The 48,085-nt window shown below is 53.9% G+C and carries 51 protein-coding genes, 1 tRNA gene and 1 other annotated feature; of the genes, 29 read left to right on the plus strand and 23 right to left on the minus strand.

Annotated features, from left to right (window positions below; translation table 11 throughout):
• Window positions 1–185 precede the first annotated feature (185 nt).
• Window positions 186–905, minus strand: coding sequence for a hypothetical protein (locus tag FE784_RS33615; RefSeq protein ID WP_139606632.1), 720 nt, complete (start codon window positions 903–905; stop codon window positions 186–188).
• A gap of 365 nt (window positions 906–1,270) precedes the next feature.
• On the opposite strand from FE784_RS33615, the gene FE784_RS33620 reads away from it, so the two are divergent.
• The gene (locus tag FE784_RS33620) at window positions 1,271–3,496 is read left to right on the plus strand and encodes a methyl-accepting chemotaxis protein (protein ID WP_139606633.1); all 2,226 of its coding nucleotides are present in this window, start codon (window positions 1,271–1,273) and stop codon (window positions 3,494–3,496) included.
• Between the two features lie 38 nt (window positions 3,497–3,534).
• On the opposite strand, the gene FE784_RS33625 is transcribed toward FE784_RS33620, so the two are convergent.
• Window positions 3,535–4,290, minus strand: coding sequence for an HAD family hydrolase (locus FE784_RS33625; RefSeq protein WP_139606634.1), 756 nt, complete (start codon window positions 4,288–4,290; stop codon window positions 3,535–3,537).
• A 108-nt stretch (window positions 4,291–4,398) separates the two neighbouring features.
• On the opposite strand from FE784_RS33625, the gene polA reads away from it, so the two are divergent.
• The 5 genes from polA (at window position 4,399) to FE784_RS33650 (ending at window position 9,936) form a co-directional block, all read left to right on the plus strand.
• Window positions 4,399–7,050: a DNA polymerase I gene (gene polA, locus FE784_RS33630; protein ID WP_139606635.1), complete on the plus strand. Its 2,652-nt coding sequence runs from the start codon at window positions 4,399–4,401 to the stop codon at window positions 7,048–7,050.
• Between the two features lie 21 nt (window positions 7,051–7,071).
• Entirely contained in the window at window positions 7,072–7,923 is an 852-nt protein-coding gene (mutM, locus tag FE784_RS33635) for a DNA-formamidopyrimidine glycosylase (RefSeq protein WP_139606636.1), read from the plus strand.
• Between the two features lie 107 nt (window positions 7,924–8,030).
• Window positions 8,031–8,756 (plus strand): MntP/YtaF family protein, encoded by a 726-nt coding sequence (locus tag FE784_RS33640; protein WP_139606637.1) that lies wholly within the window; start codon window positions 8,031–8,033, stop codon window positions 8,754–8,756.
• Between the two features lie 14 nt (window positions 8,757–8,770).
• Window positions 8,771–9,367, plus strand: coding sequence for a dephospho-CoA kinase (gene coaE, locus FE784_RS33645; protein ID WP_139606638.1), 597 nt, complete (start codon window positions 8,771–8,773; stop codon window positions 9,365–9,367).
• Window positions 9,364–9,936 carry a lytic transglycosylase domain-containing protein gene (locus FE784_RS33650; protein ID WP_139606639.1) on the plus strand — a complete coding sequence of 191 codons (573 nt, stop codon included), beginning with the start codon at window positions 9,364–9,366 and terminating at the stop codon, window positions 9,934–9,936. Before coaE ends, FE784_RS33650 begins: the two co-directional genes overlap by 4 nt.
• 93 nt (window positions 9,937–10,029) lie before the next feature.
• On the opposite strand, the gene FE784_RS33655 is transcribed toward FE784_RS33650, so the two are convergent.
• Complete coding sequence (locus FE784_RS33655; RefSeq protein ID WP_139606640.1) at window positions 10,030–10,254, minus strand: alpha/beta-type small acid-soluble spore protein; 225 nt, start codon at window positions 10,252–10,254, stop codon at window positions 10,030–10,032.
• A 172-nt stretch (window positions 10,255–10,426) separates the two neighbouring features.
• Between FE784_RS33655 and nrdR the strand changes: the two genes are divergently transcribed.
• Window positions 10,427–10,900, plus strand: a complete 474-nt coding sequence (nrdR, locus tag FE784_RS33660) for a transcriptional regulator NrdR (protein WP_139606641.1) — start codon at window positions 10,427–10,429, stop codon at window positions 10,898–10,900.
• Window positions 10,901–10,959: 59 nt separating this feature from the next.
• On the opposite strand, the gene FE784_RS33665 is transcribed toward nrdR, so the two are convergent.
• Window positions 10,960–11,142, minus strand: a complete 183-nt coding sequence (locus FE784_RS33665; protein ID WP_139606642.1) for a hypothetical protein — start codon at window positions 11,140–11,142, stop codon at window positions 10,960–10,962.
• 192 nt (window positions 11,143–11,334) lie between these two features.
• On the opposite strand from FE784_RS33665, the gene FE784_RS33670 reads away from it, so the two are divergent.
• The 6 genes from FE784_RS33670 to FE784_RS33695 all read left to right on the plus strand — a co-directional run bounded on the left by FE784_RS33670 (window position 11,335) and on the right by FE784_RS33695 (window position 17,780).
• On the plus strand, window positions 11,335–12,363 hold the full coding sequence (locus FE784_RS33670; protein ID WP_139606643.1) for a CobW family GTP-binding protein: 1,029 nt from the start codon (window positions 11,335–11,337) through the stop codon (window positions 12,361–12,363).
• 209 nt (window positions 12,364–12,572) lie between these two features.
• Window positions 12,573–14,273 carry a spore germination protein gene (locus tag FE784_RS33675; protein WP_139606644.1) on the plus strand — a complete coding sequence of 567 codons (1,701 nt, stop codon included), beginning with the start codon at window positions 12,573–12,575 and terminating at the stop codon, window positions 14,271–14,273.
• A complete protein-coding gene (locus FE784_RS33680; protein ID WP_139606645.1) occupies window positions 14,221–15,369 on the plus strand; it encodes a GerAB/ArcD/ProY family transporter in 1,149 nt (382 codons plus the stop codon). Before FE784_RS33675 ends, FE784_RS33680 begins: the two co-directional genes overlap by 53 nt.
• A complete protein-coding gene (locus FE784_RS33685; RefSeq protein ID WP_246132305.1) occupies window positions 15,311–16,582 on the plus strand; it encodes a Ger(x)C family spore germination protein in 1,272 nt (423 codons plus the stop codon). Before FE784_RS33680 ends, FE784_RS33685 begins: the two co-directional genes overlap by 59 nt.
• Before the next feature lie 40 nt (window positions 16,583–16,622).
• On the plus strand, window positions 16,623–16,841 hold the full coding sequence (locus FE784_RS33690) for a CLC_0170 family protein (RefSeq protein WP_139606646.1): 219 nt from the start codon (window positions 16,623–16,625) through the stop codon (window positions 16,839–16,841).
• A gap of 162 nt (window positions 16,842–17,003) precedes the next feature.
• On the plus strand, window positions 17,004–17,780 hold the full coding sequence (locus FE784_RS33695) for a Cof-type HAD-IIB family hydrolase (protein WP_139606647.1): 777 nt from the start codon (window positions 17,004–17,006) through the stop codon (window positions 17,778–17,780).
• Window positions 17,781–17,860: 80 nt separating this feature from the next.
• On the opposite strand, the gene FE784_RS33700 is transcribed toward FE784_RS33695, so the two are convergent.
• Window positions 17,861–19,396 carry a 2-isopropylmalate synthase gene (locus FE784_RS33700; RefSeq protein WP_139606648.1) on the minus strand — a complete coding sequence of 512 codons (1,536 nt, stop codon included), beginning with the start codon at window positions 19,394–19,396 and terminating at the stop codon, window positions 17,861–17,863.
• A 92-nt stretch (window positions 19,397–19,488) separates the two neighbouring features.
• Window positions 19,489–19,718, minus strand: a binding site (T-box leader).
• Window positions 19,719–19,823: 105 nt separating this feature from the next.
• The gene (locus FE784_RS33705) at window positions 19,824–20,237 is read right to left on the minus strand and encodes a VOC family protein (protein ID WP_139606649.1); all 414 of its coding nucleotides are present in this window, start codon (window positions 20,235–20,237) and stop codon (window positions 19,824–19,826) included.
• A gap of 153 nt (window positions 20,238–20,390) precedes the next feature.
• On the opposite strand from FE784_RS33705, the gene FE784_RS33710 reads away from it, so the two are divergent.
• Window positions 20,391–21,131 (plus strand): cupin domain-containing protein, encoded by a 741-nt coding sequence (locus FE784_RS33710; protein WP_139606650.1) that lies wholly within the window; start codon window positions 20,391–20,393, stop codon window positions 21,129–21,131.
• A gap of 190 nt (window positions 21,132–21,321) precedes the next feature.
• On the opposite strand, the gene FE784_RS33715 is transcribed toward FE784_RS33710, so the two are convergent.
• The 5 genes from FE784_RS33715 to FE784_RS33735 form a co-directional block, all read right to left on the minus strand.
• On the minus strand, window positions 21,322–21,726 hold the full coding sequence (locus tag FE784_RS33715; RefSeq protein WP_139606676.1) for a DoxX family protein: 405 nt from the start codon (window positions 21,724–21,726) through the stop codon (window positions 21,322–21,324).
• Between the two features lie 126 nt (window positions 21,727–21,852).
• Window positions 21,853–22,239 (minus strand): iron chaperone, encoded by a 387-nt coding sequence (locus FE784_RS33720; RefSeq protein ID WP_139606651.1) that lies wholly within the window; start codon window positions 22,237–22,239, stop codon window positions 21,853–21,855.
• A gap of 93 nt (window positions 22,240–22,332) precedes the next feature.
• Entirely contained in the window at window positions 22,333–23,157 is an 825-nt protein-coding gene (gene erm, locus FE784_RS33725) for a 23S ribosomal RNA methyltransferase Erm (RefSeq protein ID WP_281287196.1), read from the minus strand.
• Window positions 23,158–23,460: 303 nt separating this feature from the next.
• Window positions 23,461–24,276: an ABC transporter permease gene (locus FE784_RS33730; RefSeq protein ID WP_139606653.1), complete on the minus strand. Its 816-nt coding sequence runs from the start codon at window positions 24,274–24,276 to the stop codon at window positions 23,461–23,463.
• On the minus strand, window positions 24,273–25,232 hold the full coding sequence (locus FE784_RS33735) for an ATP-binding cassette domain-containing protein (protein ID WP_139606654.1): 960 nt from the start codon (window positions 25,230–25,232) through the stop codon (window positions 24,273–24,275). The genes FE784_RS33730 and FE784_RS33735 overlap by 4 nt, the downstream gene beginning before the upstream one ends.
• 28 nt (window positions 25,233–25,260) lie before the next feature.
• Between FE784_RS33735 and FE784_RS33740 the strand changes: the two genes are divergently transcribed.
• Complete coding sequence (locus FE784_RS33740; RefSeq protein WP_176706699.1) at window positions 25,261–26,064, plus strand: AraC family transcriptional regulator; 804 nt, start codon at window positions 25,261–25,263, stop codon at window positions 26,062–26,064.
• Entirely contained in the window at window positions 25,983–26,813 is an 831-nt protein-coding gene (locus FE784_RS33745; RefSeq protein WP_176706700.1) for an ABC transporter substrate-binding protein, read from the plus strand. The genes FE784_RS33740 and FE784_RS33745 overlap by 82 nt, the downstream gene beginning before the upstream one ends.
• Window positions 26,814–26,931: 118 nt before the next feature.
• On the opposite strand, the gene FE784_RS33750 is transcribed toward FE784_RS33745, so the two are convergent.
• Together FE784_RS33750 and FE784_RS33755 are read right to left on the minus strand one after the other, a co-directional pair.
• Complete coding sequence (locus tag FE784_RS33750; protein WP_139606657.1) at window positions 26,932–27,534, minus strand: CAP domain-containing protein; 603 nt, start codon at window positions 27,532–27,534, stop codon at window positions 26,932–26,934.
• A gap of 187 nt (window positions 27,535–27,721) precedes the next feature.
• The gene (locus FE784_RS33755) at window positions 27,722–28,255 is read right to left on the minus strand and encodes a cupin domain-containing protein (RefSeq protein ID WP_139606658.1); all 534 of its coding nucleotides are present in this window, start codon (window positions 28,253–28,255) and stop codon (window positions 27,722–27,724) included.
• 158 nt (window positions 28,256–28,413) lie between these two features.
• Here FE784_RS33755 and FE784_RS33760 point away from each other — a divergent pair, with 158 nt between their 5' ends.
• A complete protein-coding gene (locus tag FE784_RS33760) occupies window positions 28,414–29,298 on the plus strand; it encodes a sigma-70 family RNA polymerase sigma factor (RefSeq protein ID WP_139606659.1) in 885 nt (294 codons plus the stop codon).
• 118 nt (window positions 29,299–29,416) lie between these two features.
• Here FE784_RS33760 and FE784_RS42220 read toward each other — a convergent pair whose 3' ends face one another.
• Window positions 29,417–29,671 carry a WCX domain-containing protein gene (locus tag FE784_RS42220; RefSeq protein ID WP_281287201.1) on the minus strand — a complete coding sequence of 85 codons (255 nt, stop codon included), beginning with the start codon at window positions 29,669–29,671 and terminating at the stop codon, window positions 29,417–29,419.
• A gap of 278 nt (window positions 29,672–29,949) precedes the next feature.
• Between FE784_RS42220 and FE784_RS33770 the strand changes: the two genes are divergently transcribed.
• Complete coding sequence (locus FE784_RS33770; RefSeq protein WP_139606660.1) at window positions 29,950–30,606, plus strand: transcriptional regulator; 657 nt, start codon at window positions 29,950–29,952, stop codon at window positions 30,604–30,606.
• A gap of 330 nt (window positions 30,607–30,936) precedes the next feature.
• On the opposite strand, the gene FE784_RS33775 is transcribed toward FE784_RS33770, so the two are convergent.
• Window positions 30,937–31,009, minus strand: a tRNA-Ala gene (locus FE784_RS33775).
• A 170-nt stretch (window positions 31,010–31,179) separates the two neighbouring features.
• Here FE784_RS33775 and FE784_RS33780 point away from each other — a divergent pair.
• A complete protein-coding gene (locus FE784_RS33780; protein WP_139606661.1) occupies window positions 31,180–31,647 on the plus strand; it encodes a hypothetical protein in 468 nt (155 codons plus the stop codon).
• 90 nt (window positions 31,648–31,737) lie between these two features.
• On the opposite strand, the gene ilvD is transcribed toward FE784_RS33780, so the two are convergent.
• Together ilvD and FE784_RS33790 are read right to left on the minus strand one after the other, a co-directional pair.
• Complete coding sequence (ilvD, locus tag FE784_RS33785; RefSeq protein ID WP_246132307.1) at window positions 31,738–33,423, minus strand: dihydroxy-acid dehydratase; 1,686 nt, start codon at window positions 33,421–33,423, stop codon at window positions 31,738–31,740.
• Window positions 33,424–33,576: 153 nt separating this feature from the next.
• Window positions 33,577–34,299 (minus strand): Crp/Fnr family transcriptional regulator, encoded by a 723-nt coding sequence (locus FE784_RS33790; RefSeq protein ID WP_139606662.1) that lies wholly within the window; start codon window positions 34,297–34,299, stop codon window positions 33,577–33,579.
• A 145-nt stretch (window positions 34,300–34,444) separates the two neighbouring features.
• On the opposite strand from FE784_RS33790, the gene mobA reads away from it, so the two are divergent.
• From mobA to FE784_RS41275, 3 genes are all read left to right on the plus strand, one after another.
• Window positions 34,445–35,059, plus strand: a complete 615-nt coding sequence (gene mobA / locus FE784_RS33795; RefSeq protein WP_176706701.1) for a molybdenum cofactor guanylyltransferase — start codon at window positions 34,445–34,447, stop codon at window positions 35,057–35,059.
• Between the two features lie 159 nt (window positions 35,060–35,218).
• Entirely contained in the window at window positions 35,219–35,620 is a 402-nt protein-coding gene (locus FE784_RS33800; protein WP_139606664.1) for a phage holin family protein, read from the plus strand.
• 154 nt (window positions 35,621–35,774) lie between these two features.
• Window positions 35,775–35,951 carry a hypothetical protein gene (locus FE784_RS41275; protein ID WP_176706702.1) on the plus strand — a complete coding sequence of 59 codons (177 nt, stop codon included), beginning with the start codon at window positions 35,775–35,777 and terminating at the stop codon, window positions 35,949–35,951.
• 61 nt (window positions 35,952–36,012) lie between these two features.
• Here FE784_RS41275 and FE784_RS33805 read toward each other — a convergent pair whose 3' ends face one another.
• A complete protein-coding gene (locus FE784_RS33805; protein WP_139606665.1) occupies window positions 36,013–36,447 on the minus strand; it encodes a LytTR family transcriptional regulator DNA-binding domain-containing protein in 435 nt (144 codons plus the stop codon).
• 483 nt (window positions 36,448–36,930) lie between these two features.
• Between FE784_RS33805 and FE784_RS42515 the strand changes: the two genes are divergently transcribed.
• From FE784_RS42515 to FE784_RS33815, 3 genes are all read left to right on the plus strand, one after another.
• Window positions 36,931–37,056, plus strand: coding sequence for a hypothetical protein (locus tag FE784_RS42515; protein ID WP_281287198.1), 126 nt, complete (start codon window positions 36,931–36,933; stop codon window positions 37,054–37,056).
• 8 nt (window positions 37,057–37,064) lie between these two features.
• Window positions 37,065–37,496, plus strand: coding sequence for a DUF86 domain-containing protein (locus tag FE784_RS33810; RefSeq protein ID WP_139606666.1), 432 nt, complete (start codon window positions 37,065–37,067; stop codon window positions 37,494–37,496).
• Between the two features lie 161 nt (window positions 37,497–37,657).
• A complete protein-coding gene (locus tag FE784_RS33815) occupies window positions 37,658–38,281 on the plus strand; it encodes a helix-turn-helix transcriptional regulator (RefSeq protein WP_246132308.1) in 624 nt (207 codons plus the stop codon).
• Between the two features lie 70 nt (window positions 38,282–38,351).
• On the opposite strand, the gene FE784_RS33820 is transcribed toward FE784_RS33815, so the two are convergent.
• Window positions 38,352–39,002, minus strand: a complete 651-nt coding sequence (locus tag FE784_RS33820; RefSeq protein WP_139606667.1) for a bifunctional 4-hydroxy-2-oxoglutarate aldolase/2-dehydro-3-deoxy-phosphogluconate aldolase — start codon at window positions 39,000–39,002, stop codon at window positions 38,352–38,354.
• 213 nt (window positions 39,003–39,215) lie between these two features.
• Here FE784_RS33820 and FE784_RS33825 point away from each other — a divergent pair, with 213 nt between their 5' ends.
• A complete protein-coding gene (locus FE784_RS33825) occupies window positions 39,216–39,704 on the plus strand; it encodes a DUF948 domain-containing protein (protein ID WP_139606668.1) in 489 nt (162 codons plus the stop codon).
• The gene (locus tag FE784_RS33830) at window positions 39,697–40,128 is read left to right on the plus strand and encodes a YtxH domain-containing protein (protein WP_139606669.1); all 432 of its coding nucleotides are present in this window, start codon (window positions 39,697–39,699) and stop codon (window positions 40,126–40,128) included. Before FE784_RS33825 ends, FE784_RS33830 begins: the two co-directional genes overlap by 8 nt.
• A gap of 54 nt (window positions 40,129–40,182) precedes the next feature.
• Here the strand turns inward: FE784_RS33830 and FE784_RS33835 are convergent, their stop codons facing one another.
• A complete protein-coding gene (locus FE784_RS33835) occupies window positions 40,183–41,304 on the minus strand; it encodes a phosphodiester glycosidase family protein (protein WP_139606670.1) in 1,122 nt (373 codons plus the stop codon).
• Window positions 41,305–41,527: 223 nt separating this feature from the next.
• Here FE784_RS33835 and FE784_RS33840 point away from each other — a divergent pair, with 223 nt between their 5' ends.
• Complete coding sequence (locus FE784_RS33840; RefSeq protein WP_139606671.1) at window positions 41,528–41,962, plus strand: disulfide oxidoreductase; 435 nt, start codon at window positions 41,528–41,530, stop codon at window positions 41,960–41,962.
• Window positions 41,963–42,002: 40 nt separating this feature from the next.
• On the plus strand, window positions 42,003–43,007 hold the full coding sequence (locus FE784_RS33845; protein ID WP_139606672.1) for a polysaccharide deacetylase family protein: 1,005 nt from the start codon (window positions 42,003–42,005) through the stop codon (window positions 43,005–43,007).
• 62 nt (window positions 43,008–43,069) lie between these two features.
• Here the strand turns inward: FE784_RS33845 and FE784_RS33850 are convergent, their stop codons facing one another.
• From FE784_RS33850 to FE784_RS33860, 3 genes are all read right to left on the minus strand, one after another.
• The gene (locus FE784_RS33850) at window positions 43,070–44,935 is read right to left on the minus strand and encodes a putative bifunctional diguanylate cyclase/phosphodiesterase (protein ID WP_176706704.1); all 1,866 of its coding nucleotides are present in this window, start codon (window positions 44,933–44,935) and stop codon (window positions 43,070–43,072) included.
• Window positions 44,936–46,032: 1,097 nt separating this feature from the next.
• The gene (locus FE784_RS33855) at window positions 46,033–47,328 is read right to left on the minus strand and encodes an RCC1 domain-containing protein (protein WP_176706705.1); all 1,296 of its coding nucleotides are present in this window, start codon (window positions 47,326–47,328) and stop codon (window positions 46,033–46,035) included.
• Between the two features lie 55 nt (window positions 47,329–47,383).
• On the minus strand, window positions 47,384–48,085 hold a 702-nt coding region (locus FE784_RS33860; RefSeq protein WP_425465581.1), incomplete at its 5' end, for a BclA C-terminal domain-containing protein.

Below are 48,085 nucleotides of genomic sequence, written 5' to 3' on the forward strand. Positions count from 1 at the left end.
CCCACCCGACCGGCCCCACCCGACCGGCCCCACCCGACCGGATCAAACCCACCGACCCAACCGACCTGAACCCAACCCACCTGACCCAACCCAACTACTGCATCCGCCTGCTTCCCAGGTACTCCGCCCGGGATCGCCGACTTGTTTACCACGGCCATCCAAAGAGCTTGCTGCCCTCCTCGCGGTCATTCGACCAAGTCCATAACGTCACGGACCAGTTCATACTTGACGATTCTTTTACCTCTGTCACGAACCGGCCCCGCCCCGCCGTCGGAGCGGCTATCAGATCCGTCGCCCGACAACGCCGGCTGAAGCCACCCTTTGGCGCACAGCTGTTGCAGCATATGGACGGCGGTTCTGTGGTCGATTTCGAAATGTCGCTCTACATCCTTCGGCCGGATCGGCCGGACGTTCCGGATGGCGAACCTGACGATTTCTTTCTCGGCGAGCAGGGAGCGCGACACCGGCGACGGATGAGGCTGGTATCGGCTTAGCACCATCCGGAGCAACGCGACGCATACGTCGGGGCGCTGCTCGACGTCATCGTAAGCGAACGAAATAACCCGGTAACCCATCGCATGAAGAAACGTTTCGCGGTTCAATTCGTTGCAGAATTTTACCCGGTCCATATCCCGCACGTGCGCGGCAAAGCCTTTGATTTCGAATAATAGCTTGATCGGACCGGGAAGCCACGCCAAGTCGGCGAAATACGATCGGCCCCGCCAATCCAGCACCTCGTATTCCGGATGGACGTGCTCCAAGCTTCCCCGCAGCGGCCACCAGACATTGCGCAAAAACAGCGCTTCTCCGTGACCGTGTCCTCTCTCCAGCCGGGCTTTGCGTTCCCCGGTCCGTTTCCCGACATGATGGCGAATCCAGGCTTCATGCGCTTCTTCGAAATTCATGGGTTCAACTCCGCTTTGCTGAAATTTTGTATGGCTTTCTCTGTACTGCATGGGGTACCTATTGCGACCGACTGTTTGAGGATGAAGCCGGGAACGAAAAAAAACGTCCCAATGATCCGTCGCTACGGGTCATCGGGACGTTCTTCGTCTCTTACGGCTTATTATATTGGAAATAAATGAAAATTGTCAATCAACGGCACATCGAAACTGCAGAAACGAACCGGGCTGTAATGGTTATGTCAGTTATTGTAACGTAATAAATTAAATTTTCAGTATTATCAGAAATTTATGACAAAAGTACTGTTACTTATGGTATAATAACTAACATTATAACGTTATATATAGATACATAGGGGGAGAGAGACATGTTTGATTGGATAGGCTGGAAGAAGGGGATGCCGCTATGGTGGTCGTACAAACTGAACAGACGATGGAAGGCGGACGTCGCGGATATCTTCGAAGGCATTGCCGAAACGCGCATGCAGCTGTTGAACGATTGGACGACGGACTATTGGCGCCATTTGGACCGGCTGCTGGAGCAAATGCGTTCCGTAGGGGAGATGGCGGCAGCCGATCGGAATGAAGGCTGCCGGGAAGTCTGGGATTCGTTGTTCTCGGTCACCTATGGGCGAGCGCACGATTTTACCGAGCTGTTCGTGCTCGACCGGGAAGGCAAGGTCGCTTATTCGACCTATGCGCCTCATGAGGGTAAGCGTTATTCCGCCGGGATGCCGATCGCCGTCGGGTTGGCATACGCCGAGGGGGGCGGCGGGGCGGCGCGCAAATGCTTGTTCGGTCCGTATGCGGACTCTTTGACCGTCGAGATCGGTCCGCGTTCCTCCACCTTTCACGACAAAATGACGCTGATGTTCATTATTCCGGTCGTCGACGGAGGGCGATGGAGCGGCGCGTTATGCGGCCGGGTGCCGGGCGATGTGCTCGGCGACTTGATCCAGCGCGAATCGGGCCACGTCTACACGGACTCCGGAGATAACTATTTGTTTATGGCGGAGCCGCGGCTCCTTGCGCACATCGCACCGGGCACCGCCTTGTCCCGCAGCCGATTCGAGGATCGCACGTTTACTCAAGGGGAGAATCTGAAGGACGGGGTTACGACCGATTGGGGTATCGTGTCGGTGAAGGAGCACACGGAGCTGGAGCTTATGTTTACCGATCCGGCTACCGGGATGCTTCATCCGGGCGTGGCCAACACGATCCGGAACGGAAGCAACCTGTTCGTGGAATTTCCCGGTTATTCGGATTATCGGCACATTCCGGTCATCGGCAAAGGCGTGACGTTTCAATTGCCCCATTGCCCGGATACATGGGGGATGATGTGCGAGGGGGATCTCGAGGAGGTGTACCGGATTCGCGGGATCGCGCTGCGCCAAAGCGGATCGCAGGCTCTCGTATTCGGCGGCTTCGCTGCCGCTTCGGCGCTTGCGGTGTATGCGATGGCCGGTATAGCGTCGCCGGCGCTGACGGCAGCCGCCTTCCTGGGCCTTCAAGCGGTCGCGATCGGTTGCTCGTCTTGGCTGCTGCACAGGCGAAGCGATAAACGGATCGCAACGCCCTTGCGCAAAATAAGCCGGTTCATCCGATTGAATGCGGAAGGAAAGGGGGATTTGACGAAGCGGCTCGATTCCGGCGATTTCGACAACGACGAGACGGGAGAACTGGCCAAATGGGTGAACAATATGATCGACTCGCTGGAAGGAATCATGCTCAAGGTCAAGCTTGCGACCGGCGACGTAACCGAGAGCCAACAGCTGCTGAAGCAATCCGCTGCGACCGCCGGGGGCTCGACCGAACGGGTGGGCGGCAAAATCAACGATATGATCGTCAGTTTGCGCAGGCAGCTCGAAGATATCGATGTGGCGAAAGACGTAGCGGATGAAATGCGGAGCACGCTGCTCGTGCTGGAGAAGAAGGCGTCGGAGCAAATCGCCGTCGCGCAGTGCGAGGTATGGCGCATCGGAGAGAAGATGGCGAATATTTCCGAGACGGTGGCTCGCACGAACGAGACGACCCGCGTATTTATGGAGACTGCGAACGAAATTCGCGGCGTTCTGCACGTAATCGAGCAAATTTCCGCACAGACGAACCTGCTGGCGCTCAACGCCTCGATCGAGGCGGCCCGGGTCGGCGAGCACGGCCGGGGCTTCGCCGTCGTCGCCTCCGAAATACGCAAATTGGCCGACATGACGAGGCAGTCGACCAAGGAGGTTCACGTTATTGTCGAGAACATATACGAGCATGCCCGGGAGGCGCACGACTCCATGATCGAAGGGACGAGGGTCGTTGCCGAAGGGACGGAGCTGGTCGCCGTAGCGACCGACACTCTCGGCGGGGCGAAAGCCGGGGATACGCTCAAGACGCAGGTCGTGGACGAGGTCGTCTTGCTGATGGAACGGATCGCCGCCATCAGTATCGAGAATCGAACGATATCCGCCGAGGTGGAGGGGAAGGTGCAGGAACTGACGACCGACATTACGGGAGTGCGGCATACCGCCCATAACGTTGAGGCGATCACCTCGCTTTTGCAGCAGCTCGTCGGTCAATTCCGCGTGACCGAGACGCGCAAAAGGTAGCTTTTCCGCACAATCCCGATCCGATAAAGGGCGGGCGCTTAAGTTCCGAAAAGCTCGCCCAATTGCTTGAGCCCGCTCACGACGGGCACCTCCAGCTTCCCGACCTTGCGCGGGGAGCTTTTTTTGTCGCTCGAACGGTTCAGCCATACCGCATTCATCCCGCTTTTCAACGCTCCGGTCACATCGTTTTTCCAGGAGTCTCCTACCATGACCGCTTCGGACGAACGGACGCCCATCGCTCTCGCCGCGTTTTGGAAAATAGCCGGATGCGGCTTGCGCACGCCCCCTTTGCTCGAAGCGAATATCCGATCCACCGTCACATACGACGACAAGTTCAGCTTGCCGATCACCTTCTCCTGATGCTCTTTGCTGCCGTTCGTAATGATCCCGATTTTGTAAAACGCGGACAGCTTCGCAATCGTCTCGTGGGCGTGCGGGAGGGGAACGGCGTGCTCGCGCACCTGGTTGCGCATCTCCCGGAAAAACGAAGCGACGAACGCGTCGTTCACCAGAAACGGGTAGTGTCGCAAAGCCGCTTCCAGACATTGCTTCTTCACGGCCTCGATCGCCGCCGGCTTGGCGCGGAGTCGGCTTGCTGTCTTGCTCCATTCGGTCTTGTATGTTTCCAGTACGCGCCTGGGCTCCAATTGTCCTTCGCCGTCATCCCAACGTCCTGCGAAATCGACCAGCACATTCAAGAAACACGAGTCGAACGATGCCGCAGGATCGATCAATGTGTTGTTCATATCGAAAAAGACGGCTTTCGTGTTCCGCGGCGTAAACGGACGTTTCACCAGCCCCGCCTCCTTTCCGTTCACCTATAAGTATGCGGGGCGGGGTTGTTCATATGTGGAACCCGTTATGCTATGATGGAGGGAGGATTACAGGAATGGGGTGTGGCATTGGAAAAGTTGATATTGATCGACGGCAACAGTATCGCGAGCCGGGCGTTTTATGCGCTGCCGCTGCTCAGCAACTCCAGCGGATTGCACACGAACGCCGTATTCGGCTTCACGACGATGCTGCTCAAATTGATCGAAGAAGAGAAGCCGACACATTTTCTCGTGGCATTCGACGCGGGAAAAGTGACGTTCCGGCACGCCGACTACAAGGAGTATAAAGGCGGACGCGCGAAAACGCCGCCCGAGCTGTCCGAGCAGTTCCCGCTTATCCGGGAGCTGGTGCAGTCGTTCGGCATTCCCCAGTTCGAGCTGCCCGGTTATGAGGCGGACGACATTATCGGCACGCTGACGCGGCTCGCGGACGAGAAAGGCTTGAACGTCATCGTCGTGAGCGGCGATAAAGATATGCTTCAGCTCGCTTCCGAGCGCGTTACCATCGCATTGACCCGCAAAGGGGTCAGCGAGGTGGACCGTTACACTCCGGAAGCCATTTCCGAAAAATACGGGCTCGTCCCCAAGCAAATTATCGATTTGAAAGGCTTGATGGGCGACGCCTCCGACAATATACCGGGCATTCCGGGCGTAGGCGAGAAGACGGCGCTGAAGCTGTTGCACCAATACGGCACCGTCGAGGAAGTGCTGTCCAAGGCGGACGAGATAACCGGCAAAATGCAGGAGAAAATCAAGGAGCATGCCGCCGATGCGCGGATGTCCAAGGAGCTCGCGACGATATTCCGCGAGGTGCCGATGGAGATGAAGCTGGACGAGCTTCATTTTGCCGGCTTTGACGGCCCGACGCTGGGCGCGATGTTCCGTAAGCTGGAGTTCAAATCGTTGCTCGAGAAGATGGATTTGTCCTCGGGTGACGGGGCGGACGAAGCATTGCAGGCGACTGTCGAAATCGAGATCGTCTCGACACAAACGTTGGGCATACTGGCAAATGAGTTTCCCGACGTGGAAGCGGTCCATATCGAAATCGTCGGGGAAAATCCGCACGTGTCCGATGTCATCGGTCTGGCGCTCCTTACCTCGAAGGGCAAAAGTCTGTTCGTCCCTGCCGAATTGCTGGATACGCCAGAAGCCGGGGCTCTGCGCGACTGGCTCGCGGACGAGCATGCTTCCAAAACCGTATACGACATGCACCGGACGGAAGTGGCGCTTCACTGGAAAGGCATTCCGCTTCGGGGCGTTACGTTCGACGTGCTGATCGCGGCTTACTTGCTCGATCCTACGGAGTCGACGCATACGCTGAACGAGCTGGCCGGACGGTACAATCTTTCTCCGATTTCGGCGGACGAGAACGTGTTCGGCAAAGGCGCGAAGTTCAAGGTGCCCGAGATCGGACCGCTTAGCGAGCATTTGAGCCGCAAAGCCGACCTGCTGGCGAAGCTGAAGCCGGTACTTAAGGGCGAACTGGAGAAAAACGAAATGAACCCGCTCTATTACGAGCTGGAATTTCCGCTTGCCCGCGTGCTTGCCTCCATGGAGAAGCAAGGCATCCGGGTGAACGCGGACGGACTGAGGCAGCTCGGAGGCGATCTCGGGAAATCGATCGAGAAGCTTGCCGAAGGCATATACAAGGGAGCGGGAATGGAGTTCAATCTGAACTCCCCGAAGCAGCTCGGCGATATTTTGTTCGACAAGCTCGGCTTGCCCGTCATCAAGAAGACGAAGACCGGTTATTCGACGGACGCCGAGGTGCTGGAGAAGCTGGCTCCGTATCACGAGGTCGTATCGAGCATCTTGAATTACCGCCAGCTGGCGAAGCTGCAGTCCACCTATGTGGAAGGGCTGCTCAAAGAAATTCGCGGGGAAACGGGCAAGGTGCACACTTACTATCAACAGACGATCGCCGCTACCGGAAGGCTCAGCAGCCAGTTCCCGAACTTGCAGAACATTCCGATCCGGCTGGAGGAAGGCCGCAAAATACGCAAGGTGTTCGTGCCGGACGAGCCGGGCTGGAGCGTGCTGGCAGCCGACTATTCGCAAATCGAGCTGCGCGTGCTTGCGCACATATCCGGGGATGAGAATCTGAAGGAAGCGTTCCTGAACGATATGGACGTTCATACGAAGACGGCCATGGACGTGTTCGGCGTGTCCGAGACGGAAGTCGATTCGAATATGCGGCGCCAGGCGAAAGCGGTCAACTTCGGCATCGTGTACGGCATAAGCGACTACGGATTGTCGCAAAACCTGAACATTACTCGCAAGGAAGCGGGCCAATTTATCGAGCAATATTTCTCCGTCTTCAAAGGCGTAAGGAACTATATGGACGATATCGTAAAGCAGGCGCGCACGAACGGGTACGTTACGACTCTGCTGCAGAGACGCCGCTACTTGCCGGAAATTAACGCGTCCAACTTCAACCTTCGGTCGTTCGCCGAACGGACGGCGATGAATTCGCCGATCCAGGGCTCCGCCGCGGACATTATCAAGCTGGCGATGGTGCAGATCGCCGGGCGGATGAAGCGCGAGAAGGTGAGAAGCCGGATGCTGCTGCAGGTGCATGACGAACTCGTATTCGAGGTCCCGGAGGACGAGCTGGACTTGATGAAGAGGCTCGTTCCGGAAGTGATGGAGAGCGCGCTCGCGCTCGACGTGCCGCTCAAGGTAGACGTCAGCTACGGGGAGAACTGGTACGAAGCGAAATAAAGACAGGAGGAGATTGCGACCATGCCGGAATTGCCGGAGGTGGAAACGGTCCGGAGGACGCTCGAGGGGCTCGTGGCCGGGAAAACGATCGAGAGCGTAACCGTGTTCTTGCCCCGTATTATCCAGCGTCCGGACGACATCGCGGCATTTTGCACGATGCTGGAAGGACGGACAATCGGCTCCGTGGAGCGGCGGGGGAAATTTTTGCGGCTGCTGCTGGACGGACTCGTCCTCGTCTCCCATTTGCGGATGGAAGGCCGATACGGAGTGTATGCCGCCGGGGAAGCGATGGAGAAGCATACCCATGTCGTATTCCGCTTTACGGACGGAACCGAGCTGCGTTATAAGGACGTTCGTCAATTCGGCACGATGCACCTGTTCGACCCGGGCGCCGATTTGACTCAGCCTCCTTTGAACAAGCTCGGCTTGGAGCCGCTTGACCCCGATTTCAGCCTGGAGAAATTTAAGGCGGCTATCGCGGAAAAACCGACGAAAATCAAGCCTCTCCTGCTCAACCAGGAATATATAGCCGGGCTCGGCAATATTTATGTCGATGAGGCGCTTTACAAGGCCGGCATTCATCCGGAGCGCGCTGCGGAAACGCTGACGAATCGGGAGCTTGCGGCATTGCACGAGTCGATCGTATCTACGCTGCGGGAAGCGGTGGAGGCAGGGGGCTCGTCGATCAAGTCCTACGTCAACGGCCAAGGCGAGATGGGCATGTTCCAGCAGCAGCTGTCGGCATACGGCCGCAAAGGAGAGCCGTGCAGCCGCTGCGCGGAGCCGATCGTCAAAACCGTAGTAGGAGGACGCGGCACCCACTATTGTCCGAAATGCCAGTCGTTGAAAAGAGGGAGCAAACGTTCGGTGTAAAACGGCAATAGAAATCGCAGGATTGACACTCATTCGTTCGAAGCTTCATAGGATGATCGTATGGTACGGTCGCCTATAGACGCATGCTTAGGAACAGGAGGGTGTTTATGCTGCCTTTTCTTTCGTTGGCCATTTTGGCGTTGGCAGTCAGTCTTGACGGCTTCGGCGTCGGGGTTATGTATGGGCTTAGGAAAATTCGCATTCCGCTCGTTTCGATCGCTATTATTTCCGTTTGTTCGGGTTTGGTCATTTTTACGTCCATGCAGATCGGCGCCTTTGCCGCGAAGTTTCTGTCTCCGGCTGTCGCCAAATCGACGGGTGCGGTCATATTGATCGGAATCGGCGTATGGGCCATCGTTCAAATGTGGAGACAGCGCCCGGATAACGGTTCGTCGGACGATGCCGATACGGGGCCGGGCGGCGCCGCGGCGGGGCAAAGCGCCGCCGCATCGGACACCCGAACCGGGTTGGCCGCTCCGACGGGCGGGATCCGTACCGTGCTCAGGATCGAGCTGAAAAGGCTGGGGCTCGTCATCGAAATATTGCGTACGCCGTCTCTCGCGGACGTAGACCGTTCGGGCTACATTTCGTCTTCGGAAGCGGTTCTGCTGGGAGTAGCGCTGTCGCTGGACGCCTTCGGCGCGGGAATCGGCGCGGCGTTCATCGGCTTTGCTCCGCTCGTTACGGCAGCGGTCATAGCCTTGTCCAGCGGTTTGTTCATTGCAACGGGATTGCGGGTCGGGCTGACTTATGCCGATACGAGGTGGCTGCAAAGGCTCGCCGTGCTGCCGGGCTGCATTTTGATTGCCATGGGCATTATGAAATTGATGTAGGGGCGTTGAGGCGTATGAATATCGGATTGACCGGAGGGATCGCCTGCGGGAAAAGTACGGTCGCCTCCATGCTGGTGAGGCGCGGAGCCCTATTGATCGATGCCGATCAAATCGCCAGGGAAGTCGTGCTTCCCGGCAGCCCCGCGCTGGCGCTGGTGGCCGAGCTTTTCGGACAAGAGGTGCTGCTGGAGGATGGCAGCCTGAACCGTAAAGCATTGGGAGAAATCGTATTCGGGGACGCAGCGGCCCGCAAAGATTTGGAGGGACTGCTGCACCCCCGCATTCGGACGCTTATGCGCGAGCGGATGGAGGCGGCCGAGCGGCAAAAGCCGGACAAGCTTGTCGTCGTCGACGTGCCTCTTCTGTTCGAATCGAAGCTTGCGAGCATGTTTGAGGAGACGCTGCTCGTATACATACCGAGAGAGCTGCAGCTTGTCCGGCTGCAAGCCCGGGACGGAATCACCCGGCAGCAGGCGGAGAGCCGGCTGTCCGCGCAAATGCCGATCGACGACAAGCGTCGGCTGGCCGACGCGATCATCGACAATAGCGGAACGATTGCCGAGACCGAGCGTCAAGTGGATGAATATTGTAAACGAAAGGAATCGGAATGAAGTTTTTTCGTAAAAAGCGGGTATTTGCGCTGTTGTTCGTTTTTTTTGTTATCCTGTTGTTCTACAACTCCGATTGGTTGGGCAAATGGATTTATCCGATCCGGTATGAGCAGGATATTGCCGTCAGCGCGAAGAATTATAAAGTGGATCCTTTTCTGATTGCGGCCATTATCCGTGTGGAAACGAATTTCAATGCCGACAAGGTTTCCCGGAAGGGGGCGGTCGGATTGATGCAGCTTATGCCGGACACGGCCGAATGGATCGTGGAGCGTGCCGGTTATGCGGAAGAAACGTCGCGTTCGCTGCATCGGGGGGATGTCAATATCGAAGTAGGTGCCTGGTATATAAATTCGTTGTATAATCAATTTGACGACAATCAAATCGCCGTGCTGGCCGCTTACAATGCGGGACCCGGTAATGCCAGAAAATGGCTGGAGAACGGAACCTGGGACGGGACGCTTAAAAATATCGCTCAAATTCCGTTTGGTGAAACGCGGCATTACGTGCAGCGGGTTCTTTATTACTATGACAAATACGCCAAGCTTTACGCCGGGCGGTTCTCCGCGTAAAGAAAGCGAGCACATACGCATAAATAAAGAAGTGCCGGACAAGCTCCGGTTAGGGAACTCGTCTCGGCACTTGCTCATGTATCAAAGGTAAAATTAACGGGATTGGCCGGCGAGTTGTTGCTCGGCGATTTGTACCAGCTTACGGGTAATGTTACCCCCGATTGCACCGGCGTCGCGGGTAGCCATGTTACCCATGTAACCGTCTTGCGGGATCGCAATGCCCAGCTCTTGAGCTACTTCATATTTCAGTTGGTCAAGAGCAGCGTTAGCTTGAGGTACGACAAGCGTGTTGCTGCTGCGGGATTGTCCTTGTGCCATTTCGTTTCACCTCCTTGTCGATTGTAATTGTATTATGTGCGTATTTCGGAAGTTCATAACAGGTATTGAATGGTAATCTTTTACGAAGCCGGCTTTTGCTCCGCAAAAGCTCGGTGCATGCTAACGAAGTCAGCTTTTGCTCCGCAAAAGCTCTTAGGAGGGAACCGTCGTCATGAAATGCCCTTTTTGCGATTATTCCGGAACGAAAGTGCTCGATTCCCGGCCGGCCAACGACAACAAATCGATACGGCGCCGCCGTGAATGCGAAAAATGCCAGCGACGGTTCACCACCTTCGAGATGGTGGAGGAAACGCCGCTCATCGTCATCAAGAAGGATGGCAGCCGCGAGGAATTCAGCCGCGACAAAATGCTGCGCGGCTTGATCCGGGCTTGCGAGAAACGGCCGGTATCGGTCGAACAGCTCGAAGCGATCGTCTCCGAGGTGGAAAAAGATATGCGCAGCCAAGCCCATGCGGAAGTCGCCAGCCGGGATATCGGCGAGCTCGTAATGGAGCAGCTGTACCCCGTGGACGAGGTCGCATACGTCCGCTTCGCATCCGTATATCGTCAATTCAAGGATATCGACATGTTTATGAAAGAACTGACCCAGCTTCTGGGCAAGCATACCGATCTTCCCGGAAAATAGCGTGAGCCAGGAGCCTTCCATTTCGGAAAGGCTCTTTTTTCGTGTCATAGTGCCATTGATCACTGAGGACGGTTCGGACGCTTCCCGGCCAGTAAAATGCCCGGAATACTCTCCAGCAAACTATCGTCGTCATCGCCTTCGTAGTTCGGATCGTTCACGATCGCGTAGGCTTCCCCTTCGGTAAGGTGGCGCATATTGCCGGTATATTTCGGCTCCAGCTTGCGGATTTGTTCTTCATCCATAGCGGATCATCCTCCTTTACTCCTTACGTAGGCTTTCGCGAAAGCGGATGACAAAATACGAGCCAGTTGTTGGCGGGCGCGCAAGCTTGATTCGGATTAATCAAAATAATTACGTTTTATTGACTTCGCAACTGCAATTGCATTAAAGTAATAGCAATAACCGACAATCGAAGGAAGAACGGTGAGAACAACATGGACAAACGGGAGCGGACAGTTCCGGTATATTTGCTATCCGGCTTTCTCGGCAGCGGCAAGACGACTTTGCTCAAACGTTGGCTGGAAGCGGCCGAAGCGGCGGGACGCAAACCCGCGGTCGTCATGAATGAGCTGGGTGACGTGAATTTGGACGGCATCGAAATCGGGCGGGACGTCCGAATGGCCGAGATGCTGGGCGGGTGCATATGCTGTACGGTCCGGGGCGATTTGGGAATGGAAATGCTGAAGCTGGTCGAGGAGCACGAGCCCGATCTGCTGCTGATCGAGTCGACCGGAGCGGCCAATCCGATGGACATCATCGATGCGATAGGGGACGCTTCCATGCTGAAGCGGGTGGAGCTTAAGCAAGTGGTGACCGTCGTCGATGCGAAGCATCTGCAAGCGCAGCGCGATAAAGGAACCGGTCAGACGTTCCGCCTCATGAAAGAGCAAATCCGCTGCGCAACCGTCTTGATTCTGAACAAAACCGATCTGGTGACCGATCCGGAAGCGGACGAGCTGGAACGGTTAATCCGCGAATGGAACCGGTTTGCCCCTATATATCGAACCGTCGGGTCACAGATCGACATCGGATTACTGGAACGTATCAATAGCGAAGCGGCGTCCGGTCGTACGGAAATAACGGAAGAGCCCGAAGGCGCCTGCCGATGCGGACACTCACATTCCCATGCGGAACATGAGCATGCAGCACACGAGCATGCAGCTCACGAGCACGCCCATCATTCGCACGAGCATGTAATGGCGTATACGCGTTACTTCGATCATCCCGTAAATAGCGAGGCGTTCGAGGAGATGATGGGCCGGCTGCCGGATAACGTCTATCGGGCGAAAGGGATATTGTCATTTACCGATACGTCATCCCGATTCATGTTCCAGTATGCATACAAGCAGCTCGATTTGATGAAAATCAATCCGCAAGGCGAGGTGCCGGATGTCGCCGTTTTTATCGGCGAGCATTTCGACCGCGCGGAATTAGAGCTTCTAATTCGGCAGTTGGCGGGGTAAGGAGCTGCCGGCGACAATGTTCCTGCCGAATAGATCGATCTCATTGAAACCATTTATTGCCGCACGGAGGAGTCCAATTTCTTCCGCGCGGCTTTATTGCGTCTCCAGCCGGATGCATAGCCGATGGGAAGAGTCCCCATACTAAGCAAAAAGTCATCCGATTTCCATAATCAGAAATCGTACAAGGGTGGACGATTGGGGGCATTCCGATGATCAGGTTTCCTTGGAGCAAACGAACAAGACCCAAAACGAGAAACGGCGGCAAGGGGCAAGTTCCGAATTCCGTCAAGGAACGAACCGAGGACGAGCTTATAACGAGGAATATCGAGGATACGATCTCGTACTTGAGGGAGTGCTTCGACTACAGCGACGATTTCATTATACGCCGGTTTCACGTGATGGGGGAAGTTCCCGCCGTCGTATGCTATTTTCCTCCGATGACGGACGGAGGGCATCAGGAAGCGCTGAAATCGTTCATGACGATCGGGAACCGTATGGGTGACGCGCCCGATTTGGGCAAGGCTCTGAAAAACATGCTGTTGAACGACATTCTGTTCTCGAGCGACGGCAGAACCGATACAAGCCTGCAAATGATAGTCGAGGAGCTGCTAAACGGCAGTACTGTCGTTCATGTGGAAGGAATGGACGAAGCATTCGTCTTCTGCACCCGAAATGTCGAGAAGCGTTCGATCACCCAACCGGAGACGGAGCAGGTGATCCGAGGACCGCGGGAAGGCTTCATCGAAAACTTGATGACCAACATTTCGCTAATCCGGTACAGGCTGCAGACGCCCGACCTGAGAGTCAAAATCAATAAGCTGGGCAAATATACGCGGACTTGCATAGCGGTATGTTATATACACGGCATCGTCAATCCGGCTTTGGTAGAGGAGGTGCAGCGAAGACTGTCCTTGATCGAAATCGATGGCATAATCGATTCCGGTTATTTGGAGCAATTCATCGAGGACAATCATTTCTCGCCGTTCCCTCAGATCCAAATTACGGAGCGTCCCGACAAAGCGGTGGCGAACCTGCTGGAAGGGCGCGTTATCATTATCGTCGACGGCTCCCCTCTGGCCTTGATTGCTCCTACCGTGTTCAGCCAATTTTACCAGACGAGCGAAGATTACGCGGAACGGTTTCTGCTTGTCAGCTTCATCCGGCTCGCCCGGCTGTTGGCGCTTTTGTTCTCGCTTGCTTTTCCGGCGCTGTACGTTGCGGTTATTTCATTCAATCCCGAGCTCATTCCGACCGAATTCGCCGTTGCGGTGGCGGGGGGGCGATCCGGCGTGCCCTTTCCGACCGTCGTGGAAGTGCTTGTCATGGAAATTTCCATGGAAGTGCTGCGGGAAGCGACCATCCGGCTGCCGCAGCAGGTGGGCGGCGCCCTTTCGATTGTCGGGGTGCTTGTCGTCGGACAGGCGGCGGTCGCCGCCGGCTTCGTCAGCCCGATCACCGTCGTGGTCATTGCGTTGACGACGATCGGTTCGTTTGCGACTCCGGCCTATAATGCCGCACTTGCGCTCCGGCTGCTGCGCTTTCCGATCATCATCATATCCGGCATGTTCGGTTTGTACGGCGTTATGATCGGACTGATTCTAATCAACAACCACCTGCTGTCGCTGAAATCGTTCGGCGTACCTTACCTGAGTCCGATCGTGCCCGGCAACTTCGAAGGGATGAAGGATACGGTGTTCCGCGCTCCGCTCTGGTGGATGAAGCGGCGTCCGACGATGCTCCATACGCTCAACCATACACGAGTAGGTACGGAGAGCTTCAATGAATTGGAGCATTCGAAGCAAAATACGCTGGACCCGCTGACGCCAGCCAACAAGAGAGGAGGAGGAGAGGGCAAAGATGGACAATCCTCGTCAAATAACGGCGATTCAGGCGGCGACCATTCTGGTTAGTACGATCATTGGGGTCGGCGTCCTGCCGCTGCCTCTGTTCGCCGCCCGCGGAGCCGGTACCGGCGCGCCGCTTCTGACGGCGCTTTCGGCTTTGGTCGCGTTTGTCGGACTTTACGTTATCACGAAGCTCGGACAGAGATTTCCGCAGCAGACGATTATCCAATACAGCCAGGAGCTGATCGGGAAATGGCCGGCACGGCTCGGGGCCGTCCTGATCATCGTGTTCTTCGGCGAACTGACGGCTCTCGCATCCCGAGAATTCGGGGAAGTTGTCGTTACGTCCGTATTGAAAAAAACGCCGCTGGACGTTACGGTTATCGTCATGCTGCTGATGGCCGCCTTGTCTACCCGATCCAGCGTCACGACGTTCGCCTACATCCACCAGTTCTACGTCCCTTTTATCATGTTCCCCGGCCTGCTCATTATCGCCCTGTCGCTCAAAAACGCCAACGGGCTGTATCTCCAGCCCTTATGGGGTCAGGATATGCACCAAGTGACGCGCGAGCTCGGCACGATAACGTCGCTGTTCAACGGCGCTTTCGTCATGACGATGATTATTCCGGCCATGCGCAATCCGCCCAGAGCGGTGAAAGCCGCGATATGGGGCATGATCATAGCCGGGGGCTTCTATGTTTTGATCGTGACGGCGACGGTCTCCGTATTCGGACCGGAGGAGACGAAGCTGCTGCTGTGGCCGACACTGGAGCTGGCGAAAGTGACTTCTTTGCCCGCGAACATTTTGGAGCGGCTGGATGCGGCATTTTTGGCGATATGGGTAACGGCTGTATTTACTACTCTATACTCGACGTATTATTTCACGATCCATTCCATCAGCCAGCTGCTCGGACTGAAAGACCATAAATTTTTGTCGATGCTGCTGCTGCCGTTCGTGTTTACACTGGCCATGTATCCGCAAAACGTCATTGATATGTACTTTATCATATCGTCGGTAGGCCGAATCGGACTCGTTCTGACGATCGCGTACCCGCTGCTGCTGTTGATTATCGCGCTAGTGCGCAAGAAAGGAGGGGGCACCGGTGAAAAGCAACGATCGGCTAAAGGAGGAGGTTCCGATCGGAAGCCGAACCCGGCGTAAGCTCGCCTTCATGCCCTTGCTTGCGATTGCCTTCATGGCGACGATCCTGACGGGCTGCTGGGACAGGCTGGAGATCGAGGAGCGGGCGATTATTTTGGGCGTAGCTATCGATAAAGCGCCGGCCAGCGAAATCGAAAAGCCTAGAAATATTACGTTTGTAGGGGAAAATGTTCCCAAGACCGATGCCCCGGCACTGCGGATCACGATGCAAATAGCCGTTCCCGGGCGCATACCGCTCGGCCCCAGCGATGCGGGGGGAGGGGGGAAAGCAGGAGAAAAGCCGGTCTGGGTCGTAAGCGCCGTCGGACATACGATCGACGACGCCTTCAATATCGCCCAGCAGGAAGTGGCGCACCGGCTGTTCTGGGGACATCTGCGGGTTATCGTCATTTCCAAAGATGTGGCGGAGAAGGGGCTTGCGAACATTAACGAATATTTGCGGCGCAATCCGGAAGTGCGTCGTACGAGCTGGATGGTGATCTCCGAGGGTGAGGCGGGCGAACTCATGAGGGTGGTCCCCCAATTGGAGCGCGTCCCGATCCTCTACATATTAAGCACGATGGATCATGCCGTCCAGATGGGCAAGCTGCCGAACGCATTCGCGGGCGTATATTGGACCGCTTCTTCGTCGAAGGGCACCGATCCCTACTTGCCTTATATCCGAATGGTCCGAAGCGGCAGCTTCGAGGTTGCGGGTCTCGCCTTTTTCAAGTCGGATCGAATGGTCGGAAAAACCGAGCCGCTGGAAATCGGAGCTTATATGGGGATCAAAAATATACAGGCGGGAGGATATGCCGTTCTGGTGCAAATTCCGGGAACCGATACATCCGTCATGTACCAGGTTACGCATCGGAAATCGCGTATCGATGTCGCTATCCGCAATGGCAAACCGGAAATTAATGTAAAAATCCACAATGAAGGCAATCTTCTCGAAAAATCGAATGAGAACATTCAGATTACCCCGGAAATTATTGCCCGGATCGAGAAGCAGTTGACCGAAAACGGTCCGAGCGGCTACGGCAAGCTCGTCCGCAAAACCCAGCAGAAGGGCTCCGATATTTTCGGCTTCGGAGAACACGTACGGGCCAAAGAGCCCGCTTATTGGGACAAGGAAATACGCACGAAGGAGAAATGGGAGGAAATGTACAAGAAGGTCGACGTGAAGCTGGAAATTACGTATAGCGTCCGAAGAGTCGGAGGCAAGACGACTTGACCGATCCGATCGGAAGCCGCTAAGAAGCGGAGGGAGCTCCATGGCCGGAGGAACGAGTTACGTCGGCTATTTGAATTACATCGTCATTTTGTTTTTGGCTACCGGCGTGTTTACCCTTTGGGTGGACATCGCCCATTACAACAAAGACAAAGGGATGAATAAGGAACGCAAAGTGGCCTTATTCTCGGGCTGGATGAATGTGGTCCTCGGCGTTCTCATGTTGATCGGAAGCTGGCTGTACAAAAGATATATATGGTAGAACCGGAAAGCCCCTGCCGCCATGCATATTTCATGCGTGACGAGCAGGGGCTATTGACGCTTTGGCCGAACCCGAGTGATGAATATGGGATGCAAATCGGGCACATGTGTGATATAGTACGACAATAAAACACCGCAGAAAACGGAATAGGAGACGCAACCGATGACTTATAAAATCGTTTTTTTCGATATCGACGGCACTTTGGTCAATGAAGACAAACAAATTCCGGAGGATACGGTCGAGGCAGTCCGCCAGCTCCAAAGCAGAGGCGTGGAAGCCGTTATCGCGACCGGTCGCGCCCCTTACTTTTTCGCGCCGCTTGCCGAACGGCTCGGCATCGATTCATTCGTAAGCCTGAACGGCGCGTACGTCGTCTATAAAGGCGAACCGATTTTCTCGCGGGAAATTCCGCGCGAGAGCGTCGAGGCGCTCGTAAATCATGCGGCCAAGCAAAACCACTCGCTCGTGTTTCAAGGCCATTCTTCTTATTACGCCAATGAATCGTCCCATCCCCATATGGTGGAGTCCGTTTCATCGCTGAAGGTCGATTTCCCCGGCTTCGACCCGCATTTCTGGAAAAACGAATCGATCTATCAAATTTTCCTACTTTGCGAGAAGCATGAAGAGCATTTATACGATGAAGTCGTCCCGGGTCTCCGATATATTCGTTGGCATAATAAGGCGATGGACGTCATTCCGAGCGACAGGTCGAAAGCCCAAGGAATCGAAGCGCTGCTGAGGCATATCGGCGTGGCTCCGGAAGAAGCCGTCGCGTTCGGAGACGGGCTGAACGACAAGGAAATGCTCAAGGCGGTCGGACTCGGCATCGCGATGGGCAACTCGCACGACGAGCTCAAGCCGTTCGCCGATTATGTCACGACGCATGTGGATGAAGGCGGCATCCGCAACGGGCTGAGGTTTGCGGGATTGATCGGCTAGCTTCAAGCGCAGGGAAAAGCCGATCCTGCGGGGAGGCAACCGGATCCCGGACGCCTCCCGAACCGCGGCAGGACTGATGCTTACTCCGACTTCGCCGCATCCAGCACAGCGGCATTAATGCCGTTCAAGAAAGCTTGGGCGCTCGCTTTGATAATGTCCATGTCCATGGCGCGTCCGGAGTATACTTTGCCTTCGTACTCGAGACGAATATTGACCCGGCCGATCGCTTCCTTGCCTCTGGACAGGCTGTTGATTTTATAATCCTTCAATTGTACGTCCAGACCCGCCAACGTTTTGATGACGGTGTACAGGGCATCGATCGGACCGTCTCCGACGGCACTGCCTTCCGTCGTCTCGGCCCCTTTCCTCAATCTGACGGTTGCAGTGGGATGCAGGTCGTTGCTTATGACTTGGAAGGACGCCAGCTCGTACAGATGGCTGTCGCCGGCATCGAGGTTGCGGTGATTCGTTACCAGGTAGAACACGTCATGATCGTATACTTCTTTTTTGGCGTCGGCTAGGGTGAGGAATTTTTCGAACAGCTGTTCGAAATCCGTAGCGTCGCTTGTGTCGAAGCCTATTTTTTCAACCGCATTTTTGAAAGCGTGTCTGCCGGAGCGGGCGGTCAGTATCAATTCCATGCTGTCCGACCCGACTTCCTCGGGCGCCATGATTTCATATACTTGCTTATCCTTCAGCAGCCCATCCTGATGAATGCCGGAAGAATGCGCGAACGCGTTCTCGCCGGTAATCGCCTTGTTCACCTGCACATCCAAGCCCGTCAGATGGCTCACCAGCCTTGAAGTTCTGAGCAGCTCCTTCGTATCGATATCGGTGTGGCAATTATAGTAGCCTTCCCTCACCTTGAGCCCCATTACGACTTCTTCCAACGAGGCATTGCCCGCCCGTTCGCCGAGCCCATTGATGGTACACTCGATTTTTTCCGCCCCGTTCTTGACCGCGCTAAGCGTATTGGCCGTCGCCAGTCCGAGGTCGTTATGGCAATGCACGCTGAGGATCACTTTGTCGTTCACATTTTTCAGCCGTTCGTTGATTCTGCGAATCAGCTCGCCGAATTCCTCCGGAACGGCATAACCGACCGTATCGGGTACGTTGATCATGGTAGCTCCGGCTTTGACGACGGCTTCGATCGTCGACCACAAGTATTCGAAATCCGACCTCGACGCGTCCTCCGTGGAGTATTGCACATTTGGCAGCAGCGTGCTGGCATACTTGACCGCGTCGACCCCCATTTGCATAATCGCTTCCTTGGAGCGGTTGAACTTTTTCTCCACATGGATGTTCGAGGTGCCCAGGACGATATGGATGAGCGGATTTTGGGCCAATTTGACGCTTTCGTATACGGCGTCGATATCGCTTTTGACCGCACGGGCAAGCGCGGTAATCGATACGCTGTCTCCTACGCTGCGGGCGATTTGCCGGACCGCCTGAAAATCGCCGGCGGAAGAAGCGGGGAAGCCGGCTTCGATAATATCTACGTTCAGCCTTTTCAATTGCTGTGCGATCTCTACTTTTTGCTGTATGTTCAGTTTCGCGCCCGGAACTTGCTCTCCGTCGCGCAGCGTCGTGTCGAATACGATAATTTTACGGTTCATCGGGATGTCCTCCTGGAAAGTTATGAAATATTTATGTGAAGCGGTGTTGGTTAAACCCGGAATTTAACCAACAAAAAAACCCCGTCTCTACGTATAGAGACGAGGTTGAACCCGCGGTACCACTCTAATTCATTTCATGCGAAATGAGCTCCTTCGATGGCCATCACCATCTATCCCTGTAACGGTGGAACTCCGTCTTACCCTACAATGTCGGGCAGCTGTTCATAGATGAGTTCGAAATGAATGACGCTGCCGCTTCGCACCGACCAACGGCTCTCTGAAAGGTCATCTCAGTTCTACTATTTCTAATCGCAACATTTGATTATAAAATTTAATCGTAATTATAGGGTATCGAAAACGGTTTGTCAAATCCTTTTTGCAGAAGACCCCCGGAAGCGCGGATCGTTCCGCCATTTCCGGGGATATTTCATGCCTGCGGCATTTTGCTCATGTCCATATACAACACGTTCCATCGGTGACCGTCCAGATCGACAAATCCGCCGCCATACATCCAGCCTTCGCACTGCGGCCTGCCATAGACCGTACCGCCAGCCTGCTCCGCCCTCCGGAGCAATTCGTCGACTTCTTCCCGACTCTCCGCATCGATGGAAAACAAAACCTCGGTGCCTTGCTTCGTATCCGCCAATTCGTTTCCCGTAAAGCCTTTGAACGTGGCCTCCGGAAACAGCATCACCATGACTTGTTTATCCCCGATCACCAAGCCGGCCATATCTTCTCTGCCTACATGCTCCGGATGTAACGGGAATCCGATCTCGCTGAAAAACGCTTTTGACTTGTTGAGATCTTTTACCGGGAGGTTCAGCCATAATTCTTTGCTCATTGTCGTCTCTCCTTGATCCTGGGTTGCTCTAAAGGAACCCTGTTAATTTGTTTGCGAATTGCGTAGAAAAGTAGGCGCACTTTCTTTCCGGTACACATAAGATACCCCATCAGGTCAAACGCCTATTACTTATCAAGAAGGGCAGGGAATGAAGTGTCGATATCTTATATGGATTATACTTCGCCGAATGTACAGTTTGCGTATGATGTGAACAACAGCCTGTTTTTCAAAAAGGACAGCCGGAATTTTATTAACGTTCTTTCCATCAACCAGTTGAACACATTGGGCAATGTATCTTTGCTGGACATTTATCTCAGCACGGGAAACGTAGTCGAGCCCCATATTCATCAGAACGCTTCCGAATTGGTATATTGCATTTCCGGCGCGGCTGTCGTTTCCTTGATCAACCCGTTTACGAAAGAGCTTCTGAACTTCCCGATCCAGCCGGGCCAAGTGGCCAACGTGCCTCAAGGATGGTGGCATTACGAAGTCGCCTCGGTCGACAACACGCATTTATTGGCCATTTTCGATGCGCCGATTCCGGAGTTTATAGGCGGCTCGGATCTGCTGAGACTGACGCCGGCAAGCGTGTTGGCCCACACGTACTGCCTGGATGAGGCGCAAGTGAAGGAAACGCTGGCACCTATTACAAAAACGGTGTTCATCGGACCGCCGAACGACTGCAAAACGGGCCAGGTTCAAGGCAAAGCCGCGGCCAATCCGATGGCCAGTCCCACGGTCCAACCCACAGCCTATCCCGCAGTCAATCCGTTGGCCAATCCGGCCTTCGCGAATCCGGGATATTACAACCAGCCCGAGTATGGGCATCAGCCTCGTCAAAACGTTTATTACCAGCAGCCCGTCATCGGTAACGGATGGTATTATAACAATTGATGAACGGTTTCATCGTAAGCGCGTCATCCGCGGACCGGATTTTACTGATTAGAGCTTGGGCTCGCCTATGGAGGAGGCGATTGCAATCGATAGAGGTTCAATCGCTGATGCCATGCTTCCCGTACCGGAGGGCCGGCTTGTCCGGTGGGGCACGGGAAGCAATTGCATTCTCTAAGGTTCGATGCTCCCCTTAACGATCCGTTTTTTTACGCAACGGGATGAGCTTGCGCACATATTCATCCCTCAACCAAAGTCCTCCCCAAGCGAATACGGCAAGGTAGACCGGGAACAGGATATGCGTAAAAAGCGGGGCATCCATCCGGACATGCGTAGCTATCACTCCGCCATAATATCCGGTCAGCAGCAACGCGCCCAAGACGGATGTACGAGGAAAGGCGTAAAGAACTATAGATAGAAGTCCGAGAATCCCGATGAGGACCACGTGATGCTCCGAAAATCCGAGCGATACCGTTCCTTCTACGGCAGGGGCCGGCTTAAACAATTTGAATATGCTGTCGAACAGCATAAATAAAATGACAAGCCCGCTCATAAACCATGCCGTCCACAGCCGGCCTTTTGAAATAGTGTTGCCCATGTTCATCCACCTTTTCTCCAATGATTGATAAGGTTATCGTAACATAATCCATGGACCGGGATTTCTTACGGATTGCTTTGTTTGGAGAAAAGGCGGACTTGCTTTCCTAGGCGACACGATCATCGGCTATTTTTTCTTCTTCTTTCCTTTTTCCAAATTTTCCGTTGCCCTAAACTTCACGATATCCCTTAACAATTCGAACGGAAAAGGATCCTTCATAGGAAATTTAATCGCCGTTTTGGATACCTCGTAAGGAGATAATTGTTCTTTGAACACCTCAAATATTGTAAAAGGCGGGGGAAATGACAGCGAGTAATGGTCTTTGTAAGCGGAGAAATAAATCAACATGCCATAATATTTGAATGCCGGGAGCTGATAACTGATCGCTTCCTCCGCTTCCGGTACGGTCTCTTTGATGGTTTGTCTAATGTTTTCCAACGTTGCTTGTACATCGTCCGGAAAAGTAACGATATACTCTTCTACGGTTTGAAAGCTGCTTTTTGTGGATGACATGGCTGCCTCCTCGATTTATATTGGGATTATATTCCTGTCCTATTATACACTTTCTCAACAACCTGAAGCACCCCGAAGGGTGCTCTTTGCTAGTTAGAATCGTCCGTTTTTCGGCTGTTTACGCATCGATCGTCTGGGCCAACGGTGCGGTTGAACGTGCTGAAGCATCGCAAGAAACAATTCGCCCCACTGTCGTTCATTCAAGAGGCATACCGATTGTTGCCGATCTATTTTCAACGTTTTCGCCAGGCGCGCCAGCTGCGGAGGCGTAAAGACCCCGGCCATAGACTCGTCAAACGGCAGCCTCGGATCGCGGAGTCCATAGGCGGCCATAGCGAAAAAACGTTCGTGGTGGTGTGGCGGGACCGCCGGCTGAATCTTTCGGCTGACGGTTACTACGGCCGAGTCCACGCGAGGCGGCGGCGAGAAGTGGTTCGGAGATACCGTCCGCACAAGCCGGATATCGTACCACATTCTCCAGCCCAAAATGCGCGGATCGGTAACCGGAGCGGCCGTGAACCGTTTGGCGGCGCCTTTTTCTATGAGAAGCACGGCCCGCTGCAGCATGACGGCCGCAGGCCGGCCTAAAAGCTTTGCGAATATCGGGGTCGTGATGGAGTAAGGAATATTGGCGACTACGCAAAACGGATCTTTCGGAAGCTGCAATTGCAAAAAATCGATTTGTTTTAATCGAATATTGGTTTGATCCTTCAGCTTGTTTGTCAGCTTTCGCACATATTCGGGATCATTCTCGACGGCCAGCACGTTTGCCGCTTTCGCCGCCAGCGGGAGGGTGATAGCACCGGTCCCCGCACCAATGTCCAGAACGGTATCGCGCGGAGTAATCTTCGCCAGGTCGATCATTTGTTCGACGAGACGTTTATGAATCAGCAAATGCTGCGCAGAAAAATTGGACACAAAAAACACCCCATTCATTCGTATTGGTGAATGAAAAAGGCACAGGACAAATAAACCTAATCCTTTTACTTCAAAAAATAAAAGGAAGGGCATACCTGATCTGTACCTTGCATTACCAAATGCGAATAAATGCGATGCAAAACACGGGCCAAAGCCTCCTTGAATCGGATAAAGGACATGCAGTCCCCATAGCCGATTATATCAGCCGCCGCAAACCCGGGAGTACCCCCAAGCTTTATTAAAACCATATTTTCCTCAAAAAAAACGCCCTGTCCCTTGAAATAAGGGAAAGGGCGAGCCGCGCTAAGTCCGTCGCATATAGGCACGCACTGTAATGGGTGCAAAGATGGCAACAATGACGGCGGCGCCAATGAGGGAGATAACGAGATCCCAACCGATGGTTCCGGAGTCGGCAAGATCCCGGACGGCCGTGACGAGGTGCGAGATCGGATTGATGTTAACAAACCACTGAAGCCAGCCGGGCATGGTCTTGACCGGTACGAAGGCGTTGGAAAGAAACGTGAGCGGAAACAGCACAATCATCGATATCCCCTGCACGCTAGAGGCCGTACGGGCAATTACGCCGAAGAAGGCGAAGATCCAGCTGATAGCCCAAGAGCAGAAAATGACAAGAACCGCGGCGACAGCGACATGATCAAGGCCTCCGTCAGGCCGATAGCCCATAATATATCCCATAGTAAAGGTGAGCACAGTAGCGATGGTATATCGGACGGTGTCAGCCAGCAGAGCTCCGGCCAACGGTGCGATTCGCGCGATAGGCAGTGACTTGAAGCGGTCAAACACGCCTTTATCCATATCCTCGCGCAGTTGGACGCCGGTAACGATCGAAGTCGTGATCACCGACTGGACGAGGATGCCGGGAATGATGACGGGCAAATAGCTCTGTACGTCGCCAGAGATGGCTCCTCCAAAAATATAGGTAAACATCAGGGTGAAGATGATGGGCTGGAGCGTAACGTCGAACAATTGCTCGGGTGTGCGCCGTATCTTCAACAGACCCCGATAAGCCATTGTCAACGAGTTTCGCACCGACTGGCCGAAGCTCGTATAGTTTTTCAGCCGGAGCTCGGCAACCGGCTTAATGGAAGTGGTTCTCATACTCTTGCCTCCTCCGCTTCGTTCGATTCATTGGACGCTAATGACGCGTTCTCCTTCACGCCATGGCCTGTGATGGATAGAAATACTTCGTCAAGGGTAGGTTTCTGCACACTCATCTCGGCCAAGTGAATCCCGGCCGCGCGGAGGGCGATAAGCAGATCGGTAACCCGGTCCGCGTTCGCCATCGGTGCGGTAATCTTTCCGGCTTCAGATGATACATTAGACTGGACCTTGAGCACCTGTTCTATGATTTGTCGGGCGTTCTCGATGTCCTGCGGATGTTGGACTCTCAATTGCAGCGACGAGGTACCGACTGACGCTTTCAGCTCATCCACGGTCCCCTCGGCGACGACGCGGCCACGGTCGATAACGGCGATTCGGTCGGCAAGCTGATCCGCTTCATCGAGATATTGCGTTGTCAGCAGTACCGTTGATCCCGTCTTGACCAAACGGCGGATCGTATCCCACATCTGTGCGCGCGTGCGCGGGTCCAGTCCGGTAGTCGGTTCGTCCAGGAAGATGAGCGGCGGCTGTGCAATGAGGCTCGCCGCCAAATCCAGCCGGCGACGCATGCCGCCGGAGAAATTTTTCAACGGACGCTTCGCAGCCTCCGTCAAACCAAATTCCTCGAGCAGCTCCTCCGCTTTTTGCCGCGCCTCTGCACGCCCCAGCCCGAGCAGTCTGGAGAAGATGATCAGGTTCTCGGTAGCGCTTAGCGACTCATCGACCGAGGCGTATTGGCCGGTCACTCCGATCAATTGACGGACAATTTGCGACTCCTTCACCACATCGTATCCGAAGATTCGAGCCGAGCCCGCATCCGGTCGAAGCAAGGTCGCCAGCATGCTGATTGTGGTGGTCTTGCCTGCCCCATTCGGACCCAGTACGCCGTAAATCGTACCGGCGCGTACGTTCAAATTTACGCCGTCCACCGCACGATTGCTGCCACGCAAGATGGACCGGTTATGGCAGCAAGAGAAAGGTTTGGAGCATCTGCAGGTGAAATCGCTGTTTTATGGATTTGTGCATGAGCTTTTGAGACAGCTGTCGGCGAGCGGATCGGCGGGAAGCAGTCCGGATCTGGTGACGCAGGCGATGCGGTATATCCATGAGCATTATGAGCAAGCGATTGCGATGGAGGACTTGGCGCAATTGCTGGATTGCAGCGTCAGTTACATGTCCAGAGTATTCAAGGCGCAGGTCGGGACGAGCCCGAATGACTATTTGATCCAGGTGCGCATTGGGCATGCGAGGAAACGGCTGGCCTCGTCGGAGTGGAGCCTGCAGAAAATCGCTCTTTCCGTAGGGTACTCGGATGTGTATTACTTCAGCCGACTGTTTAAGAAGCAAACCGGTCTCTCCCCCGTACAGTACCGAAAAAGGGTGGCAAAAGAACGAGAGGTTCAGCATAATCCATTTGCGAGTTCACCATCGTCCATTGCTCCTGAAGACCTCTTCCCCTATAGTGGTACTGATAATGAAAATCATTATTACGAAAAGGGAGAGATAGAAGCAGCTATGTATCGAACTAGGAAACCATCGATGGCCGCAGTCATGTTGTTATGCTTGACCTTGTTCCTCAGTGCATGTCAGCGGGAGGGAACCCGGCGAGCAATGCCAATGAGAGATCGTCGCAGGGAGCTCCGTCTGCGGCACAAAATGAAACGGCCCCTGGGGACTACGGCAACAAGACAGCAGCGACGAGAGTGTTCAAACATCTGCATGGAGAGACGGTTATTCCGAAACAGCCCAAGCGGATTGTTACGGCTTTTCATTTGGGACAGCTGATGGCGCTTGGTGTAAAGCCGCTAGGTTCATCCACCTACATTTTGCAAAATCCGGTGCTGGATACAAAGGGTATGGAGGATTTGGGCGTGCCGCTTAATCTGGAGAAAATTACGAAGCTTGATCCGGATTTGATTATTTTGGTCGATGCATACGTAGAAATGAGCGGAGGTTATGAAGTTTTTTCCAAAATTGCGCCTACGATCGTCATTGAGCCTTACTATGACCCGGTAAAGGATATTGCACTGATGGGCGACATTCTGGGGAAACAAGAAGAGGCGGAGCGCTGGATCAAGGATTTCGAGAAAAAGGTTGCCACTGCCAAGCAGCAGGTGAATGAAACGATTGCTTCGAACGAAACATTTACCATTGTAAGTTTCTTTGAAAAATCGCCCAGAGTGTATAGGGATCAGAACATGGGCGGCAATGTTCTGTACAAGTACTTGGGGCTGAAGCCTCAGCAGAAAGTGTTGAGCGATTTAATCAATAGTCAGCAGAAGCCGCCTTACACGGAGGTTTCGGCGGAAGTCATTCCCGATTTCGCAGGCGACCACCTTGTCGTGGCTGTGAATGAGGGCAACAAAGCAGCCTTCGAAAGCTTCAAAAAAACAGGAATATGGAGTAATCTGGGAGCGGTCAAAAACAATAAGGTGTATACGATCGATTACGATTTGTTTTTGCAGAGTGATCCGATTGCCGTAACGAAGCAGGTTGAACTGCTGACGAAAATGATCATCGATAAAAAAAAGTGAAGCAAAGCTGAATAATCGTCCCTGCCCTTGTGAACAAGGCAGGGCGATTATCATAAAAAAAGCCGCCAAACACCCGGAAACCCTTGTGTTAGCGGCTTTTCTTTGTATGGAGATGACCCTAGCCAATAAATTCTTGAACCCACTCGCTGTTGTAATAGGCTATTCCAATTTGGGTGAAGCTGCTATTCAGGATATTGGCGCGATGCCCGGGGCTGTTCATCCACTGGTTCATCACTTCCATCGGGCTCGTCTGGCCTTTGGCGATGTTTTCTCCTGCCGTGTTATAGGTGATCCCGAATGCTGACATCATATCGAACGGGGAACCATAAGTCGGCGACTGATGATCGAAATAATTGTTGTTGTACATATCCTGCGCTTTGGTCATGGCCATGTTTGAGAGACTGTCGTTCATGCTTAAGGATTGCAAGCCCGCCTTCGTTCTCTCTTGATTCACCAGCTGCAATACTTGTTGGGCGAATTGAGACGAATCGGCGGGGCTTTGCGGATTTCCCGCCTGATTCGGAGCGTTATTCGCCGGTGCGCCATTGAACCAATCCATCCAATTCGTTCCGCCTTGGGGTGCTTGTTGCATTGCGATCGAAGAATTGTCCGCACCCGGCGTAGAGGTGGACGACGCTTGTCTTAAGGTTGACGTTGGAGCCGCATTGCCGGCATGGGTCTCGACCTTGGTTTGATTGGGAGTCTGCTGCATTTTTGTCATGTTGTTGCTCGAACAACCTGCAATGAGTAATAACGCCGCTAATGCGATATACGGTTTGATAATAAAACCCTCCTTTAATCGTTGTATCGAATAAAGGGTTTGTAAATGGCATTCGATTTATTCAGACCCCCTTCAAGTTCCAAAGGGGTCTATCCGGGTTCCTTATCGGGATTGCTCACAGGCGACGTCAAATCTTATACCCGAGAGCCTTCGCCAATCGAGCCAAGCTCCCGAATACGATTTTTTGAACCGGGATCGGGGGGCCGGCCATGTAGCCGTCCATCGCTTCCCAGGCCAATCCGATCCATAGCGGATTTCGGGGAATCCCTTTCCGGCTCAACTTTCCTTCGCTTTCCAGCTTATGCATTAGGCTAAACATGTGCCAATGGAGGCCCGGGGGACGAATTTCATGAATCATAATGAGCGGGTCGGCGCTCTCATTCCAAAACTGATGCACTTGGCCGGGAAATATCGTCACTTTCCCTCCCGGTCCGAGAACGGTTTCTTTCCCGTCTACTTTAAACCGGATTCTTCCTTGCTCGATGCTGAAAGTTTCCGACAAAATCGGATGCCAATGCGGTCCGTTGACGGCCCCTGACCGGGTCAAGATGTGCTCGACGATCAAAAATTCGCCGTTGGCGTCAGCGCCTTGTTCCAACCAAGTGACCGTTTGACCGCCGGGGTATTGGAGGATGGTGTTTTTCGGTTTGAAAAGATTCATGGCAAGCACCTCATTTTCTGGTCTTGCCATAAAGTCTCGATTTGGCCTGGAAATGTGACAAACGCCTTGCGAAAACATGCTTTTTCTTTTCCGAGCGTGCCGTTTTAAGCTATGATGATACTATATCGGCGAACCGGCGTTCGGGAGAGGCAGGCTACATGATGAACGAGGCGGAATATTTTCAAACCTATAAGCAGCTGTTGTTCGCTATCGCCTATCGGACGCTCGGCAGCGCGACCGACGCGGAGGATATCGTGCAGGAAACGTTCGCCGACTTGCTTCAAGCGCGCCCGCAAGCGGACAAGATGAAGGCGTATTTATGCAAGATCGTATATAACAAATGCAAGGACCGTATACGGGCGGCGGCCAAGGAACGATTAGCCTACGTCGGCCCCTGGCTGCCGGAGCCGCTTTTGACCGATCCCTCCGAGCAATATTTGCACCGGGAATCGCTGGCTATGGCGTATTTGCTGCTGCTGCAGCAGCTTTCGGAAACGGAAAGAACCGTATTCATACTCCGCGAGGCAGGGGAATTCAGCTATAGCGACATTGCGTATGTTGTTGAAAAAAACGAAGCCAACTGCAGGCAAATTTATCGTCGGGCAAAAAAAGCGCTGGAGAATCACGAGCTCCGCCCGGAAGCGGAGGCGGCCCGCGCGAAACCCTTGATCGAGTCGTTTGTTCACGCTCTGCAAAACGGGGACTTGGAGAAGCTGCTGGGGCTACTCTCCGACGATGTTTTATTTGCCGCAGACAGCGGCGGACAGCAACAAGGATCGCTTGTGCCGGTTCGAACTTCCGAACGTGTCGCTTCATTCCTGATGAAGACTTCTAGCCTGATCCCGCCAGAAATGAGAACCGAGTTCAAACGGGTAAACGGCGGCTGGGGACTGGTTCTCTCGACGGGATCGGGTATTTTATACGTGTTTTCCTTCCAGCTCCGGACAAACCGGATTCAAAGGATTTACGTGACGGCGAATCCGGATAAATTGACTTTTATCGGCCGTCAGATTTCCCTTGAAATCGATTCTGCAATGCCATGAGTATTGCGCTCGATGTGATGGTGCAGAAACTTATGCAATTCATAAACGTTACGTCCCGAGGGGATGAGGTAGAACCATACCTCCTTTTTATCGTCCGGGAGAAATTCGGACCGCACGGTTAACTATCAGAATGATGCCGGACAAGTTCTTGGGATAATGTATAAATGCGGTCGACTATTTCACGCGGCTCAATGACTTTGGCCGCAGTACCTAATTGGAGAAAATAGTTGGATATAAATTCGACTTCGCTCTTATCGATCACAGTGTCAATGTATGCATGATCTTCATAACACATCACCCTTTCAGGCTCTAACCAGGGCTGACTGCGGCATTGTCTCAGTCCTTCCCTTGTCAACCTGACGTATAAATGGATCGGAGTTAGATTAGGTCGTTATCCACGAACAGTCTTGACTCTTTTGGGGGCGTTAGCATGGAGGCAATTATTCTAGGAACTAATGATTCCAATAAATAAAACCAAGATGACCTGACCTAGAAAGATATTGCTATTTCTAAACACTTGAAATATATTATAAATAAAATTCAGCAACGGCGTGAAGCACATGCCGCTTTGATGATAAGGAAAGTTGCACGCGACTCCTTATCATCAAAGCGGCATTTTTCATCATCTGGACATAAAAGGCGGGGTTCTTAATGGCTGGTTTTGAAGCGAAGTTGTATAAATGGCTTTCCGAACAAATTGCTTCAGAGAGAAATCCGAGAAGACGCGAATTACTTCAGAAGGAAATTGGCCATGGTACGAAGGAGTTTTTGAGGGCAATATGGTATCCTGCTGTGGGCAATTTTAATCATTTGTATGCGGAATGGGAAGTGCGGGATTACGGCAACCGATGTCGTTATCTAGATCTTGCTTATATGCTTGGCGGTGCAAAAGGCTGCATCGAAATCCACGGCTACAGGTCACATGCCAGAGATATTGAAGCTTGGCGATTCAGGGATTTGTGCAAAAAACAAGCATACCTTGTATTGGATGACTGGCTATTTCTACCCGTTGCGTATTTGTCGATCAACGAAGAACCAGAGGTCCTCAAACAGCTAGTGCTCTCTTTTATCGGCAAGTTTGTATCCATGTCGGAGAATCATTCGCTTAGTTGGGTTGAAACAGAAGCTCTGCGGTATGCGCGTGGTATCATTCGCTCGTTTCGTTCTGATGAGTTGGCTTTGCACTTGAAGCGATCAGACAGACAAACGAGGCGTATATTGGACAAGCTCGTGGATATGAATCTATTGATTGTACACAATGGACAACAGCGGTATCGCACCTTTCAGACGGTCGCCAATGACTGTTAAAGCTCTACAGTACGAAGTTTCACAGTGGTTACGGACATTAATGACCGTCAGACTCGAAAATCATAGGTTTTTTTCTGTTTTTCCTTCCCAATGGTCATCAATAACCGTTGGGGAACCGAAATCGGGGTAAATTAACTCTATCGGTCATTTGTGTCCGCTAATTACATGTTTTTAGAACAAAATAACCCCATCCTACCTTTAGTTTTAGATTCAGACGCCGTGCTCGCTGCGCTCCGTCCGTGCGGCCTGAACCCCTTGCAGGGGTTCACTCCCCAACAAACTCCTAGAAACGAAAACCGCGATCCCGAAGGACCGCGGTTTTTCATTCTATGGAGCCTAGGGGGATCGAACCCCTGACCTCATCGCTGCCAGCGATGCGCTCTCCCAGCTGAGCTAAGGCCCCGAGCGACTTTTTTAGTATACAACAGATGTCCGGGCATTTGCAACTGCGCGCAAAAAGTAATGCAAATACAAAAATTCAGAAAAGTCTGGGTTTACACAAGCTTAACAGCAAGCGGGAGTATGGTGTAGTACAATAGTAACAAAAATGGGACTTTATGCGGAGTTGGGCGAGTGAACATTTTCGATTTGTTGAGGCAGTGGAAGGACTCGCAGACGATCATCGGATTGCACTACATTCATGCGGGGGCCAAAAAAATAGTGCATGGCCGGATTTATTCGTTCGATCCGGATCAGCAGCAACTTTTATTTTACGACGAGGACCGGAAGAGCGTGGAGAACATCTCCCTCTCCCAAATCGAGGACGCCATCGCGGCAACAGCATCGCCCAAGGAAACGGCGAGAGCTGCTCCGGAAAGACGCTCGGAGGAAGAAAAAGCTTTGACCGGCAACGGAAATGGACCGTCCTCCGAAGTCGATGCGACTATGCCGCCGGCCAAGCCTGACAAAAAAAACCTCGATTTGAAAGAGGAAATCGTATTTCTGATCTCGGAGCTCGGTGCTCCCGACTTGTATGCGCTGTACCCGATGATCAAACATTTGGCCAAGCTGCAGGAGAAAAGAACGGTAATGACCAAATAAAGAAAGGGGAGGGAGGGGCGGAGTGGCTAACCCTCCCCTGATGGATGGCAAAACAAAAACCCGGCGAAAGCCGGGTTTTGTATTGCCAACTTACATTTTCATGACGCCGCCCTTGCTGGCGTTCGTTACAAGCGCGGAATAACGGGCCAGGTAGCCGCGTTTGATTTTCGGTTCGAAGCCGGTCCAAACCGCGCGACGGCTCTCCAGCTCCTCGTCGCTTACTTCCAGCTTGATCGTCCGGTTGTTCATGTCAAGCTCGATGATATCTCCGTCGTGGACAAAGGCGATCGGTCCGCCTTCAGCCGCTTCCGGCGAGATGTGGCCGATGGCGATGCCGCGGGACGCACCGGAGAAACGGCCGTCGGTGATCAGGCCGACCTTCGTGCCGAGGCCCATGCCGACGATTTGCGACGTAGGGGCCAGCATTTCCGGCATGCCGGGTCCGCCCTTCGGTCCTTCGTAGCGGATGACGACAACGTGGCCTTCTTTTACTTTGCCTTCCGCGAGACCTTTCAGCACGTCATCCTGGGAATCGAAGCAAATGGCCGGACCGCGATGGTAGCCGCCGACCGACTTGTCTACGGCGCCGACCTTGATAATCGAGCCGCCCGGAGCCAAGTTGCCGAACAGGACGGACAGGCCCCCTTCCTTGCTGTGAGGGTCGTCTATCGGACGGATGACGCTATGGTCCGTAATTTCGCAGCCCGCCACGTTCTCGCGCAGCGTGTTGGCGGATACGGTCAGAACGTCGCCGTGCAGGGCGCCCTCCTTCTTGAACAGCTCGTTAATGATGGCGCTGACGCCGCCGGCGTTGTGCAGGTCCTCGATGTGATGATCGGATGCCGGAGCGAGCTTCGACAAATACGGAACGCGCTTCGCCACCTCGTTAATGCGCTCGATCGGGTATTCGATACCGGCTTCGTGCGCAAGAGCGAGCGTGTGCAGCACCGTGTTCGTGGAGCCGCCCATCGCCATATCGAGCGCGAAAGCATTATCGATCGATTCTTTCGTCACGATATCGCAAGGCTTGATATCTTTCTTGATCAGTTCCATCAGCTGCTTGGCGGATTTTTTCACGAATTCGCGGCGTTCCGGGGCGACGGCGAGAATCGTGCCGTTGCCGGGAAGCGCCAAGCCGAGCACCTCGGCCAAACAGTTCATCGAATTGGCGGTAAACATGCCGGAGCACGAGCCGCAAGTCGGACAGCCGTATTGTTCCAGCTCTTGCAAGCTTTGCTCGTCGATTTTGCCGGTCATGAAGGCGCCGACGCCCTCGAATACGGAGGTCAGCGAGATCGCGCGTCCGTCCTTCGTCCGCCCGGCTTTCATCGGTCCGCCGCTGACGAAAATGGTCGGGATATTGACCCGCAGGGCGGCCATCATCATCCCCGGCGTAATTTTGTCGCAGTTCGGAATACAAACCATACCGTCGAACCAGTGGGCGTTCACCATCGTTTCCACGGAGTCCGCGATAATTTCCCGGCTCGCCAGCGAGTAGCGCATGCCGATATGTCCCATGGCGATGCCGTCGTCTACGCCGATCGTGTTGAACTCGAACGGAACGCCGCCGGCTTCGCGAATCGCTTCTTTGACGATTTTGCCGAATTCTTGCAGGTGAACGTGACCGGGAACGATGTCGAGGTACGAATTGCACACCGCGATAAACGGCTTGTCGAAATCTTCTTCCTTGACGCCGGCAGCGCGCAGCAAGCTGCGGTGAGGCGCCCGGTCGAATCCTTTTTTGATCATGTCCGATCTCATTTTTGCCTTGGACATTGCAGTGTTCCTCCTTGAATAGAGCATAGAAGTAGTTCGGCACGAGTGCGTCGAAAAAACTAACTGACTTCTATTCTAGCAAAAAAACGAAAAATATGCTCTATTAGAAGTATACTTTATTGTTCCAGAAGCAAAATAACCGGACAGTATTCGTCACAGACGGCATATTTCCTTGGGACAAAGCTCGCAATGGCATATTTGCTGCAAATAGTTCAAATTCGTAATGAGCAGATAACCGTCTCTTTGATCGATCACGCCTTCGCGCTTCCATTCGCCGAGCATCCGGTTGACGCTTTCCCGCGCAGCGCCGATCGTATCGGCCAGATCGGTATGGGTCCATTTCTCCGTGATAAGGATTCCTTCCGCAGTCGCCTTTCCGAACGTATTGGCCAACCGGATGATGGTGGAGCATAACGCGCCGGGCTTGCCGTACAGCATCAGGTCGCGGAATTTCGTCTGAGTCATCCGATGCATGAGGCCCATCCACTTCATGAACTCGACAGCCAGATCGCCGTGCTGCCACAGGAGCATCTCCAGGTCCGACTTTTGAACGACGCCGATCGTGCACGGCTCCATCGCTCTCGCCGTAAAGCTTTGCCGGGAATCGGCGTACGGGTCGAGCTGTCCCATGAAATCGCCTTCGCGGAACAAGTACATGACGAATTCTTTGCCGTGCTCGTTCGTCTTCGTGCACTTGACTTTGCCGCATCCGATATAATAGAGTTTATCCGCCAAATCGCCTTCCCAATAAATGCCGGCGCCTGCTTCGACATGGATTTCATGCATAATGTCCTTCAGCTTATCCATGCTGTCCGGCGAGAAGCAGGAAGTATTCATGGCATTGTCTTCGCCGGCGTGAGGTTGGAATGATGTCATCGGCTCTTGCCTCCAATCAGCGATTATTCGGCCTTAGTATAGCCGAACGAGGAGCATACCGATGTGACGCATGTCACTGGGAGACGGTCAGTCGTTAAAATGGGTAAAAAGTACGATTCACGGTACCGGAAGGAGGAATGGGAACATGTTGAGGGGGGTCATACTGGCAGGCGGGGAAAACCGCCGGATGGGCGGCAAGCCCAAGGCGCTGCTTCCGATAGGCGGGGAAAAGCTGATCCAGCGGCAAATTCGGCTGCTGACCCCGATCTGCTCGGAAATCGTCGTCGTGACGAACGAGCCGGGGCTGTACGTGCCGGTCGTCGGCCGATCCGCCCGGATCATTACGGACCTCGATCCCGGCAAGGGGCCGCTGGGGGGAATGCACGCCGCGTTTTCTTTGGACGGCGATGCATATACCTGGGTCGTCGGGTGCGATATGCCGTTCCTATCATCCGCTGCGGCGGACCTTATGCTCGACAAAGCGGTGGACATGAAGCTCGACGCTGTCGTTCCCCGACTGGATAGCAGGCTTCATCCGCTGCATGCCGTATACCGTTCGACATGCGCGAAAGCGGTTGCCGAGCTGCTGGCGTCCGAAACGTACCGGGTTACCGAGCTGCTCGGGAAAATCCGTTGGGAGCCTATGCCGGAAGCCGAGTTTGCAAGCAAAGGGATCGATACGAGATTTGCAGTCAATACGAACACGCCCGAGGAATGGGCGGCAGCGCTCCGCATGGAAGACGGCGGAAACGTTTCCTGATCGCGATACTCGCCAAATGCTCATCCCATGTGCCGCCTCGTCCGTTGGACGGGGCTATTGGTTTGCGATACGGATCGACAATTTCCGCTGCGACTTGCGTCACCTCTCTATCAATTCGCGCATAACCTGATAGAAACGGGGAAAGGAGGACGCGACGCCATGCAGCAATTGGGCTTCAACACTTTATTCGGAATCGGAGGGGCGGTCTTAAACTACATGTTCGGTGGATGGAACGAATTGACGCAGCTGCTGTTTCTGCTCATTGCGCTGGATTATGTGACCGGGCTGGCCGCTTCGATCAAGATTGGGAAAGGGCTGAACAGCGAGAGGGGCTTCTGGGGGATATGGAGAAAAGGACTGATGGTGCTTATCGTCATGGTAGGCCACCGGTTCGATCTGCTTCTCGGAACGGAGATCTTCATGGTCGGCTTTACCTATTTCTACTTGGCGAACGAGCTCATTTCGATTACCGAAAATTGCGGCCGTCTCGGCTTGCCTTTGCCCGGAATCATACGCAAGCTGATCGAGGTGCTCAAGGATAAAGGGGACGGTCGAAAATAATTCGCTCGTTCCTGAGTCATTTTTCGACAATGTGTTTAAAAATAAATAATGACAATTTACCGGGGTACGGTAACATTTTTCAGATCGCTCACGTATAGAATATAAGGAGGTATTTTTGGGACTGCCAAACAAAGTCAAAAGGAGGCTTGTCAACATGCCTTATTACATAAGTTATAAAGGAAAGAAGCTGGGCTCGCCGCTCTCGAAGCACGAAGCGGAGGAAAAGCTGCTCGTCTTGAGCCGCTGCTTCCAGCAGCTGGAAATCGTAAAAGAAAACGCACAGTCGATCGCGCCCGCATTTGTCCGCGGTGCGCTGGCCGAGACAAAATAAAAGAACCTTTTCTTCGGAAAGGTTCTTTTTTCTATGGAAGCGTATTGGACCTTAAGAACGATTAATCTTCCGAAGTGCGGGGGAGAATGCGGAAGCTTTCCTTGGGCGGCTTGGCGGAATATTCCAAACTTGTGTTCGTGTTGTTGGCGATTGCGCGGGAGATCACGTTGTGGAACAGCTTTTGCTTAATAAAAGCTACGGTCGCGTACTTGCTGTCGCCCGTCGGATTTTCTTCGAAGTAAATTTTGCCCTGCTTGCCGTCGAGCTTCTTGATTTTGTGCAAATTGACGAGATTGGTCTTGTCCAGCAGATCGAAGCCGCTGTCGAAAAAATGATCGTACAGCTCGGATAGCGTCGATAGATGAAAATACTTTTCATCCAATGTATGGTAGACGATGTTGCGCTTCTCGATATTAATATACAGTACGTCTTCCAAATCTAGCATTACGAGCTCCGTTTCGTGCTCGTTTTTCGCTTTCAGGACGGGGATCATCATAGCTCTTTCCTCCGTTTAAAGTCTTTTACAGCTCTATTTTACAACAATTCCCAAGTTATGACAATACCTGTCCGGTCATGTCGGACAAATTATTCGTCCCATTTCTTGGAATAGCCTTTGTTTAAGGCGAAAATGAAAATCCCTACGATAACGACCGTCATGATGCCAAGCAAAACCCATATTCCGACCATCTAGCAAATCCTCTCCTTGCCGGTCCGTACTTCATAGTTTTTTAGTACTACTATACACGATATTTGTTAAAAAAGGTATATTTGCTATACAAAAGTAAGCTGATCTTGCGCGCGTATCGCCTTTTTTGTATGCCGCCCAAGCGATTTCCGCACGCGAAATGCGGTTTTTTGGCGTTTCTTGACGCTGGCAAACTCCGAGGCTAAACTGGATAAGACGAGACCGGACGCATTCGCATTTGAATGAGCGGTCGGCTCAATCGGTGGGATGGTGAGAAGGGTGATTTTTCGGCCGTTGGAAGCCAAATTGGAAATGGAAGATATCGGGCAAGCGATGTTCGTCGTCTTGATCGTGGCGCTCACTTTCGTCGTGACGATTGTTTGGGCCAAATGGAACAAGCGCAAGCGCGACAGAAAGTAGGGGAGCCGATGTATTATGTCAATCATGAGCAAATAGGCGAAAGGCTGGCGACCATTCCGGTCTTATCCGAGGCGGCCGGACGGCTAGTTGCGGAATGGCCGGAGAGCGGCCCCGATCTGCTGCTGGCCCTGGCCCAGGAACGGTTGCTGCATCTGGCGCTGGAATTGGTGACCGATGCGGGCAGCCTGCTGATCGACGGATTTCTGATGCGCGACGCGAGCAGCTATGAGGATATTGTGGAAATTCTCCGGACGGAAGGCGTATTTCCCGAGGAGCTGTTCGAGCCTCTGCTTGAGCTTGTACGGCTTCGCAAGCCGCTGGTGCAGGAATATGCCCGGCTGGAGCGGGACAGCCTGTATCCGCTGACGCGTCAATTGCCGGAGCTTCTGTCGGCATTCGGTCAATCGGTGCAACGGTTTATAGCCAAGGAGCTGGCGTAATTCGCCGGCGACGGCAGCGGCCCGGCAGCCCCGGTCCGCATTTGCCCTATTTAAGAAACAATGTTGTTTATTAATTTACTTATGTCCGAAAATACGATAAAATAGCGGTAGCGCGCGTCTCTACGACTGACGTGAATAGACACCGGGTGGTGCGATCCGATTTGAATATGGAACAAGAATCCTCCACAAGAAAAACGATCGTCAAGATGCTCAAGACGGGAGGGCCTCTCGGCGTGAGCGAAATGGCCAAACGGCTTGAGATTACCGAGATGGCCGTTAGACGCCACTTGAACACGCTTGAGCGGGACGGTTATATCGATTCTCATATAGTCCGGCAAAGCATGGGACGGCCGATGCACGTTTATCGGCTGACCGAAGCGGCGGAGGACTTGTTTCCCAAAAATTATCATACGCTGACGCTGGATTTGCTAGGCGAGCTGGGTGACGATCAGACGATCGGCAACCTGTTCGGCAAGCGCAAAGATAAGCTTCTCCAGAAGTATGAGCCGGGCATGGAAGGCAAGACGCTGGAAGAGCGCGTCGAGAAGCTCGCGGACATTCAGAACGCGAACGGGTATATGGTCGATTGGGAACGGACGGAAGAAGGCTTCGTCCTCCAAGAGTTCAATTGTCCGATCTCGCAGGTGGCCAACCAGTACAACGAAGCGTGCGAATGCGAGCAGCAATTGTTCGAGAAGCTGCTCGAAGCGAAGGTCGAACGTACGGAATGTTTGGCCAAAGGCGGCGGCAAGTGCGTGTACCATATCGGGGCGAATAAGGAATGAATGCAAAAACACCGGTACGTCCGGGCGTAAAGCCCAATGGACATGCCGGTGTTTTTCGATGTCGGACGCTTTACTCGGACTCGGAAAAAGGCTTCGTCTTGTCCGTAAGCTGCGAGGCGCGTTCGGTCACCCAAGCGAAGTTGCCCGCCTCGATTTCCTTCAAGTTGATCACGTAGCCGCCGATGCCGACGGCCTGACAGCCGCCGCGGATGAAATCGGCGATGTTTTCCGTGCTGACGCCGCCGACGGCGACCATAGGAATGTGCTTGAGCGGTCCTTGCAGCTCCTTGATGTAGCCGAGCCCGAGGCTTGCGCTGGGAAATACTTTCACCGCGGTTGCGCCGGCCTTCCAGGCCCGGACGATTTCCGTCGGAGTCATGGCTCCCGGGAAAATGGGAATTCCCGCATCGCGGCAGCGGCCGATCACTTCCTCATCGGTATTCGGAGTGACGATGAACGACGCGCCTGCGTCCATAGCGACCTGCAAATCGTCGGAATCGAGCACGGTTCCGGCTCCGATGTACAACCGGTCGCCGTACGAGCTCTGGAGCTTGCGGATCATATCCGGGGCGCCCGGCGTATTCAAGGTGATTTCCAGCACGGTGATGCCTCCGGCGAGCAGGGCGCCGGCCAAGCTGTCGATATCGGATTCGCGTACGCCGCGAAGAATGGCGATAATGCGGGTGCGGTTTATTTCGGCCAAGCCTTGTTCGCGTTCCATAATCGGGCTCCTTTGTACAAAATGGCGTTTAATGATACCATTATAGCTCGACGCCGGGCCGACGTCTAATCGGTCGGAATGACAGGCACAGTCAAGTTTTTTCAACTTTTTTCATTCCGGCTGTGTCAAATCCCCCCCGATGAACTTATAATATAACTAAGAACTGGGCATTCGTCTAGGAGTCGATTTGCTCCACAAGAGAGGTGAAGCGTTTTGATCATTGAAATTAGCGTAGCTTGCATCGCCGTAGCATTCATTGTACTAGTCGCCTTTCTCATCGCCACGCTGCAGTCCGCCAGAGCTTCTTTGAAGCAAGTGAGCGAGACGCTGGCCCATCTCGAGGTGAAGGTGGACGCGATCAGCCAGGAAACCGTAAAGCTGATGCATACGACGCAGAACATTGCCGATGACGTACAGGGCAAAATGAAGTCCGTGGATACGTTGTTTCATTCCATCGGGCAAGTAGGAGAATCCGTCCATCAAATTACGAGTTCCGTCAAACAGGTATCCGCTACCGTATCGGATTCCGTCCGGCGAGCCGGGGATAAAGCAAATCGGGAACGAAGCCGAAACCAGACGGCGGAATGGATGGAGCTTGCGTCTCTCGGCCTTCATTTGTGGCGCAAATGGCAATCCCGACGAAAACAGGGTAACGATTCACCACTCGACAAAACGAACGAAAGGGATGGGATCAATGTCTGAACATAACGGAAGAGACTTTTTGCTGGGAGCGATCGTGGGCGGCGTACTGGGGGCCGTAACGGCTCTATTGTTCGCCCCGAAGAGCGGCAAAGAGCTGAGGGCGGATATTTCCGAGCAGGCTCATCATATTAGCGAGAAAACCCAGGAGCTGGCCGGTACGGTCAGCACGAAGACGCAGGAGCTCGCCGGCACGGTTAGCGCCAAAACGCAAGAGCTGGCCGGTACGGTCAGCGCCAAAACGCAGGAGCTGGCGAAGCACGTATCAGAGCATACCGACGAATGGGTGCATAAGGCGAAGGAAGTCGTCGATACGGTTTCGGAGGAAGTAAAGGCATGGAAAGAATCGCGCAAGGAAGTGGCGGTATCCGACGAGGAAATGATGCCGGCCGACGCCGAAGTGTTGTCGAAACGCCAGCTGAGATAAACGATAGAAGAGGCCCCCATCGATTGGGAAGCCTCTTTTTTTGCAACTATGCGATTACCACTTGGAAGGATCGATTTTGCTGATGTCGAGCCCTTCCCAGATGTTGCGGATCGGCGCCGAATCCGGCTCGTCGAAGACGAGAAAGGCTGTCGGCAGGTAACGTTCGCCATGCGGGCTAGCCGGCTTGTTGATGATTTCGTTGTCGTGCACAAGAACGGTGGAGGACCCTCCGTCGAGGTTGGCGGCGATGACCGCGCCTTTCTCCAGCAAAATTTCCTGAATGTCGTACAGCGTGGCGCCGATGCTGTGGGGCTGGCGTCCGTCGATAATCGCGAACAGGATCGTACCGTCGGCCGTCTGCGCCATGCACGTGCGCGGCGCGATGCCCCAGCCGCTCGCCTGGTTCGGGATAAGCCCCTTGCCGTCGACGATAAACTTCGGCGTGAACGTGACCGCCTCCTGGACGCCCATGGCGAGCATTTGGTTCGGCGTATATTTGCCTGCGACCATCCGCCCGTCCTTGTCGATTCCCACGATCGAGGTGGAGGTGTTCATCGCTCCGTCGTTATAGAAAATTTTGCCTCCGGAGATGACGATGCCGGTAGGCTGGAAGCCGTTGCCCATCCATTCCGGATCGACGAAGCCTCCGGCATTGACGCCCGCGATCGCGCCGGTTCGCTTCACCATGCTGGAGACTTTCTCGCCCTTGCCGACTTTGGCGGGAACGGCCAGACGAATTTTTTTCGGGTCGCGGACGATGAGCAGGTGGCCTTTGAACTTGGCCCCCTCGATCGGCTCGATTTCGACGAGCTTCTTGTCGGGCTGCTTCGTCTCTGCCGGCGGCGTATATACGTTGACCGATATGGTGCTCTGCACTTCGGACATTTCCTCGAATTCCTTCATATACTTGGCGACTTGGCGGTTCAAGCCTTCCTGTCCGATCAAATATTTCGCCCAATGCCGATGCTGGGTCGTGATCAGCGTGTCGGCCATCATGTATCGCAATTCATTGCCCGACGCCGTCAGGAAAAACCATCCGCTGAATAATGCGGCGGACATCGTCAATAGTAATGTGAAATTGCGCAGCCATCTCAACACCCGTCTATTCTTTTTGCGTCGCCATGGACGGGTGGGCGGGGAAGCGGCGGCCTTTGGGGTGCGTAGTTTGGGATCCATCGAGGTTCCTTTCCGATAAATGTTGGAGATTCTATACAATTGACGTATGAGAAGGGAAAAAGTTTCACTTTGCCCTCCGGTATGACATGGAAAACGAGTCCGATCGCGGGCCGGCCAACCGTTTGCGAGGAACGGGTTCTTTCCAAGAGGAGCGTCGATCCACTATAATGATAAGGAAGCTTGCCGCCCTATATCGATTATGCAAAGGAGCAATCCGGGAACAATGCGAAAATTCATGGCCGAGAACGGCCTCCATCTCTCATGGGCGATCGCGCTCGTCGCCATGCTCGGCAGCCTCTATTTTTCCGAAATCAAAGGGTTTTTGCCGTGCAAGCTGTGCTGGTATCAGCGCATTCTGATGTATCCCCAGGTGTTCTTACTGGGCATAGCATCGGTTCGCAAGCAGACGTCGATCTACCTGTACGTGCTGCCGATGACGCTGCTGGGCGCCTGCATCTCGATCTACCATTACCTGATGGAAAAAACGGATCTGTTCCCATCGAACTCGTTCTCGTGCGGCATCGTGCCGTGCGACCTGGAATATATCAACTGGTTCGGTTTCGTGACGATTCCTTTCCTGGCTTTGACGGCGTTCATCCTCATCTCCGCGATTCATCTCGTCTTGTGGCGGATCGATAAATCGGAACAAGGAAAATGATTCCGATTGTCGAATAATAAGGAATGCGAGGAGGGATTGTATGCGCAAACTAAGTTCGATACTGGCTGTGGCCTTGGCGGCGGGAACGCTGCTCGCGGCGTGCTCGGAAGGCGATAAGGAAGGCTCCGCCGTCTCCAAGGGCAATGCGGAAACGCCAAGCCGGCAGCAAACGGAAACCAAGACGGCGCCTCCCGCTTCGTCCTCTACGACGCAGCAGCCGGCAAAGCCGGAAACGAAGCCCGCCGACGAGACCCAAAAGGAGCCTGAGCCGAAGTCCGAGCCGAAGCCCGACCCGACGCCCGCACAGCAGCAAACCGTGGCGTCGCAGACGTACCAGCCGCCCAGAACGGCGACTGCGGCGGACAAGAAAGCCGTCTCCTGGTATTACATGAAGAAGAAAAAGGGCGAGGTGCCCGGGTTCCCGGCCGAAATCAAGCAGCTGAAGCCCGAACAAAAAGCCGTATGGGTCGGAACCGGCAAAAAAGTGTATATGACGATCGATGTCGGCGGCGAACTGCTCGATTACAAGACGCTGCTGAAGGCGTTCAAGGATAACGACGTCAAGGCGACATTTTTCGTAACCGGCTATAACTTGAAAAACAACCCGGACTACATCAAGCTTTTGCTGGAGGAAGGCCATACCGTAGGCAATCATACGATCACCCACAAAGACTTCACGACGCTTACGGACGAGCAGGTCAAGCAGGAAGTGGCGGAGTACGAGAAGCTTTACAAAAATATAACCGGCAAAGAGCCGGTCAAATATTTCCGTTTTCCATACGGGAGCTATAGCCTGCATCTGCTGAACCTGCTGTCGGATATGGGGTATACGTCGTATTTCTGGTCCACGGCGATGAAAGATTGGGAGCCGCGCAAAAACGGAGCCGATGACCCGTACAACGACATCATCGGCAATTTGCACGACGGCAACGTCATTTTGATGCATCAGGCTTCGAAGGAAAACATCGAAGCGATGGACCGCATTTTGAAGGAAATCAAAAAAGAAGGCTACGAATTCGGTACGCTGGACGAATTGCAAAAGTGACCTGCACGAATGTCCCGTTTCTGTTGCCTGCCGGGCAAAAGGAACGGGCTTTGTTTTTGCCGTTACGATGCAAAAAAGCGGGTGATTTCATGATGCGGCACCGGGCGGCTGAGCAAGTATCCTTGGATGCCCTTGCATTGCTGGCTTTGCAAGTATTGAAGCTGCGCTTCGGTTTCTACGCCCTCCGCTATGACGCCGAGGCGCAGGTTTTGGCTCAGATGGATGATCGTTTGAACGATCGCTTTGTCATTCGCGTCTTCGGGGATATCCTTGACAAACGACTGGTCGATCTTGATCGTGTCGATCGGCAGCTTCTTCAAGTAATTCAACGAGGAGTAGCCGACGCCGAAATCGTCCAGCGATATGCGTATGCCCATCCGCTTCAGCTCGTGCAGCGTCTGCAGCGTGACATCCGGATTGCTCATGATCGTGCTCTCGGTCAGCTCGATTTCCAGATAACGGGCGGGAAGCCCGGTATCGGCCAATACTCGGGAAATGAACGGCCCCAGATTGGGCTGCCGAAATTGGAGCATGGAGACGTTGACGGATACCGGCAAAGGAGAGTAGCCCTCGTCCAGCCAACGCTTCAGCTGCGCGCAAGCTTCTCTCAATACCCATTGATCGAGTAAAGTGATCAATCCCGTTTCTTCGGCAAGAGGAATGAACCGGGAAGGAGGAATGTTCCCCCAATCGGGATGAGACCAGCGCACCAACGCTTCTATTCCGATCATTTTTCTCGTGGCGGCATCGAACTGCGGCTGATAATACAGGTGCAGCTGTTCGTTCGCGATAGCGCGCCGAAGGCTCGTCTCCATGGATAAAAGCTGCGGAGTATGATCCTCTTTGGCCGGGGTGTAGAGCTGGTAGTTGTTGCGGCCTTGATCTTTGGCCCTGTACATGGCTTGGTCCGCATGCTTGATCAGCGTGTGGGCATCTCTTCCGTCATTCGGATAAAAGCTGATCCCGACGCTGACCGTCACATACAGCTCATGCCGGCCGAGAAAAATCGGGGACGTCAGCGACTGGATCATGTTTTGCGCGATGGCGACGCTGTCCTCCGCATGGGCCATTCCGCAGAGCAGCACGACAAACTCGTCCCCGCCGATACGGGCTATCGTATCGCTGCCCCTCAAGCAGGACACGAGCCGTTCGGCGATCGTCTTCAGCAGCTGGTCTCCCACGGAATGCCCCAGCGTATCGTTAATGCGCTTGAACCGGTCCAAGTCGAGAAATAATACGGCGAATATTCTGCGGTTATGGTCGGCATGCTGGATCGCCTCGGCGATCCGTTCATTCAGGAGCAGCCTGTTCGGAAGCCCTGTCACCGTATCGTGATAAGCTTGATGCCGGAGCCGGGCTTCCAACTGCTTCTGGACCGTGATATCCTTGAACACCGCGATGTAATACGCTACGGAATCCGCGCTTTCCTTCACGGCTGTAATGGTGATCGATTCGAGGAATATGTCCCCGTTTTTGCGCCTGTTCCATATTTCCCCCTGCCAGCTTCCTCGCAGTCTGATGCTGCTCCACATATTATCGTAAAACTCCCGGTTGTGCTTGCCTGAGCTTAATATTTTGGGCGAAGCGCCGACAATATCTTCCTCGGTGTAGCCGGTGATGGAGGAGAAGGCCGGATTGACGTACTGGATCGTCTGGAGGCTGTCCGCAACCATAATGCCTTCGGTTATATGCTCGAATACCGACGTGGCCATCCGCTCTTTTTTCTGAGTGAGCTTCATCTCGGACAACGTTTCTTTTCTATACGCAAACGATCCGACTATGAAGATCAGGATGGGGATCCATGCGGTGAACGATTCCAGCAAGGCAAGCGGCGCAGCGGTCCATGCTCCGGCAATAAGTACGGTTGGCAATAAAAAGGGGATGCCAAGTGCAGCTGTAACGGCGATAGCCTTAATCAACCTCGACATAAAGTCTCCTTGCCTCGCAGGAATTTTGGGATTTTTGAGCGACAGCATAATTCGCATACAAAAGTACACACCTCGCATGATCGTTGAAGTCTTGCCGCCTTTGCCGGCTCTCGCGAGACCGTGTATCCATAAAATAGCGGAACTGGCGTATGTTATTGACCCGAAAAGCAGTGCCGACAGCAAATTAGCGGAAAACCATTCCTCTATTACGCTGTTTACTACCCAGTTTCACCCCGAGAGATCGAAATAACGGAAACCTGTGCCGTTATATTCGGGATTGTACCGAAATTCGAGACCATAACGGAATCCAGTGCCGCTATATACAGGCAACGTGTTGTCACGCCCACCAAACGCCTCCAGCTTGTATGCGGATTAGGCTGTCGTAGTTTTTTTAGGAAAGCCTTTCTCCTATTGTAGTACGAATCGCCTTCCGGTTACATCAGGGAGCTCCCTATATTCGCAAGTTGCGGCGGCAATGCACATCCTCCGTAGAAGAGTGGACAAGCTGGGCGGCGACGTTAAATGGAAAAAGTCTGGTTGTTGAAAAAGTCAAAAAGAGAGAATTGTCATACAAAAAGGAGGTAGGGGAAATTGAGGAAAGCGAAGCGGTTGACTTCGCACCGCGTGGATCTCCCAGCGCGCGGTGTTTCGCTGCATGACGGCGGTCGGTCAACCACAATTTAAAATCGTGTTGTAACCGCCTAAAATCTTAAAAACAACACATTTTATCGAATGTGGAGCGCATTCCCCCACCTCTTGACTTCGGCGCTTCCTCTCTTACAGACTTTTTCAACAGCCTCAAAAAGTACAGTTAATTCGGCGATTTCCTCGATATGTCACGGTTTAAATGGAAAACCTGCATGTATTTCAGAGCGGTATGGTCCTTTTTCCGTTTTGAAGCGAGATTAGATGGAAGTTTTCCAGTCGGCTTCCGATTTCTTCGATAGTGTTCCGGTTTAACTGCATGTATTCCATTTCATGTTTAGGCGGACTAAAGAGAGGCCGTTACCGGCTCAATCCGGACCGCCGGATGCGACAATAGCCTCAGCCTGCCGTGGCGGCAAGCTGAGGCTGTTTGGTATGGTAAGGATTCCCGCTTATTTCGGACTATCCGATTTTGCCCGCAAGCCCGGCATGGATTGGGGCGAGAGCTGAATGTGCTTGCTCGCGCCGCCAATGCCGAGTTGCCCGTTTACGTTCGAGCCCCAAGTATAGAACGCACCGTTCGTTCCCGCGGCGCCGGCGGCATGAAGTCCGGCCGATATGCCCGTAGCCGTTAGGCCGGGTACTTGTACGGGAACGTTCTGATTTTTCGAGATTCCGTTGCCGAGCTGTCCGGAGCCGTTCGCTCCCCAAGCCCAGACGCTGCCGTCCCGTTTGAGCGCCATACTGAACCAGGCTCCCGCGGAGATCGCGGTTGCGTCCTGCAGTCCCGTAACTTGGACAGGGACGGTTCGGCTCTCGATCGTACCGTCGCCCAACTCGCCATAGGTGTTATGTCCCCATGAGAATATCGCACCGGACTCGGTTAGAGCGAGCGCATGATCGTATCCGGCGGAAACGGCCTTGATGCCGTTCAAGGAACCGATTCGGACGGGTGCATTGCGGGATACGATCGTCCCGTCTCCGAGCTGTCCGTGCTGGTTGGCGCCCCAGGCCCATACGGCTCTGTCGCGCGATACGGCCAAGCTGAACTGTCCTCCTGCGGTCACGGAGACGATGTCGTCAAGGCCATTCACTTGTACGGGCGATGTCCGCACCGAATTCGTGCCGTCGCCGATCTGCCCGAAGGCGTTCGCTCCCCAAGTCCATACGGTTCCGTCATCCTTCAGCGCAAGCGTATGTGTCGCTCCGGCCGACAATCCGACGATGCCGCTTAATCCGGCAACGGTCGCGGGTACTTCACGCGACGTCGTGGTCCCGTCCCCTAGTTGGCCGAAACGGTTATCTCCCCAAGTCAGCACGGAACCGTCCTGAAGCAAAGCCGCATTGTGGCTGCCGGCGTAAGCATCGATCACTTTATAGCTGTCCAAAGCCTGTCTCGGCGTCGATTCCCCTTGCGCCGATACGCTATGCCCCCACAGCCATAAGGTGCCGTTCTCGTCTATGGCCGAGCTGCGCTCCAGCCCGATCCGGAGAATGCCGGTCACTGCCGGAACGGGCTTGTAGGCGGCATACGTAACCGAAGTCACGGCAGGTGCGTATTGAGGCGAGGCGGGTACGCTCACGTAGGTTGCGGACCCGACCGACGGCTGGCTGGCCGAACCGCCGGCGTTTCCGTAAACGGACGACGACACCGACTGGCCGGCATTCGCGTACGCGAGTGCGGAAGGCGCCAGCATGCAGCAGACCGCTACCGATGCCCATACGGTTGCTTTTCGTTTGTTGTGCAATTGCATCTTCCTCCATCCGTGCCTGAAATCAAATTTGGTGTCGAAATCGCCGATCTTAGTCGAGCTTCTCGACAACGATCGATGCGCCTAACGAAGGAGCGAGTGCCAGCGTCAATGCTGTCATAGAATTGTTGCGCAGAGTAATCATATCTCCTGCTGCCAAAGTAAGAATGGCTTTGTTGCTGATTTGTCCCGTTGAAGTAAGTACAGGGATCGGGGTACTCGCATCGACAGCTCCGTTTACAGCAATCGCGAGCGCGGAGCCGATTCCTGCCGTAATATTCACCATGTAGCTGATGGCGTATGTTCCGGGAGTATTGATGGTTATTATGGTGGCACCAGCTGTATGCGATACAGCTGTTAGAGGCCCGTTATTGGAAAACGGAACATCGGCGCCGCCAGGAACAGTCGCATCGATTAATGTTGCCAGTTGATAGTTATAGCCGAAGGCCGAGAGTCCCCCCGTGCCAGTAGGTCCGGTTGCCCCCGTAGGTCCGGTCGGACCAGTGGCGCCGGTAACGCCTGCCCCAGTCGGACCCGTCGGTCCGGTAGCGCCCGTAGCACCCGTAGCACCCGTAGCACCCGTAGCACCCGTAGCACCTGTAACCCCGGTAGCTCCAGTGGGACCGGTGACTCCATCAGCCCCAGTAGCCCCCGTAGCGCCGGTAGCCCCCGTAACGCCTTGAATGCCCTGAATGCCCTGAATGCCCTGAATGCCCTGAATGCCCTGAGCGCCCGTCGGTCCGGTAGCGCCGGT

Source organism: Paenibacillus hemerocallicola, assembly GCF_006265175.1.
Classification (GTDB): domain Bacteria; phylum Bacillota; class Bacilli; order Paenibacillales; family NBRC-103111; genus Paenibacillus_AB; species Paenibacillus_AB hemerocallicola.

Coding starts and splice junctions, on each gene's coding strand:
- FE784_RS33615 (WP_139606632.1), bottom strand. CDS start 905: ATGAATTTCGAAGAAGCGCATGAAGCCTGGATTCGCCATCATGTCGGG.
- FE784_RS33620 (WP_139606633.1), top strand. CDS start 1,271: ATGTTTGATTGGATAGGCTGGAAGAAGGGGATGCCGCTATGGTGGTCG.
- mutM (WP_139606636.1), top strand. CDS start 7,072: ATGCCGGAATTGCCGGAGGTGGAAACGGTCCGGAGGACGCTCGAGGGG.
- FE784_RS33640 (WP_139606637.1), top strand. CDS start 8,031: ATGCTGCCTTTTCTTTCGTTGGCCATTTTGGCGTTGGCAGTCAGTCTT.
- coaE (WP_139606638.1), top strand. CDS start 8,771: ATGAATATCGGATTGACCGGAGGGATCGCCTGCGGGAAAAGTACGGTC.
- FE784_RS33650 (WP_139606639.1), top strand. CDS start 9,364: ATGAAGTTTTTTCGTAAAAAGCGGGTATTTGCGCTGTTGTTCGTTTTT.
- FE784_RS33655 (WP_139606640.1), bottom strand. CDS start 10,254: ATGGCACAAGGACAATCCCGCAGCAGCAACACGCTTGTCGTACCTCAA.
- nrdR (WP_139606641.1), top strand. CDS start 10,427: ATGAAATGCCCTTTTTGCGATTATTCCGGAACGAAAGTGCTCGATTCC.
- FE784_RS33665 (WP_139606642.1), bottom strand. CDS start 11,142: ATGGATGAAGAACAAATCCGCAAGCTGGAGCCGAAATATACCGGCAAT.
- FE784_RS33670 (WP_139606643.1), top strand. CDS start 11,335: ATGGACAAACGGGAGCGGACAGTTCCGGTATATTTGCTATCCGGCTTT.
- FE784_RS33675 (WP_139606644.1), top strand. CDS start 12,573: ATGATCAGGTTTCCTTGGAGCAAACGAACAAGACCCAAAACGAGAAAC.
- FE784_RS33680 (WP_139606645.1), top strand. CDS start 14,221: ATGGACAATCCTCGTCAAATAACGGCGATTCAGGCGGCGACCATTCTG.
- FE784_RS33690 (WP_139606646.1), top strand. CDS start 16,623: ATGGCCGGAGGAACGAGTTACGTCGGCTATTTGAATTACATCGTCATT.
- FE784_RS33695 (WP_139606647.1), top strand. CDS start 17,004: ATGACTTATAAAATCGTTTTTTTCGATATCGACGGCACTTTGGTCAAT.
- FE784_RS33700 (WP_139606648.1), bottom strand. CDS start 19,396: ATGAACCGTAAAATTATCGTATTCGACACGACGCTGCGCGACGGAGAG.
- FE784_RS33705 (WP_139606649.1), bottom strand. CDS start 20,237: ATGAGCAAAGAATTATGGCTGAACCTCCCGGTAAAAGATCTCAACAAG.
- FE784_RS33715 (WP_139606676.1), bottom strand. CDS start 21,726: ATGGGCAACACTATTTCAAAAGGCCGGCTGTGGACGGCATGGTTTATG.
- FE784_RS33720 (WP_139606651.1), bottom strand. CDS start 22,239: ATGTCATCCACAAAAAGCAGCTTTCAAACCGTAGAAGAGTATATCGTT.
- FE784_RS33730 (WP_139606653.1), bottom strand. CDS start 24,276: ATGAGAACCACTTCCATTAAGCCGGTTGCCGAGCTCCGGCTGAAAAAC.
- FE784_RS33750 (WP_139606657.1), bottom strand. CDS start 27,534: ATGACAAAAATGCAGCAGACTCCCAATCAAACCAAGGTCGAGACCCAT.
- FE784_RS33755 (WP_139606658.1), bottom strand. CDS start 28,255: ATGAATCTTTTCAAACCGAAAAACACCATCCTCCAATACCCCGGCGGT.
- FE784_RS33760 (WP_139606659.1), top strand. CDS start 28,414: ATGATGAACGAGGCGGAATATTTTCAAACCTATAAGCAGCTGTTGTTC.
- FE784_RS33770 (WP_139606660.1), top strand. CDS start 29,950: ATGGCTGGTTTTGAAGCGAAGTTGTATAAATGGCTTTCCGAACAAATT.
- ilvD (WP_246132307.1), bottom strand. CDS start 33,423: ATGTCCAAGGCAAAAATGAGATCGGACATGATCAAAAAAGGATTCGAC.
- FE784_RS33790 (WP_139606662.1), bottom strand. CDS start 34,299: ATGACATCATTCCAACCTCACGCCGGCGAAGACAATGCCATGAATACT.
- mobA (WP_176706701.1), top strand. CDS start 34,445: ATGTTGAGGGGGGTCATACTGGCAGGCGGGGAAAACCGCCGGATGGGC.
- FE784_RS33800 (WP_139606664.1), top strand. CDS start 35,219: ATGCAGCAATTGGGCTTCAACACTTTATTCGGAATCGGAGGGGCGGTC.
- FE784_RS41275 (WP_176706702.1), top strand. CDS start 35,775: ATGCCTTATTACATAAGTTATAAAGGAAAGAAGCTGGGCTCGCCGCTC.
- FE784_RS33805 (WP_139606665.1), bottom strand. CDS start 36,447: ATGATGATCCCCGTCCTGAAAGCGAAAAACGAGCACGAAACGGAGCTC.
- FE784_RS33810 (WP_139606666.1), top strand. CDS start 37,065: ATGTATTATGTCAATCATGAGCAAATAGGCGAAAGGCTGGCGACCATT.
- FE784_RS33820 (WP_139606667.1), bottom strand. CDS start 39,002: ATGGAACGCGAACAAGGCTTGGCCGAAATAAACCGCACCCGCATTATC.
- FE784_RS33830 (WP_139606669.1), top strand. CDS start 39,697: ATGTCTGAACATAACGGAAGAGACTTTTTGCTGGGAGCGATCGTGGGC.
- FE784_RS33835 (WP_139606670.1), bottom strand. CDS start 41,304: ATGGATCCCAAACTACGCACCCCAAAGGCCGCCGCTTCCCCGCCCACC.
- FE784_RS33840 (WP_139606671.1), top strand. CDS start 41,528: ATGCGAAAATTCATGGCCGAGAACGGCCTCCATCTCTCATGGGCGATC.
- FE784_RS33845 (WP_139606672.1), top strand. CDS start 42,003: ATGCGCAAACTAAGTTCGATACTGGCTGTGGCCTTGGCGGCGGGAACG.
- FE784_RS33850 (WP_176706704.1), bottom strand. CDS start 44,935: ATGTCGAGGTTGATTAAGGCTATCGCCGTTACAGCTGCACTTGGCATC.